The 57,049-nt window shown below is 55.7% G+C and carries 56 protein-coding genes (1 of these 56 cut by a window edge); 19 read left to right on the forward strand and 37 right to left on the reverse strand.

Annotated features, from left to right (window positions below):
• The 9 genes from KOSB73_RS28425 to fkpA all read right to left on the reverse strand — a co-directional run.
• Positions 1-720 (reverse strand): elongation factor Tu (locus tag KOSB73_RS28425; RefSeq protein WP_133116586.1); only part of this gene is annotated, 720 nt, incomplete at its 3' end.
• 70 nt (positions 721-790) lie between these two features.
• Positions 791-2,905, reverse strand: a complete 2,115-nt coding sequence (gene fusA / locus KOSB73_RS28430) for an elongation factor G (RefSeq protein ID WP_004115957.1) — start codon at positions 2,903-2,905, stop codon at positions 791-793.
• A gap of 95 nt (positions 2,906-3,000) precedes the next feature.
• Complete coding sequence (gene rpsG / locus KOSB73_RS28435; RefSeq protein WP_004106370.1) at positions 3,001-3,471, reverse strand: 30S ribosomal protein S7; 471 nt, start codon at positions 3,469-3,471, stop codon at positions 3,001-3,003.
• Between the two features lie 95 nt (positions 3,472-3,566).
• On the reverse strand, positions 3,567-3,941 hold the full coding sequence (rpsL, locus tag KOSB73_RS28440; protein ID WP_002920115.1) for a 30S ribosomal protein S12: 375 nt from the start codon (positions 3,939-3,941) through the stop codon (positions 3,567-3,569).
• A gap of 124 nt (positions 3,942-4,065) precedes the next feature.
• Positions 4,066-4,353 (reverse strand): sulfurtransferase complex subunit TusB, encoded by a 288-nt coding sequence (gene tusB / locus KOSB73_RS28445; protein WP_049087546.1) that lies wholly within the window; start codon positions 4,351-4,353, stop codon positions 4,066-4,068.
• A gap of 7 nt (positions 4,354-4,360) precedes the next feature.
• Entirely contained in the window at positions 4,361-4,720 is a 360-nt protein-coding gene (gene tusC / locus KOSB73_RS28450) for a sulfurtransferase complex subunit TusC (protein ID WP_049087547.1), read from the reverse strand.
• Positions 4,720-5,106, reverse strand: a complete 387-nt coding sequence (gene tusD / locus KOSB73_RS28455; protein ID WP_098141358.1) for a sulfurtransferase complex subunit TusD — start codon at positions 5,104-5,106, stop codon at positions 4,720-4,722. Before tusD ends, tusC begins: the two co-directional genes overlap by 1 nt.
• Positions 5,106-5,828 carry a helix-turn-helix transcriptional regulator gene (locus KOSB73_RS28460; RefSeq protein ID WP_004106380.1) on the reverse strand — a complete coding sequence of 241 codons (723 nt, stop codon included), beginning with the start codon at positions 5,826-5,828 and terminating at the stop codon, positions 5,106-5,108. The genes tusD and KOSB73_RS28460 overlap by 1 nt, the downstream gene beginning before the upstream one ends.
• A 166-nt stretch (positions 5,829-5,994) precedes the next feature.
• Positions 5,995-6,813 (reverse strand): FKBP-type peptidyl-prolyl cis-trans isomerase, encoded by an 819-nt coding sequence (gene fkpA / locus KOSB73_RS28465; protein ID WP_004125943.1) that lies wholly within the window; start codon positions 6,811-6,813, stop codon positions 5,995-5,997.
• Between the two features lie 222 nt (positions 6,814-7,035).
• Here fkpA and KOSB73_RS28470 point away from each other — a divergent pair, with 222 nt between their 5' ends.
• Positions 7,036-7,254: a protein SlyX gene (locus KOSB73_RS28470; protein ID WP_004106384.1), complete on the forward strand. Its 219-nt coding sequence runs from the start codon at positions 7,036-7,038 to the stop codon at positions 7,252-7,254.
• A 59-nt stretch (positions 7,255-7,313) separates the two neighbouring features.
• On the opposite strand, the gene slyD is transcribed toward KOSB73_RS28470, so the two are convergent.
• The 4 genes from slyD to kefG all read right to left on the reverse strand — a co-directional run bounded on the left by slyD (position 7,314) and on the right by kefG (position 10,560).
• The gene (slyD, locus tag KOSB73_RS28475) at positions 7,314-7,901 is read right to left on the reverse strand and encodes a peptidylprolyl isomerase (RefSeq protein ID WP_004125951.1); all 588 of its coding nucleotides are present in this window, start codon (positions 7,899-7,901) and stop codon (positions 7,314-7,316) included.
• Positions 7,902-7,995: 94 nt separating this feature from the next.
• A complete protein-coding gene (locus tag KOSB73_RS28480) occupies positions 7,996-8,196 on the reverse strand; it encodes a YheV family putative zinc ribbon protein (protein WP_004106389.1) in 201 nt (66 codons plus the stop codon).
• An 11-nt stretch (positions 8,197-8,207) separates the two neighbouring features.
• A complete protein-coding gene (gene kefB / locus KOSB73_RS28485; protein WP_004125954.1) occupies positions 8,208-10,013 on the reverse strand; it encodes a glutathione-regulated potassium-efflux system protein KefB in 1,806 nt (601 codons plus the stop codon).
• Positions 10,000-10,560: a glutathione-regulated potassium-efflux system ancillary protein KefG gene (gene kefG, locus KOSB73_RS28490; protein WP_004138406.1), complete on the reverse strand. Its 561-nt coding sequence runs from the start codon at positions 10,558-10,560 to the stop codon at positions 10,000-10,002. Before kefG ends, kefB begins: the two co-directional genes overlap by 14 nt.
• Positions 10,561-10,735: 175 nt before the next feature.
• Here kefG and KOSB73_RS28500 point away from each other — a divergent pair, with 175 nt between their 5' ends.
• Positions 10,736-12,640 carry an ABC transporter ATP-binding protein gene (locus KOSB73_RS28500; protein WP_049087548.1) on the forward strand — a complete coding sequence of 635 codons (1,905 nt, stop codon included), beginning with the start codon at positions 10,736-10,738 and terminating at the stop codon, positions 12,638-12,640.
• A 61-nt stretch (positions 12,641-12,701) separates the two neighbouring features.
• Here the strand turns inward: KOSB73_RS28500 and KOSB73_RS28505 are convergent, their stop codons facing one another.
• Together KOSB73_RS28505 and prs are read right to left on the reverse strand one after the other, a co-directional pair.
• Positions 12,702-14,192: a nicotinate phosphoribosyltransferase gene (locus KOSB73_RS28505; RefSeq protein WP_004138401.1), complete on the reverse strand. Its 1,491-nt coding sequence runs from the start codon at positions 14,190-14,192 to the stop codon at positions 12,702-12,704.
• 4 nt (positions 14,193-14,196) lie between these two features.
• The gene (prs, locus tag KOSB73_RS28510; protein ID WP_049087549.1) at positions 14,197-15,066 is read right to left on the reverse strand and encodes a ribose-phosphate diphosphokinase; all 870 of its coding nucleotides are present in this window, start codon (positions 15,064-15,066) and stop codon (positions 14,197-14,199) included.
• Between the two features lie 196 nt (positions 15,067-15,262).
• Between prs and KOSB73_RS28515 the strand changes: the two genes are divergently transcribed.
• The 4 genes from KOSB73_RS28515 to KOSB73_RS28530 all read left to right on the forward strand — a co-directional run bounded on the left by KOSB73_RS28515 (position 15,263) and on the right by KOSB73_RS28530 (position 18,206).
• Positions 15,263-15,982 carry an NUDIX hydrolase gene (locus KOSB73_RS28515; RefSeq protein WP_049087550.1) on the forward strand — a complete coding sequence of 240 codons (720 nt, stop codon included), beginning with the start codon at positions 15,263-15,265 and terminating at the stop codon, positions 15,980-15,982.
• A gap of 144 nt (positions 15,983-16,126) precedes the next feature.
• A complete protein-coding gene (locus tag KOSB73_RS28520) occupies positions 16,127-17,086 on the forward strand; it encodes a hydrolase (protein ID WP_236039638.1) in 960 nt (319 codons plus the stop codon).
• The gene (locus KOSB73_RS28525) at positions 17,083-17,301 is read left to right on the forward strand and encodes a YheU family protein (RefSeq protein ID WP_004138396.1); all 219 of its coding nucleotides are present in this window, start codon (positions 17,083-17,085) and stop codon (positions 17,299-17,301) included. The genes KOSB73_RS28520 and KOSB73_RS28525 overlap by 4 nt, the downstream gene beginning before the upstream one ends.
• 35 nt (positions 17,302-17,336) lie before the next feature.
• The gene (locus KOSB73_RS28530; protein ID WP_004138395.1) at positions 17,337-18,206 is read left to right on the forward strand and encodes a phosphoribulokinase; all 870 of its coding nucleotides are present in this window, start codon (positions 17,337-17,339) and stop codon (positions 18,204-18,206) included.
• A gap of 46 nt (positions 18,207-18,252) precedes the next feature.
• On the opposite strand, the gene KOSB73_RS28535 is transcribed toward KOSB73_RS28530, so the two are convergent.
• A complete protein-coding gene (locus KOSB73_RS28535) occupies positions 18,253-18,657 on the reverse strand; it encodes an OsmC family protein (protein ID WP_004106401.1) in 405 nt (134 codons plus the stop codon).
• Between the two features lie 304 nt (positions 18,658-18,961).
• Between KOSB73_RS28535 and crp the strand changes: the two genes are divergently transcribed.
• Together crp and KOSB73_RS28555 are read left to right on the forward strand one after the other, a co-directional pair.
• On the forward strand, positions 18,962-19,594 hold the full coding sequence (gene crp / locus KOSB73_RS28550; RefSeq protein WP_000242758.1) for a cAMP-activated global transcriptional regulator CRP: 633 nt from the start codon (positions 18,962-18,964) through the stop codon (positions 19,592-19,594).
• 51 nt (positions 19,595-19,645) lie between these two features.
• On the forward strand, positions 19,646-21,724 hold the full coding sequence (locus KOSB73_RS28555) for a YccS/YhfK family putative transporter (protein ID WP_024359844.1): 2,079 nt from the start codon (positions 19,646-19,648) through the stop codon (positions 21,722-21,724).
• Here the strand turns inward: KOSB73_RS28555 and argD are convergent.
• From argD to ppiA, 5 genes are all read right to left on the reverse strand, one after another.
• Complete coding sequence (argD, locus tag KOSB73_RS28560) at positions 21,714-22,934, reverse strand: bifunctional acetylornithine/succinyldiaminopimelate transaminase (protein WP_098141360.1); 1,221 nt, start codon at positions 22,932-22,934, stop codon at positions 21,714-21,716. The two genes, KOSB73_RS28555 and argD, sit on opposite strands and share 11 nt — an antisense overlap.
• Positions 22,935-23,023: 89 nt before the next feature.
• Positions 23,024-23,587: an aminodeoxychorismate synthase component 2 gene (gene pabA, locus KOSB73_RS28565; RefSeq protein WP_004138386.1), complete on the reverse strand. Its 564-nt coding sequence runs from the start codon at positions 23,585-23,587 to the stop codon at positions 23,024-23,026.
• Positions 23,588-23,618: 31 nt separating this feature from the next.
• On the reverse strand, positions 23,619-24,221 hold the full coding sequence (locus tag KOSB73_RS28570; protein ID WP_024359842.1) for a putative adenosine monophosphate-protein transferase Fic: 603 nt from the start codon (positions 24,219-24,221) through the stop codon (positions 23,619-23,621).
• Positions 24,211-24,378, reverse strand: coding sequence for a YhfG family protein (locus KOSB73_RS28575; protein WP_004138384.1), 168 nt, complete (start codon positions 24,376-24,378; stop codon positions 24,211-24,213). The genes KOSB73_RS28570 and KOSB73_RS28575 overlap by 11 nt, the downstream gene beginning before the upstream one ends.
• A 108-nt stretch (positions 24,379-24,486) precedes the next feature.
• Positions 24,487-25,056, reverse strand: a complete 570-nt coding sequence (gene ppiA, locus KOSB73_RS28580) for a peptidylprolyl isomerase A (RefSeq protein ID WP_004854889.1) — start codon at positions 25,054-25,056, stop codon at positions 24,487-24,489.
• Between the two features lie 277 nt (positions 25,057-25,333).
• On the opposite strand from ppiA, the gene tsgA reads away from it, so the two are divergent.
• A complete protein-coding gene (gene tsgA, locus KOSB73_RS28585; protein WP_049087552.1) occupies positions 25,334-26,518 on the forward strand; it encodes an MFS transporter TsgA in 1,185 nt (394 codons plus the stop codon).
• On the opposite strand, the gene KOSB73_RS28590 is transcribed toward tsgA, so the two are convergent.
• Positions 26,515-27,837, reverse strand: a complete 1,323-nt coding sequence (locus KOSB73_RS28590) for a cytosine deaminase (protein WP_024359840.1) — start codon at positions 27,835-27,837, stop codon at positions 26,515-26,517. The two genes, tsgA and KOSB73_RS28590, sit on opposite strands and share 4 nt — an antisense overlap.
• Before the next feature lie 240 nt (positions 27,838-28,077).
• On the opposite strand from KOSB73_RS28590, the gene nirB reads away from it, so the two are divergent.
• From nirB to cysG, 4 genes are all read left to right on the forward strand, one after another.
• Entirely contained in the window at positions 28,078-30,621 is a 2,544-nt protein-coding gene (gene nirB / locus KOSB73_RS28600) for an NADPH-nitrite reductase large subunit (protein ID WP_049087553.1), read from the forward strand.
• Entirely contained in the window at positions 30,618-30,944 is a 327-nt protein-coding gene (gene nirD, locus KOSB73_RS28605; RefSeq protein ID WP_004132244.1) for a nitrite reductase small subunit NirD, read from the forward strand. The genes nirB and nirD overlap by 4 nt, the downstream gene beginning before the upstream one ends.
• Positions 30,945-31,011: 67 nt before the next feature.
• A complete protein-coding gene (gene nirC, locus KOSB73_RS28610) occupies positions 31,012-31,821 on the forward strand; it encodes a nitrite transporter NirC (RefSeq protein WP_004132246.1) in 810 nt (269 codons plus the stop codon).
• 11 nt (positions 31,822-31,832) lie between these two features.
• Positions 31,833-33,206 carry a siroheme synthase CysG gene (cysG, locus tag KOSB73_RS28615; RefSeq protein WP_024359838.1) on the forward strand — a complete coding sequence of 458 codons (1,374 nt, stop codon included), beginning with the start codon at positions 31,833-31,835 and terminating at the stop codon, positions 33,204-33,206.
• A gap of 89 nt (positions 33,207-33,295) precedes the next feature.
• Here cysG and trpS read toward each other — a convergent pair whose 3' ends face one another.
• The 12 genes from trpS to KOSB73_RS28680 all read right to left on the reverse strand — a co-directional run bounded on the left by trpS (position 33,296) and on the right by KOSB73_RS28680 (position 43,288).
• Positions 33,296-34,300 (reverse strand): tryptophan--tRNA ligase, encoded by a 1,005-nt coding sequence (gene trpS, locus KOSB73_RS28620; RefSeq protein ID WP_004132248.1) that lies wholly within the window; start codon positions 34,298-34,300, stop codon positions 33,296-33,298.
• 3 nt (positions 34,301-34,303) lie between these two features.
• Positions 34,304-35,053, reverse strand: coding sequence for a phosphoglycolate phosphatase (gph, locus tag KOSB73_RS28625; RefSeq protein ID WP_004132250.1), 750 nt, complete (start codon positions 35,051-35,053; stop codon positions 34,304-34,306).
• Positions 35,046-35,723, reverse strand: coding sequence for a ribulose-phosphate 3-epimerase (gene rpe, locus KOSB73_RS28630; RefSeq protein WP_004126039.1), 678 nt, complete (start codon positions 35,721-35,723; stop codon positions 35,046-35,048). Before rpe ends, gph begins: the two co-directional genes overlap by 8 nt.
• 17 nt (positions 35,724-35,740) lie before the next feature.
• Positions 35,741-36,568: an adenine-specific DNA-methyltransferase gene (gene dam / locus KOSB73_RS28635; RefSeq protein WP_004132251.1), complete on the reverse strand. Its 828-nt coding sequence runs from the start codon at positions 36,566-36,568 to the stop codon at positions 35,741-35,743.
• A 78-nt stretch (positions 36,569-36,646) separates the two neighbouring features.
• Positions 36,647-37,966, reverse strand: coding sequence for a cell division protein DamX (gene damX / locus KOSB73_RS28640; RefSeq protein ID WP_049087554.1), 1,320 nt, complete (start codon positions 37,964-37,966; stop codon positions 36,647-36,649).
• An 84-nt stretch (positions 37,967-38,050) separates the two neighbouring features.
• A complete protein-coding gene (gene aroB / locus KOSB73_RS28645; protein WP_004132253.1) occupies positions 38,051-39,145 on the reverse strand; it encodes a 3-dehydroquinate synthase in 1,095 nt (364 codons plus the stop codon).
• Between the two features lie 54 nt (positions 39,146-39,199).
• Positions 39,200-39,721, reverse strand: a complete 522-nt coding sequence (gene aroK / locus KOSB73_RS28650; RefSeq protein WP_004106441.1) for a shikimate kinase AroK — start codon at positions 39,719-39,721, stop codon at positions 39,200-39,202.
• 268 nt (positions 39,722-39,989) lie between these two features.
• Positions 39,990-41,231, reverse strand: a complete 1,242-nt coding sequence (gene hofQ / locus KOSB73_RS28660) for a DNA uptake porin HofQ (RefSeq protein WP_049087555.1) — start codon at positions 41,229-41,231, stop codon at positions 39,990-39,992.
• Positions 41,140-41,547, reverse strand: a complete 408-nt coding sequence (locus KOSB73_RS28665) for a HofP DNA utilization family protein (RefSeq protein WP_004132254.1) — start codon at positions 41,545-41,547, stop codon at positions 41,140-41,142. The genes hofQ and KOSB73_RS28665 overlap by 92 nt, the downstream gene beginning before the upstream one ends.
• A complete protein-coding gene (locus KOSB73_RS28670) occupies positions 41,537-41,977 on the reverse strand; it encodes a HofO family protein (protein WP_004132255.1) in 441 nt (146 codons plus the stop codon). The genes KOSB73_RS28665 and KOSB73_RS28670 overlap by 11 nt, the downstream gene beginning before the upstream one ends.
• Positions 41,967-42,500, reverse strand: a complete 534-nt coding sequence (locus KOSB73_RS28675; protein ID WP_024359834.1) for a PilN domain-containing protein — start codon at positions 42,498-42,500, stop codon at positions 41,967-41,969. Before KOSB73_RS28675 ends, KOSB73_RS28670 begins: the two co-directional genes overlap by 11 nt.
• Positions 42,497-43,288 carry a type IV pilus biogenesis protein PilM gene (locus KOSB73_RS28680; RefSeq protein WP_024359833.1) on the reverse strand — a complete coding sequence of 264 codons (792 nt, stop codon included), beginning with the start codon at positions 43,286-43,288 and terminating at the stop codon, positions 42,497-42,499. Before KOSB73_RS28680 ends, KOSB73_RS28675 begins: the two co-directional genes overlap by 4 nt.
• Before the next feature lie 117 nt (positions 43,289-43,405).
• Between KOSB73_RS28680 and mrcA the strand changes: the two genes are divergently transcribed.
• The gene (gene mrcA / locus KOSB73_RS28685) at positions 43,406-45,964 is read left to right on the forward strand and encodes a peptidoglycan glycosyltransferase/peptidoglycan DD-transpeptidase MrcA (protein WP_064371551.1); all 2,559 of its coding nucleotides are present in this window, start codon (positions 43,406-43,408) and stop codon (positions 45,962-45,964) included.
• Positions 45,965-46,007: 43 nt separating this feature from the next.
• On the opposite strand, the gene nudE is transcribed toward mrcA, so the two are convergent.
• Positions 46,008-46,568, reverse strand: a complete 561-nt coding sequence (gene nudE, locus KOSB73_RS28690) for an ADP compounds hydrolase NudE (protein WP_004854946.1) — start codon at positions 46,566-46,568, stop codon at positions 46,008-46,010.
• Positions 46,569-46,899: 331 nt separating this feature from the next.
• Between nudE and KOSB73_RS28695 the strand changes: the two genes are divergently transcribed.
• The 5 genes from KOSB73_RS28695 (at position 46,900) to pckA (ending at position 53,047) form a co-directional block, all read left to right on the forward strand.
• Entirely contained in the window at positions 46,900-49,029 is a 2,130-nt protein-coding gene (locus KOSB73_RS28695) for an intracellular growth attenuator family protein (RefSeq protein WP_098141362.1), read from the forward strand.
• 62 nt (positions 49,030-49,091) lie between these two features.
• Positions 49,092-49,775: a GMP/IMP nucleotidase gene (gene yrfG / locus KOSB73_RS28700; protein WP_004126058.1), complete on the forward strand. Its 684-nt coding sequence runs from the start codon at positions 49,092-49,094 to the stop codon at positions 49,773-49,775.
• Entirely contained in the window at positions 49,772-50,173 is a 402-nt protein-coding gene (gene hslR / locus KOSB73_RS28705; protein WP_004126060.1) for a ribosome-associated heat shock protein Hsp15, read from the forward strand. The genes yrfG and hslR overlap by 4 nt, the downstream gene beginning before the upstream one ends.
• A gap of 18 nt (positions 50,174-50,191) precedes the next feature.
• The gene (hslO, locus tag KOSB73_RS28710; RefSeq protein ID WP_162685354.1) at positions 50,192-51,076 is read left to right on the forward strand and encodes an Hsp33 family molecular chaperone HslO; all 885 of its coding nucleotides are present in this window, start codon (positions 50,192-50,194) and stop codon (positions 51,074-51,076) included.
• A gap of 348 nt (positions 51,077-51,424) precedes the next feature.
• Complete coding sequence (pckA, locus tag KOSB73_RS28715; RefSeq protein ID WP_004870264.1) at positions 51,425-53,047, forward strand: phosphoenolpyruvate carboxykinase (ATP); 1,623 nt, start codon at positions 51,425-51,427, stop codon at positions 53,045-53,047.
• A 58-nt stretch (positions 53,048-53,105) separates the two neighbouring features.
• Here pckA and malQ read toward each other — a convergent pair whose 3' ends face one another.
• Positions 53,106-55,199 carry a 4-alpha-glucanotransferase gene (gene malQ, locus KOSB73_RS28720; protein ID WP_049100365.1) on the reverse strand — a complete coding sequence of 698 codons (2,094 nt, stop codon included), beginning with the start codon at positions 55,197-55,199 and terminating at the stop codon, positions 53,106-53,108.
• Positions 55,200-55,209: 10 nt separating this feature from the next.
• Positions 55,210-57,049: the 3' portion of a maltodextrin phosphorylase gene (gene malP / locus KOSB73_RS28725; RefSeq protein WP_024359828.1), read on the reverse strand. It continues 551 nt past the right edge of the window; 1,840 of the gene's 2,391 nt are visible here — the last part of the coding sequence; its start codon lies beyond the right edge, outside the window; it ends in the stop codon at positions 55,210-55,212.

Raw genomic sequence — 57,049 nt, forward strand, 5'->3', positions numbered from 1 at the left:
GCCAACTTTGATGATACCGCGCTCTACACGACCGGTAACAACGGTACCACGACCGGAGATGGAGAATACGTCTTCGATCGGCAGCAGGAACGGCTTGTCAATCGCACGCTCTGGTTCCGGGATGTAAGAATCCAGGTAGCCAGCCAGTTCGATGATTTTCGCTTCCCAGTCTGCGTCGCCTTCCAGCGCTTTCAGAGCGGAACCACGAACGATCGGGGTGTCGTCGCCCGGGAAATCGTACTGAGACAGAAGTTCACGAACTTCCATTTCAACCAGTTCCAGCAGCTCTTCGTCATCAACCATGTCGCATTTGTTCAGGAACACGATGATGTACGGAACGCCTACCTGACGACCCAGCAGGATGTGCTCACGAGTCTGCGGCATCGGGCCGTCAGTCGCAGCAACAACCAGGATCGCGCCGTCCATCTGCGCAGCACCGGTGATCATGTTTTTAACATAGTCGGCGTGGCCCGGGCAGTCTACGTGCGCGTAGTGGCGAGTCGGGGTGTCATATTCAACGTGAGAGGTGTTGATGGTGATACCACGAGCTTTTTCTTCCGGCGCGTTATCGATCTGGTCGAATGCACGAGCGGAACCACCGTAGGTTTTAGCCAGAACGGTAGTGATTGCAGCGGTCAGAGTAGTTTTACCATGGTCAACGTGGCCGATAGTACCGACGTTGACGTGCGGTTTTGTACGTTCAAATTTTTCTTTAGACACGGCTATATTCCTTACTATAGTGCTCTCCCCTTCTGGAGAGAGCACGGGACTTTGGTTTTAACCCTGCGGCTTATTTACCACGGGCTTCGATTACGGCCTGAGCAACGTTGTTCGGCGCATCATCATACTTCAGGAACTCCATGGAGTAAGAAGCACGACCTTTGGTCAGAGAACGCAGCTGAGTTGCATATCCGAACATTTCAGACAGCGGAACTTCAGCGTGGATCACAACGCCAGTCACGTTGGATTCCTGACCGCGCAGCATACCGCGACGACGGCTAAGGTCACCGATAACGTCACCAGTGTTCTCTTCCGGAGTTTCTACTTCAACCTTCATGATCGGCTCAAGCAGAACTGGTTTCGCTTTCTTAAAGCCATCTTTAAAGGCAATAGAAGCGGCCAGTTTAAACGCCAGTTCAGAGGAGTCAACGTCGTGGTAAGAACCGAAGTGCAGACGCACGCCCAGATCAACTACCGGGTAACCAGCCAGAGGACCCGCTTTCAGCTGCTCCTGGATGCCTTTATCAACGGCCGGGATGTATTCGCCAGGAATTACACCACCTTTGATGTCGTTGATGAACTCATAACCTTTCGGGTTAGAGCCCGGCTCCAGCGGGTACATGTCGATAACGACGTGACCATACTGACCGCGACCACCAGACTGTTTAGCGTGTTTACCTTCGATATCGGTAACTTTCGCGCGAATCGCTTCACGGTAAGCAACCTGAGGTTTACCGACGTTCGCTTCAACGTTGAATTCACGCTTCATACGGTCAACGATGATGTCGAGGTGCAGCTCACCCATACCGGCGATGATAGTCTGGTTAGATTCTTCGTCAGTCCATACGCGGAAAGACGGGTCTTCTTTAGCCAGACGGCCCAGAGCCAGACCCATTTTTTCCTGGTCAGCTTTGGTTTTCGGTTCAACAGCGATAGAGATTACCGGCTCAGGGAATTCCATACGCTCCAGAATGATCGGCGCATTAGGATCGCACAGAGTGTCACCCGTAGTTACGTCTTTCAGACCGATAGCAGCAGCGATATCGCCCGCGCGAACTTCTTTGATCTCTTCACGTTTGTTAGCGTGCATCTGTACGATACGACCGAAACGCTCACGTGCAGCTTTCACGGAGTTCAGGATGGTATCACCAGAGTTAACCACACCGGAGTACACGCGGAAGAAGGTCAGGTTACCCACGAACGGGTCGGTAGCGATTTTGAATGCCAGAGCAGCAAACGGCTCATCATCGCTAGCGTGACGCTCAGCCGGAGTATCTTTACCGTCGTCCAGGATACCGTTGATCGCAGGTACGTCAACCGGGGATGGCAGGTAGTCAACTACCGCATCCAGCATCGCCTGAACACCTTTGTTCTTGAACGCAGAACCACAGGTTACCAGGATGATTTCGTTGTTCAGAACGCGCTGACGCAGAGCAGTTTTAATCTCTTCTTCAGTCAGTTCTTCACCACCCAGGTATTTCTCCATCAGCTCTTCAGAAGCTTCAGCAGCGGACTCGATCAGGTTCTGGTGCCATTCTTCGGCCAGTTCCTGCATGTCTGCCGGGATATCTTCGTAAGTGAAGGTTACACCTGCATCTTCTTCGTTCCAGTTGATGGCTTTCATTTTCACCAGGTCAACAACACCGGTGAACGCTTCTTCAGCGCCAATCGCCAGCTGCAGCGGAACAGGGTTCGCGCCCAGACGGGTTTTGATCTGACCAACAACTTTCAGGAAGTTCGCACCCATACGGTCCATTTTGTTAACGAACGCAATGCGCGGAACTTTATATTTGTTTGCCTGACGCCATACGGTTTCAGACTGAGGCTGAACACCACCAACTGCGCAGTAAACCATTACTGCACCATCAAGCACACGCATGGAACGTTCTACTTCGATAGTGAAGTCAACGTGCCCCGGGGTGTCGATGATGTTTACGCGATGCGGTTCATACTGCTTAGCCATACCTGACCAGAATGCAGTAGTCGCTGCGGAGGTGATAGTAATACCACGCTCCTGCTCCTGTTCCATCCAGTCCATGGTGGCAGCGCCGTCATGAACTTCACCGATTTTGTGGTTTACACCGGTGTAGAACAGAATACGTTCGGTAGTAGTAGTTTTACCGGCGTCGATGTGCGCACTGATACCGATGTTACGGTAGCGTGCGATGGGTGTTGTACGAGCCATTTGATTCCTCGTTATTTCTTTAGGCGTTCAGTTAAGTTATCCAAAACGGGCGACTTACCTGAAGCGCCCGTCTGGTGACTATGACTCCGAAGGGATTACCAACGGTAGTGTGCGAACGCCTTGTTGGCTTCTGCCATACGGTGAACGTCTTCACGTTTCTTAACTGCAGTACCTTTGTTGTCTGCAGCATCAGAGAGTTCGTTCGCCAGACGCAGAGCCATGGATTTATCACCACGTTTACGAGCAGCTTCAACGATCCAACGCATTGCCAGAGCATTACGACGAACCGGACGGACTTCAACTGGAACCTGATAAGTAGAACCACCAACGCGGCGAGACTTAACTTCTACAGTCGGGCGCACGTTGTCGAGAGCGACTTCGAAAGCTTCCAGTTCATTTTTACCAGAGCGCTGAGCCAGGGTCTCCAGCGCGCTGTATACGATTGCTTCTGCAGTAGATTTTTTACCATCTACCATCAGGATATTTACAAATTTAGCCAGCAGTTCTGATCCGAACTTAGGATCCGGCAGGATTTTACGCTGACCAATGACGCGACGACGTGGCATGGAAATACTCCGTTGTTAATTCAGGATTGTCCAAAACTCTAAGAGTTTAGTTTGACATTAATATAAAACGTTTGGCCTTACTTAACGGAGAACCATTAAGCCTTAGGACGCTTCACGCCATACTTGGAGCGAGCTTGCTTACGGTCTTTAACGCCGGAGCAGTCAAGCGCACCACGAACGGTGTGGTAACGAACACCCGGAAGGTCTTTAACACGACCGCCACGGATCAGGATCACGGAGTGCTCCTGCAGGTTGTGACCTTCACCACCGATGTAGGAGGTGACTTCGAAACCGTTAGTCAGACGCACACGGCAAACTTTACGCAGTGCGGAGTTAGGTTTCTTAGGAGTGGTGGTATATACACGAGTACATACGCCACGTTTCTGCGGGCAGGCTTCCAGCGCCGGCACGTTGCTCTTTGCAACTTTGCGCGCGCGTGGTTTGCGTACCAGCTGGTTAATTGTTGCCATTAAATAGCTCCTGGTTTTAGCTTTTGCTTCGTAAACACGTAATAAATCGCCTCATATAATATGAGGACGCAGAATTTTAGGGCGGTGCCGAAAAGGTGTCAAGAAATATACAACAATCCCGCCATTACCAGGCCAACTGACCCGTATGTTTGACGGTCAGTCTGACGAACTCAGTATAGCTAACCCTGATGACGCTGTCCGCAATTTGACCAGCCAGCCCGCGGGCTTCGATATCTTCTTGCAGAGCGTAGATAGAAATGGGGGCAGATTGCAGGATTTCAAGGAAACGCCCTTCCGCGATGGCGGCGATAACGCCGTCCGACAGCAGGAGAAGATCGTCACCCTCTTTTATCAAACGGCGCATCGTCGCCATATCAGCGTGCCAGGGGGAAGTGCTTAGCGTATGGAGCATTCAGGCCTCAGAAACGCAGTATCACGTTAAAATCATCAAGCCGGGCGCGCAGAGCCTCTGGCTCCAGCCATTCACCGTCAACGACCCACGGCGTAGCAGAATTCAGGCCGCGCTCCCGTGCTGAAGCAGCGCAAATCCAGCACTGTTCGATATCGTATAGCGATAAGAGTTTGAAGGTAGAGATATAGTCGCGCGCCAGCACCGCGGCAGGCCGCTGCTCTGAAAGCAGCTGAAATACGCCATCGCCCACGAAGAAAACGCCGATCTCTTCCGTCAGGGCTGAGGTTGCCAGCAGGGCATCCAGCCCTTCCCTGCCCGATGCTGAACCATGGGGCGCAGACGAAAAAATAAAGGCTACGCGTTTCATCAGAACTGCACCATGCGATCGCAGGTTAACGCGGCTTCCGCCAGCGCGCCCAAGCCACTCAAGGTAAAACCCGGCTGCAAATTATGCGCAGGCAAACTCAGCTGCCTGGCCTCCTGTTCATCAGTGATTCCACGGCGTAAAGCTGCGGCTACACAGATATGCAAGGAAACAGCGTGCTTCTCATGCAGCGCCTGCCAGGCCCGAACCAGATCAAACTCGTCGCTGGCGGGAGCCGTAAGCTGATTCGCGTTGTAGACGCCTTCACGATAGAAAAAGATGCTGAGCAGCTCGTGCCCCTCCTGCAAAACGGCGCGGGCAAACTGTAATGCGCTGCTGGCCTGCTGGGTACCGTAAGCGGGGCCCGTCACCGTAATGGCAAAGCGCATTATTTATCCAGCCCCTGGAAATCTCCGCTTTTGAACTGACGAATGTAGAGATAAACCGTGTGCTTAGAGATGTTCAGCCGATCGGCTACCTGGTTAATGGCATCCTTGATATCAAAGATCCCTTTCTCATAGAGGTTCAGGACGATCTGCCGATTTTTGGCGTTGTTAGAAACGTTACGGTCAGCGTTCACCTCTTCAATTGTGAACTCAAGCGTCTGGGCAACCAGATCGTCAACCGATGAAGCAAAGTTGACCTGCGAGTTTACCTCCGTCGTTTCCGGCGGAATAAAGGTGCTCATTATTTGTGAGAACGGCACATCAAGATTCATGTTGATGCACAGCAGGCCGATAACCCGATGGTCACGGTTGCGGATGGCGATTGTGACCGATTTCATCAGCACACCGCTTTTTGCGCGGGTAAAATAGCATTTGGAAACGCTGCTATCGGCTCCAGTCATATCGTGCAGCATGCGCAGCGCAAGGTCGGTAATTGGCGAGCCGATTTGTCGGCCGGTGTGTTCACCGTTGGCGATACGAATAGCGGAACATTTTAAGTCCTGCAATGAGTGCAATACGATTTCACAGTGGGAACCGATGAGCATCGCTAACCCGTCCACTACCGCTTCATAGGATTTGAGGATATCGAAGTCGGTCTGGTCAAAAGGACGTTGATCCAGTAAATCAAGCTCACTGGTCTCGTTGGTTAAAAGCGACCTGGACATGAAAAAAAGCACTCCTTTTCAGGAGCCTGTCGTTATCGTCAGGGCAGGCTCATCATCATTATTAATCTATCTAAAGTAATACAGCGCCTGAGGTTCTTTCCAGTTTTAATTATATCTGCCCGCAATAAAAAAGCCGCCGCCCCTGGAGGCGGCGGCTTAAAACCGATTACTTCTTAGCGTCAGCGGCAGGGGCTTCAGCGGCTGCTTCAGGCTTGGCATCCGCTTTCGGGGCCGGTTTAATATCCAGCAGCTCTACATCAAATACCAGAGTAGAGTTCGCCGGGATGCCCGGTACGCCGGTTTTGCCGTAAGCCAGATCCGGTGGAATGACCAGCTGGATTTTACCGCCTTTCTTGATGTTCTTCAGGCCTTCGGTCCAGCCTGGGATCACGCCGTCCAGGCGGAAGGAAAGCGGCTCGCCGCGGGTGTAGGAGTTATCAAACTCTTTACCGTCGATAAGCGTACCTTTGTAGTTAACCACAACGGTATCGCTGTCTTTCGGCGCTTCACCGGTACCCGCTTTTTCGACTTTGTAGAGCAGGCCAGATTTAGAGGTTTTCACGCCTTTCTCTTTCGCAAAGGCGTCACGGTAAGCTTTGCCTTTCGCTTCATTCTCAGATGCGTCTTTTTCCATTTTCTGCTGAGCAGCCGTTTTTACGCGGGTTTCAAACGTCTGCAGAGTCTGTTCGATCTCCTGATCGGACAGTTTGCTCTTATCAGCAAAAGCGTCCTGAACACCGGCGATCAGCTGATCTTTATCTAATTTGATGCCCAGTTTTTCTTGTTCTTTCAGGGAGTTTTCCATGTAACGTCCCAGCGATGCACCCAGCGCATAAGCAGATTTCTGATCGTCATTTTTGAATGCCGATTTGCTGTCCGTTGCGGGTGCCGCTTTCGCTGTCGTCTCAGCAGCGAAGCTCAGCGGTGCATTCAGGGCGACGGCCATTGTGGTCGCCAGCAGCGTTACTTTAAACAGTGATTTCATCCATTTCTCCAGGGCCGGGGCATCTCACCCCAGGGTTATCGTAAAAAACAAAAAACGTACTATAGAACGTTGCAGAACAAATCAACATACAGACGTACCTGAATATCGCCTCATTTCAGACTATTTTTGTATGAATTAGTTTCCCGTCAGACGTAACGATGCTGCGCGGATGCTGAAACTTCAGTAGAATCCGCCCGCAGGATAAGACAGAAGAGGTTACTCATGCACGATAGCACTTTAGAGACTCGCCTTGCGGAGCTGGAGAGCAGACTGGCGTTTCAGGAAATCACTATTGAAGACCTCAACAAAACCGTCACCGCCCACGAGATAGAAATGGCAAGGATGCGCGAACATATGCGCCTGATGGTGGAAAAATTGAAAGCGACTCAGCCATCCCACATGGCTTCACAGGCGGAAGAAACGCCTCCTCCGCATTATTAAGACGTAAAAAAAGCGGGTCTCCCCGCTTTTTTCTATTCCGCAACGCGAGCGTAGCGGAATTAATGACAACCGCAGCCGCCGTTACCGCCGCAACCGCCTTTGCCGTGTTCGTGGCCATGGTCATGGCCGTGACCGCCGCAGCAACCGTCGTGATCGTGGTCGTGGCCATGATCGTGGCCGTGAGCACCGTGTACATGACCATGCTCCAGCTCTTCCGCCGTTGCTTCGCGAATCGCGACGACTTCAACGTTGAACTTCAGATTCTGACCAGCCAGCATGTGGTTACCGTCAACAACAACGTGTTCGTCACCCACTTCGGTGATTTCTACCGGTACCGGACCCTGATCGGTTTCCGCCAGGAAGCGCATGCCCACCTGCAGCTCATCAACGCCCATAAATACATCTTTAGGTACGCGCTGAACCAGGTTTTCGTCGTACTGACCGTACGCGTCGTTAGCGCCGACTTCGACGTCAAATTTGTCGCCTACGTCGTGGCCGTCCAGCGCGTTTTCCAGGCCGGAAATCAGGGAACCGTGACCATGCAGGTAGTCAAGCGGCGCGCTTACCGGAGACTCATCAACCAACACACCGTCTTCTGTACGTACCTGATAGGCCAGGCTGACCACCAGGTCTTTTGCTACTTTCATGATATCTCCTGAGCATGGGAAGAATAGTGGCGCAGATTGTAGCGGAATTCTGCAGCCGTGTACCCTCTAGCTTAAAAAAAGCCGATAGATAACGCTAGTCCGGATGAAAAATGCCTATCACTTGCTCTTCTTTGCGAACATGCTCGCGAACCTCTTTATCCGCCTCACGCATCTGGTGCCCGCACTTAACGCACTCAACAATATCGACATTATTCTCACGCCACATCGCCAGTGAATCCTGAGCCTGGCACGCCGGACATTTCGCACCGGCAATAAAACGTTTACGCACAGCCATATTATTTACCTTTATTCAAATTCATCCCAGCCGTCTAACTGCCTGCTCTCTTTTTGCATCTCACGCTGAAAGATCTCCTCCAGCTCGCGTCTGGCTTCCCGCACGCGGGATATCTGCAGGGTATCACTATGCACCGGCATTAACTCGCGTAGCATCCGCATATCAAGGCGCCGAAAGTGCAGCTGAGCGCGCTGCGCCTGATGGGGATGCATGCCCAGCGAGATCAGCGCTTTTCGTCCCAGCTCCAGCGCGCTGGAGAAGGTTTCGCGAGAAAATTGCGCCACTCCCGCCTGCAGCAGCTCATGGGCCTCAACGCGTCCCCGCGCTCGCGCCAGAATATGCAGATGTGGAAAGTGTTGTTGACACATCTCCACCAGCTTCATGGTATCTTCCGGCTCGTTACAGGTAATTACGATCGACTGCGCGTCTTCGGCTCCCGCTGAGCGCAGGAGCTCCAGCTGCGTCGCATCGCCAAAATAGACTTTATAGCCATATTTACGCATCAGATTGACCGCGCTGATATCGCGCTCCAGTACCGTGATACGCATTTTGTTCGCCATCAGCAGACGGCCGATCACCTGACCGAAACGACCAAAACCCACGATAATGACCTGCGGTTTGTCATCTTCAACCCACGGCGCCTCACCCTCTTCTTCGGGTTGATTCAATCGCCGCGAAAGCACTTTATCGATGAGCGTCATCAGCAGCGGCGTGGTCATCATCGACAACGTCACCGTCACCAGCAACAGGGCCATCTGATCGTTTTGAAACAGACGAAGCGAAGCGGGGAGTGAAAACAGCACAAAGGCGAATTCCCCTCCCTGGCTCAGCACGCCGGCAAACTGCACCCGTTCCGAACTGCGCAGGCCGTATACCCGCGCCAGAAGATACAGGACGAGACCTTTTACCGTCACCAGCACTGCGACGCTGACCACAACCCACAGCAAATGGGTATAAAGCACTCCAAGATTCAGCGCCATGCCAACGGAAATAAAGAACAGACCGAGGAGAAGCCCTTTAAACGGATCGATGGCGATTTCCAGCTCGTGGCGATACTCACTCTCTGCCAGCAGAACGCCGGCGATAAAGGTCCCCAGCGCCATCGACAAACCGAGCGCATCCATAAACAAAGCCGATCCGAGCACCAACAGTAGCGTCGCGGCGGTGAAGACTTCCCGCACGCCGGATCCGGCGATAAAACGAAATACCGGCCTCAGCAGATAACGCCCGCCGACCAGCATTCCGCCGAAAGCCAATACCTTCATCCCTATGGTGAGCCAGTTAAAATGGTCGTCACCAGAACCCGCAAGCAATGGAACCAGCGCCAGGGCCGGGATCACGGCCAGATCCTGAAACAGCAATACGGAGAAACCCAGCTGTCCGGATTCGCTGCGGCTCATGCCCTTCTCACGCATCAGCTGCAGCGCCATCGCGGTGGAAGACATCGCCAGCCCAATCCCGCCGACCACCGCAGCGCGCCATGAGAAGTCGCTCAGCATAAGCAAACCGCCAAGAATGAGCGCGCTGAAGGCGACCTGAGCGGCCCCGACGCCGAAAATGGAGCTTCTCAGCCGCCACAGTTTGGACGGATTCAGCTCCAGTCCGATGATAAACATCAGAAAGACGACGCCTAATTCTGAGAAGTGAAGAATTTCATCCACATCGCTGATGAACCCTAATCCCCAGGGGCCGATGGCGATACCGGCCAGCAGATACCCCAGTACGGCGCCAATACCCAGCCTCGCCGCCAGCGGTACCGCCACCACGGCGGCAAACAGAAATAACACCCCGGCCAGCAGTAAATCAGCTCCCGCCATTTGGACCTCCAGCCGTTACAGGATTAGCCAGCCAATCGCGGTAGGCGCGAGCGCGGCTTTTCAGGTCTTCGGGAGATTGCCGACGCGCCCAGTAGACGATAATCGGGCTCATCCAGTGCATACGGCACATGCCGGCAGTCAATTCAAAAGGGCGGAGAATGTCATTCATCGGATAACGATGGGCATCGCGCCGGTAGGCGCTCTCCGGCTCGCCGGTAGTAATGACGCTACGCCAGTACTTTCCCGCCAGCTGATTCCCTCCCGCCCCGCTGGCGAAGCCGCGGCTGAGCACCCTGTCCAGCCACTCTTTCATCAGCGCCGGGCAGCTCCAGGTATAGAGCGGATGCTGGAAAACAATCACCTCATGCTGGCGCAGGAGATCCTGCTCCCAGGCGATATCAATAAAAAAATCCGGATAGTGCGCGTAGAGATCGTGCACGGTCACATTCGACAACTGTAAGGCCGGTTCAAGCAAAACCCGGTTGGCCACGGAATCCTGAGATTCTGGGTGGGCATACAGCAGCAAAACTTTCGCTGTCTGAGACATCTTTCCCCTCCCGAACGTCTTCTGGCGGCCTGTGCAGCGGCTGCGTCCCGACGCAACCAGAATGACTTTGTGTATCATCTTCATTTTGGGCTACCATTGCGGCCCGGTTGAGCGATTCGCTCCACACTACATTATCATAATGACAAATTAACATAGTCAGAACATACGGCGCCTTATGATTGTTTTCTCCTCCTTACAAATTCGTCGCGGCGTACGCGTCCTGCTGGACAACGCCACCGCTACCATCAACCCAGGGCAAAAAGTCGGCCTGGTGGGTAAAAACGGCTGCGGTAAATCCACGCTGCTTTCGCTTTTGAAAAACGAGATTAGCGCCGACGGCGGCTCGATGACCTTCCCCGGCAGCTGGCAGCTGGCCTGGGTTAACCAGGAAACACCTGCGCTTGCGCAGCCGGCTATTGACTATGTTATTGATGGCGATCGCGAATTCCGCAAGCTGGAGGCGGATCTGCACGCGGCCAACGAACGCAATGACGGTCACGCCATCGCGACGGTACACGGTAAGCTGGACGCCATCGACGCCTGGACCATCCGCTCACGCGCGGCCAGCCTGCTCCACGGACTCGGTTTCAGCAACGAACAGCTTGAAAGACCGGTGAGCGACTTTTCCGGCGGCTGGCGTATGCGCCTTAACCTTGCTCAGGCGCTGATTTGCCGTTCCGATCTGCTGCTGCTTGATGAACCGACTAACCACCTCGATCTCGACGCGGTCATCTGGCTGGAGAAGTGGCTCAAAGGCTACCCGGGGACCCTGATTCTGATCTCCCACGATCGCGACTTTCTCGATCCGATCGTCGACAAAATTATCCATATCGAACAGCAAACGATGTTCGAGTACACCGGCAACTACAGCTCATTTGAAGTGCAGCGCGCGACCCGCCTTTCGCAGCAACAGTCGATGTACGAAAGCCAGCAGCTGCGCGTCGCGCATTTGCAGAGCTACATCGACCGTTTTCGCGCTAAAGCCACCAAAGCTAAACAGGCGCAAAGCCGTATCAAAATGCTCGAGCGCATGGAGCTCATCGCGCCTGCCCACGTGGATAACCCGTTCCACTTTAGCTTCCGCGCGCCGGAAAGCCTGCCCAATCCGCTGCTGAAGATGGAAAAGGTTAGCGCCGGCTATGGAGAGCGGGTGATTCTCGACTCAATCAAGCTGAATCTGGTTCCCGGTTCGCGCATTGGTCTGCTGGGGCGCAACGGCGCCGGTAAATCGACGCTGATTAAACTGCTGGCCGGTGAGCTACAGCCGCTGCACGGTGAGATTGGTCTGGCGAAAGGCATCAAGCTTGGTTACTTCGCTCAGCATCAGCTGGAATTCCTGCGCGCGGATGAATCCCCGCTGCAGCATCTTGCCCGCCTCGCGCCGCAGGAGTTAGAGCAGAAACTGCGCGACTATCTGGGCGGTTTCGGCTTCCAGAGCGATAAGGTCAACGAACAGACGCAGCGTTTCTCCGGCGGCGAGAAAGCGCGCCTGGTGCTGGCGTTAATCGTCTGGCAACGGCCAAATCTGCTGCTGCTTGATGAACCCACCAACCACCTCGATCTCGATATGCGTCAGGCGCTAACCGAAGCGTTAATCGATTTTGAAGGCGCGCTGGTGGTGGTTTCGCACGACCGCCATCTGATTCGCTCCACCACCGACGACCTTTATCTGGTGCACGATAGCAAAGTCGAACCTTTCGACGGCGATCTTGAAGACTACCAGCAGTGGCTGAGCGACACGCAAAAACAGGAAAACCAGGCCTCAGAAGAGCCGAAGGAAAACGGCAACAGCGCCCAGGCGCGTAAAGATCAGAAACGCCGGGAAGCCGAGCTGCGTACGCAAACCCAACCGCTGCGCAAAGAGATTGCCCGCCTGGAAAAAGAGATGGAGAAGTTCAACGCGCAGCTGGCGCAGGCGGAAGAGAAGCTGGGCGACAGCGAATTATACGATCAAAGCCGCAAAGCGGAACTCACCGCGTGTTTACAGCAGCAGGCTAGCGCGAAGTCCGGGCTGGAAGAGTGTGAGATGGCCTGGCTGGATGCCCAGGAACAGCTGGAGCAGATGCTCCAGGAAGGCTAACGGCATGATGCAGTACCAAAAGGCGGGAACGCCCGCCTTTTTTAATCCCACTCCCCGCCGCTTAACGCTGCGCCGCCAGCCGGGCGCGGATCTGCGACAGCGAGGCATAGCCGTACAGCTTGCCATCCAGAAAGCGCGTTTTTAACTCGCCCTGCTGCTCCTGCTCCAGCGTTTGCCCATCGTACAGCTGCAGTTCCCCCACGGCGTCGCGTTCCACGCGCAGCAGACCACGCGCCGAACGTTTGAGGCCATTATCGGTTTTCGGCTCCTTAAAGAGGGCTCTTCCCTCGCCGTTCACCTCCCCCCAGGTCGCCTTCATCGCGAAGCCGAAGGTATCGCGGGTGTTGTACTGGTAGGTAAAGGAACCCACGCCGAACACCACGTTAGCGCTGGCAAAGCCTTTCGCTTCCAGGCGACGCAGGATCTCATCCGCTCTGGCGAGAGTAATGGAATCGCCGTAAATCAGGCCGACATGCGGATCCAGTACCTTGTATCCTTTTTCGTTAATCGTACCGCCGAAGATTTCCCACAGTACTTCAACGGAGCCTTTCTCCTCGGCGCTGCGCTCGCTGCGGGTGTCGTCGTCAGCCGCCGTTCCGCACAGAATAGCCACCGGATCGCCGCTGTCCGGACGGAATACGACTCGCCCCTGGCGCCGCATAATTATCGCCTTCAGCTCGCGGGTGTATTCGGTCAGCACCTGCCAGTAATCCCAGGTATCCGAGACGATAGAGACGAAACCCTGCGGGTGGACTTCGGTAATCAGCCGGCGAAAGGTTTCAATTTCCCGCTCGCGCTCGCCCATACACATCACGCTGTGTTCCGTGGCCGGAATGCTGGCGCCGATAAGCTCATCTTCACCGCGAGTGTAATAATCCCGGGCATACAGCAGCGAAGGCAGGCTATCGGTACCTTTGAAACTGGCCAGATGTCCGCAGCCCGACTGCGCAGTGTCGTGCAGCCCGGACATCCCCCGAAACGAAAAGTCGTGACATTGGAAATCAAGGTGCGTCAGATCGCTACAGGTTTTCTCCGCCCAGCGTTCGCAAATCAGGCGATAGTGGTGGGCAATGGTCGCGTTGGTTGACGCTTTCCACAGCTCCGCCGAAAGCACCGTCTCCAGATAGTTCACCAGCCAGAAGAACTCAGGTTGCGTATTGGTGATGGTCAGCACCGGTACTTTCATCGGCACCTTGGTACCTTCATCGAGCGCTTTGATATGCAGCGGTAAATAGCCAAGCCGATGCAGAGCACGAACAGGCTCCACCCCAACCGTATCGCGCCCCAGATAGCCGTCCATCACCTGCTTATACTCGTTGACGACCTCCTCTTCCGGGCGGGCGAAAAACGCCTCGTTAAACAGATCGACCAGGAACCACTGCAGAAACCCCTGCAGGCCGAAAAATACCAGCTTGCCGTCGGCCTGCGGCGACTGGAAAAAACGATCGCTGCGCGGAGTAAAGTTTGAGTAGACCTTCGTAGTCCCCTGCGGATACTGCACGCGATGGGAAACTTTATAACCATCAATAGCCAGAATCGGATTTATTTTCATCATATTATCCCCAATGTGCGCGGTAGATAGCGTCTATATCGATAAGCTCCAGCTGCGGGTGAGCCAGGGCAGGAGAAGTCAAAGAGGTGGTGGCGTAAACGGCATCGATGCCGTTATTCAACAGATGCTCTACGCCTTTGGAAAAAATACCGTGGGTGACGTACAGACTCACGCTGCGGGCGCCCGCCTCGCGCAGCACCTGCGCCGAGCCGATAAAGGTGCCGCCAGCGTCGCACAGGTCGTCAACAATAAGCACCGCTTTCCCCGCGACATCACCGGCCAGCAGGGAAAAACTGGTTAACGCGCCGCTGGCAAGGTCACGCTCTTTACCGAGGATCGCGAACTCTCCGGCGCCGCAGGCTTTAGCCACAGGGTGAATCTTCTTGAGCGCGCCGGCATCCGGCGCCACCAGCATCAGCTCCCCGGTAGCAATAGCCTGACGCAGAACGGCGCTCTGCAGAAGACAGTGCTGCTGGGCAACCGCAACCATATTATTGACTGCCGCCGCCGCGGCATCGCTATGCGGGTCAAGCACCACGACTTTGTCAAAGCCAAGGGTATTAAGCTGCCGAGCGAAGACCTTCAGAGCAAAGCTGTCTCCCGGCACCATATGGCGATCCTGACGCGCCCACGGCAGCCACGGCAGTTCCAGATGGCTAAACGCCACGTCGGTAACATGACGCACGGCCTCCACCAGCTGCGCCAGCAGCATAAAATCGTTCATATCGCGCAGAGTAACCGCCCGGATGCGCATCAAACGGGCGGAAGGCGGTAATTGATCGGTCACCTTCAGCCACACAGCGCCATCGGGAAAGACGCCGCTGGCAAGCGTAAACGCCTCATCATCCAGTTCCAGGGTAAATTTTTCGCTCATGGTGACCTCCGCTCATTAAATTGTGTCTCTAAGACACAATCAATAATGTCCCTAAGACACATATGATGCAAGTGTTAAATGTCATTTAAGCGGAAAAATGGATTAGGCTATTGAAAAATAATAACAAAAATAGAGACTTGCTGCTCAGGAAGGGGCTGGTACACTTGTCAGCGTTCTTTTCCGCTGCGAGCGCTCTATGACCACCGATGCCGAATACCTCAGCCAATACGATGCCAGCCGCTTTCCCTCGCCGCTGGTGACCGTCGATAGCGTCCTGTTTACCCTGTATGAAGGGGCGCTATGCGTTCTGCTGGTTGAGCGCGCTCATCCGCCGCAGCAGGGGGCGTGGGGGCTACCCGGCGGCTTTATCGATCTGGCGCACGATGATTCAACCCGCGCCACGGCGCTACGTAAGCTCACGGAAAAAACCGGGATTTCACCGTCATGGCTGGAGCAGCTCGACACCTTTTCCGGGCCGGATCGCGATCCGCGCGGCTGGAGCCTGACTATCGCCTGGTTTGCGTTAATCTCATGGGTAGATTGTCAGCCGCATATCGCCAGCGTCAGCGATGCCCGCTGGGTGCCGGTGGCGCAGCTGGATAGCTATTCGCTGGCTTTCGATCATCAAAAGATCATCGACGCCGGTCTGCACCGCTTACGCCAAAAAACGATGTACTCTTTACTGCCGGTTTACTGTCTGCCGGAGACCTTTACCCATGGTCAGCTGCTGGAAGCCACGGAAATCATCCTTGGTCAGCCGATTCAACGCAAAAGCCTGATTCGCCGCTTCGAAGCCTCCGGAATGTTTGAAGAGACCGGGGAAACAGCGGCAACCGGCGCGCGCAAAGCGCGGCTATGGCGGCGTAAATCCGGCGTCGATTTTCATCTCTTTTCACGTAACCTGCTGACCGATTAGCCGCAAGGCCACATATGGGCTAACCTGCGCACTTCATGCGCGGTATAGTATGTTATAAAGATTATTTATTGCTCTGGTGCTATGGTTGATATCACTCCTACAGAAATGACGCCCCCTGAAGACGACTCGCAGCAGTTTCATCCGATGCGCGGCTTAGGCAATCGTCATTTGCAAACCATGTTGCCGCGGCTAATCCGTCGCAAACTCCGCTTTACTCCCCACTGGCAGCGTCTGGAATTGCCGGACGGCGACTTTATCGATCTGGCGTGGAGCGAAGACCCTTCGCAGGCGCGTCATAAACCACGCCTGGTGGTGTTTCATGGCCTGGAGGGCAGTCTGCACAGCCCTTACGCCCACGGACTTATCCATGCGGCCATGCAGCGCGGCTGGCTGGGCGTGGTGATGCACTTTCGCGGCTGTAGCGGCGAACCCAACCGGAATAACCGCATCTACCACTCGGGCGAAACGGAAGATGGCTCCTGGTTTCTGCGCTGGCTCCAGCGCGAGTACGGCACGGCCCCCACCGCCGCGGTGGGATATTCGCTCGGGGGCAATATGCTGGGCTGCCTGCTGGCAAAAGAGGGCGACGCAATTCCCGTTGATGCCGCGGTTATCGTCTCGGCGCCGTTTATGCTGGAGGCCTGTAGCTATCATATGGACAAAGGTTTCTCCCGCGTTTATCAGCGCTATCTGCTCAACCTGCTGAAAGCCAACGCCGCGCGTAAGCTAAAAGCCTATCCCGGCTCTCTGCCCGTCGATTTACGCCAGCTAAAAAGCATGCGCCGTATTCGCGAATTTGACGATAGCATCACGGCCAGGATCCACGGCTTTGCCGATGCGCTGGACTATTATCGCCAATGTAGCGCCATGCCGCGCTTAAGCGATATCACTAAGCCCACGCTGATTATTCACGCGAAGGACGATCCCTTTATGGATCACCACTCGATTCCCCCGCAGGAACAGCTGCCGGCGAATGTCGAATATCAGCTCACGGAGCACGGCGGGCACGTGGGTTTCGTCGGCGGCACGCTGCGTAAGCCGGAAATGTGGCTTGAAAAAAGAATTCCGGATTGGCTAACCCGTTGGTTAGGAGCGCAAATATGATCATTCCCTGGCAAGATCTCGATCCCGAAACGCTGGATAACCTGATCGAAAGTTTTGTATTACGTGAAGGCACCGATTATGGTGAACATGAACGTTCGCTGACGGATAAAGTCGCTGATGTTAAACTGCAGTTGAAAAGCGGAGAAGCCGTGCTGGTGTGGTCAGAACTGCACGAGACGGTGAACATTATGCCCCGCAAGCAGTTTCACGGCTAAGGCGGCACACACTATCGTTTACTCTGGGAGTTGTTATGTCTGCCAAACATCCGGTGATTGCCGTCACGGGCTCCAGCGGCGCGGGAACCACGACCACCAGCCTCGCCTTTCGCAAAATCTTCGCCCAGCTTAATCTGCACGCCGCCGAAGTTGAAGGCGATAGCTTTCACCGCTATACCCGTCCGGAAATGGACATGGCGATCCGTAAAGCGCGCGATCAGGGCAAACATATCAGCTACTTTGGCCCCGAGGCTAACGACTTCGGCCTGCTGGAACACACGTTCGCCGAATATGGGCAAAGCGGCAAAGGCCAGTCGCGCAAGTATTTACATACCTATGACGAGGCCGTGCCGTGGAATCAGGTTCCGGGGACCTTCACGCCCTGGCAGCCGCTGCCCGAACCGACTGACGTCCTGTTTTATGAAGGCCTGCACGGCGGCGTGGTGACGCCGCAGCATAACGTAGCAAACCATGTCGACCTGCTGGTTGGCGTGGTGCCCATCGTCAATCTTGAGTGGATCCAGAAGCTTATTCGCGACACCAGCGAACGCGGCCACTCTCGTGAGGCGGTGATGGATTCCGTGGTCCGTTCGATGGAAGACTACATCAACTTTATCACCCCGCAGTTTTCGCGCACCCACCTCAACTTCCAGCGCGTACCGACGGTGGATACGTCCAACCCGTTTGCGGCCAAAGCCATCCCTTCGCTGGATGAAAGCTTTGTCGTTATCCATTTCCGTAATCTAAAAAATATCGATTTCCCCTGGCTTCTGGCGATGCTGCAGGGCTCGTTTATCTCGCATATGAATACGCTGGTGGTACCGGGCGGGAAAATGGGGCTGGCGATGGAACTGATCATGGCGCCGCTGGTTGAGCGCCTGATGGAAGGCAGGAAAATAAGCTAACGGTCAAAACCCCGGTGACGCGTTTGCCGGCCGGGGCCCTTTCGGCTTACCCTTCGATCACTTCATAAGAGTGGGTAATGTTTACCGCTTTCTCAAGCATCAGCGCGACGGAACAATACTTTTCCGCCGACAGGTCGACCGCGCGAGACACGGCAGCGTCCTTCAGTTCTTTACCGGTCACGATAAAATGCAGATTGATATGGGTAAACAGACGCGGAGCCTCTTCGCGACGCTCAGAAGTCAGCTTAACTTCGCAGTTGGTAACGTTATGACGGCCCTTCTGCAATATGGAAACCACATCGATCGCGCTGCATCCGCCTGCCGCCATCAGAACCATTTCCATTGGGCTGGGCGCTTTATCCCCGGAATTGCCGTCCATCAGAATCTGGTGACCAGAAGCCGACTCACCGATGAAGGTTAACCCTTCAACCCACTTCACTCGCGCTTGCATAAATTTAACTCCAGGGCTGTAATTTTCCCGACAGATTACGCGTACATAACAATTCTCGCAACGGAAGGCGACCTGGGTCATGCTGAAGCGAGACACCAGGAGACATGCGGCGAAAGCTATGCTAAAACAATCTGGATGCTACAGTAATACATTGATGTACTGCATGTATGCAGAGGAGTTCACATTACAGGCTGCAGAAAACTTTCAGCCGGATTCCCAGGTATAGGGATTCAATACGATTGCATGCCCGGATGCCGTGTAGTGTCGGCACCCGGAGATAGCTTATAACAGAGGATAACCGCGCATGGTGCTTGGCAAACCGCAAACAGACCCTACCCTTGAATGGTTCTTGTCTCATTGCCACATTCATAAGTACCCATCAAAGAGCACGCTGATCCACCAGGGTGAGAAAGCAGAAACGTTGTACTACATCGTTAAAGGCTCCGTGGCTGTACTCATCAAGGATGAAGAAGGTAAAGAGATGATCCTCTCTTACCTTAATCAGGGCGATTTCATCGGTGAATTAGGCTTGTTTGAAGAAGGCCAGGAGCGTAGCGCTTGGGTACGTGCGAAAACCGCATGTGAAGTGGCCGAAATCTCCTACAAAAAATTCCGTCAGCTGATCCAGGTTAACCCGGACATCCTGATGCGTCTCTCTTCGCAGATGGCTCGTCGTCTGCAGGTCACGTCTGAGAAAGTGGGCAACCTCGCCTTCCTTGACGTTACCGGTCGTATCGCTCAGACGCTGCTGAACCTGGCTAAACAGCCGGATGCGATGACCCATCCGGACGGTATGCAAATTAAAATTACCCGTCAGGAAATCGGCCAGATCGTCGGCTGCTCCCGCGAGACCGTTGGCCGCATCCTGAAAATGCTGGAAGATCAAAACCTGATCTCCGCGCACGGTAAAACTATCGTCGTCTACGGTACCCGTTAAGTCGGTAAAACGGCGTATTGCCTGACGATACGCCGTTTTTGTTTTCTCCTCATGTGGCGCAGGCTGATTTACCACCCTGAAGTCAACTATGCACTGCGGCAAACGCTGGTGTTGTGTCTGCCGGTCGCGATTGGGCTTCTGTTTGGCCACTTACAGCAGGGGCTTCTGTTCTCTCTGGTTCCCGCCTGCTGCAACATTGCCGGGCTGGATACGCCGCATAAGCGTTTCTTTAAGCGTCTGATTATCGGCGGCAGCCTGTTTGCCGGCTGTAGCCTGATCGTCCAGCTTCTTCTGCAACGCGAAATCCCTTTGCCGCTAATCCTCACCGGTCTGGCGCTGATCCTCGGCGTCACGGCTGAAATCAGCTCCCTGCACGCGCGGCTGCTGCCTGCCTCGCTTATCGCGGCTATTTTTACCCTCAGTCTCGCGGGCAACATGCCGGTGTGGGAGCCGCTGTTAATCTACGCCCTCGGCACCTTATGGTATGGGGTGTTCAACTGGTTCTGGTTTTGGCTCTGGCGCGAGCAGCCGCTGCGCGAATCCTTAAGCCTGCTCTACCGTGAGCTCGCCAACTACTGCGAGGCCAAATACAGCCTGCTTACCCAGCATACGGACCCCGCCACATCGCTGCCGCCGCTGCTCAACCGCCAGCAAAAGGTGGTGGATCTGATTACCCAGTGCTATCAGCAGATGCATATGCTGGCGGCTAACCAGCGCAGCGATCACAAACGCCTGCTGCGCGCTTTCCAGGTTGGACTGGACCTTCAGGAGCATATTTCCGTCAGCCTTCATCAGCCAGAAGAGGTGCAGAAGCTGGTGGAACGCAGTCACGCGGAAGCGGTGATTCGCTGGAACGCGCAAACCGTTGCCGCCCGCCTGCGGGAGCTGGCGGACGATCTGCTCTACCACCGTTATCCCCGGCGCTTTCAGATGGACAAACAGATCGGCGCGCTGGAAAAAATCGCCTGGCAGCATCCGGATAATCCTGTCGGCCAGTTCTGCGCCTGGCACTTCAGCCGCATTGCCAGAGTTCTGCGCACCCAGCGCCCGCTGTACGCGCGTAACCTGATGGCGGATAAAACCCGCCGCCTGCCGCTGCTGCCCGCGTTGAAAAACTATCTGTCGCTTAAGTCGCCGGCGTTACGTAACGCCGCGCGTATCAGCGTAATGCTGAGCGCCGCCAGCCTGATGGGCAGCGCGCTGCATCTGCCTAAGCCCTACTGGATCCTGATGACCGTGCTGTTCGTGACGCAAAACGGCTACGGCGCGACGCGGGTACGTATCGTCCATCGGGCTGCCGGAACCATTGCGGGGCTGGTCATTGCCGGGCTCACGCTGCACTTTCACGTTCCTGAAGGCTATACGCTGACCGCGATGCTGTTCATTACGCTATTGAGCTACCTGATTATTCGCCAGCATTACGGCTGGGCGATGGTCGGATTTACCGTGACGGCGGTGTACACCCTGCAACTGCTCACCCTGAACGGCGAGCAGTTTATCGTCGCCAGACTGATTGATACGCTGATTGGCTGTCTGATTGCTTTCGGCGGCATGGTCTGGCTATGGCCGCAGTGGCAAAGCGGTCTGCTGCGCAAAAATGCCCACGACGCGCTGGAAGCCGATCAGGAAGCCATCAGGCTGATCCTTAGCGACGACCATCAGGCCCCGGCGCTGGCCTATCAGCGCATGCGCGTTAATCAGACGCATAACGCGCTGTTTAACTCGCTAAATCAGGCGATGCAGGAACCCGGTTTTAATTCCCACTATCTCGAAGACATGAAGCTGTGGGTGACCCACAGCCAGTTTATTGTCGAGCACATCAATGCCATGACTACCCTGGCGCGCGAGCACAATATGCTGACGCCGGATTTAGCCCAGCGTTATCTGGAGTCCTGCGAGATTGCGCTCCAGCGCTGCCAGCAGCGGCTGGATTCCGACGGGCCCGGCAGCGCGGGGGATGTGAATATTATGGAGGCGCAGGATGCGGAGGTCCCTCGCGGACCGCTCAGTACGATGGAGCAGCACTTGCAGCGCATCCTCGGGCATCTGAACACCATGCACACCATTTCATCGGTGGCATGGCGTCAGCGTCCGCATCATGGCATCTGGCTGCGCGCCACTAAGCGCTAAGCACCCGCTCAACCGCCTGGGCAAAGCGCGCCATGCCTTCAGCAATATCGCTATCATCAATCACCAGCGACGGTACGAAGCGCATCACGTCTGGTCCGGCATTGAGCACCATGACGCCCGCCTCTGCGGCTGCATACAAGAAATCGCGCGCCTTCCCGTGATACTGCGGCTTCAGCTCGGCGCCGATCAGCAGACCCATGCCGCGAATATCGCTAAACAGATCGAACCGCGCGTCAATTTGCTGAAGGTGCTGAACAAACAGCTCGCGCTTCGCGGTGACGCCGTCCAGCACTTCCGGCGTGTTAATCAGATCGAAGGCCGCCCCGCCGACCGCGCAGGCCAGCGGGTTACCGCCGTAGGTCGAACCATGGGAACCGGCGTGGAAAGCGCTGGCGATATCATGGGTGGCCAGCATCGCGCTGATAGGGAAGCCGCCGCCAAGCGCCTTGGCGCTGGTCAGAATATCCGGCGTCACGCCGTAGTGCATATAGGCAAACAGCGAGCCGGTGCGCCCCATACCGCACTGGACTTCATCAAACACCAGCAGTGCCTGGTGCTGGTCGCAGAGATCGCGCAATCCTTGCAGGAATTCCGGCGTCGCCGCCGTCACTCCACCTTCACCCTGAATCGGCTCGACCACCACCGCGCAGGTATGATCGTCCATCACCGCTTTCACCGCGTGTAAATCGTTAAACGGTACGTGAACGATATCGGCCGGTTTCGGCCCGAAACCATCAGAATATTTGGGCTGACCGCCGACGGAGACGGTAAACAGCGACCGACCGTGAAAGGCGTTATGGAAAGCGATGATTTTGGTTTTGTACGGACTATGGCGCGTCACGGTGTAATGGCGCGCCAGCTTGAATGCCGTTTCGTTGGCTTCCGTCCCGGAGTTCATAAACACCACGCGATCGGCAAAAGTCGCATCCACCAGCTTACGCCCGAGGCGCAGGGCCGGTTCGTTGGTAAAAACGTTACTGGTATGCCACAGCTTTTCACCCTGCTCATGGAGTGCCGCCACCAGCGCCGGATGGCAATGACCGAGCGCGGTCACGGCAATCCCACCGGCGAAATCAACGTACTCTTTACCCTGCTGATCCCATACTCGGCTCCCCTTGCCCTTCACCGGAATAAATTCTGCCGGTGCATAAATCGGCAAAATGACTTCATCGAATGTAGCGCGGGTGATTGCCGGTTGTTCAGTTGCCATGTGGTGCCCATCCTTTACGTTATGCAGCAATGATTATGATAATCTAATCACAAAATATGCATAAAAAATCAACCCATGGCAACTACAAATCACCGATTGAGGAAGTTTGCCAGCAGCTGATGTCCCTGCTCGCTGAGAATACTCTCCGGATGAAACTGCACGCCCTCGAGATCGAAGACGCGGTGGCGAATGCCCATGATCTCCCCCTTTTCGCTGCGGGCGGTCACCTCAAAGCATTCAGGCAGCGTTAGCGGATCAATGAGCAGGGAGTGGTAGCGGGTCACCGTAAGCGGGTTATTCAGTCCAAGGAACACCCCTTGACCGGTATGGCTGACCGGGGACGTTTTCCCGTGCATCACTTTCGCGGCTCGTACGATCGCGGCGCCGAAAACCTGGGCAATCGCCTGATGGCCCAGGCAAACGCCTAAGATCGGCGTCTTACCGGAAAAGTGGCGAATCACCGCCAGCGAAATCCCTGACTCATCGGGCGTGCAGGGGCCCGGCGAGATAACGATTTTCGCTGGCGCCAGAGCAATGATATCCGCTAACGTCAGCTCGTCATTACGTCTGACCAGAACTTCCGCGCCAAGCTCGCAGAAATACTGATACAAATTCCAGGTGAAAGAATCGTAGTTATCGATAAGCAGGATCATAGCGGCTCCGGGAACAAAGAACCGCGCTATTCTACTCAGTTTCCACGGCTTCGCTTACCACTTTGCGAAATATCGTCTGCAGCGGGGAAAGGTCGCCCATCGCTCCGCTCTGGTTGGCCTGGTTCCACGCATCGACCGCAATATCGCGCCAATCCAGCGTATAACCCGCATGGATAGCCAGCTGCTCAAAGAAAATGCGTTGCGCCATGCCGTTACCGAGACGGAAAGGATGCAGGACATTTATTTCGCAATAGTAATGAGCAAGACGTTCAATGAATTTATCCTGCGCGAGCCCCACCAGATAACCTTCCTCTTCAAGATCCTGAAGCAGCGCGTTTCCCTCTTTTTCGATATAGGCGAAATGGCAGAAGCGGGTGTCGCCCTGATAGATATCCACTTCACGCAGTTGCCCCGCCCAGTCGAAAACATCCTGATAGAGCTGGCGATGAATCGCGCACAGATGAGGCAATCCCCGCACCAACGGCCCGAGTTCAATGGTTGCCGCGCGTAATGCGGTCAGATCCCATGCCGCCTGCTCAAGGCGCTGAGCCTGGCGGATGCCCAGGCGGTTGCGCATGACCTTCAGGCCCGAGTAGAGATAAGGATCCCGCCCCTCGCCGAATTTATCGCTCATAGTGACTCCTTAACGCCTCAATACGCGCCAGAGCTTCTTCGGGGGTAAGGGTTATCAGCGGAATATCGACGCCCTCCAGCCGTCGGCTGGCCTGGAAATTAACGTTACGTCGAGCCTCCCAGAGACGGGATTTCTGTTTTTCGGTGAGTTTTTTCATTTAACACCTCCCTGACGATTCCGCGGTTGCCACAAGTATAAGCGGCAAAAAACGATTTCGCAGGGAAGCGGGGGAATGCGCGGGCATGAGTTACCCGCGCAAATAGGTTTACGGCAGCACTTTTGCGGAAAGAATCACGATAGGTTTCGACGGTACATTCTGATACGGCCCAACGTTATGGGTCGGCACCTGAGAAATCTTATCCGCTACGTCCATGCCTTTGACGACTTTACCAAACACCGCATAGCCGAAATCGCGCTGGCCATGATCGAGGAAGGCGTTATCCGCAATATTGATAAAGAACTGGCTGGTGGCGCTGTCCTGATCGGCGGTACGCGCCATGGCGATGGTGCCACGCGTGTTGCGCAGGCCGTTGTCGGCTTCGTTTTTAATCGGCGGATTAGGCTGCTTCTGCTGCATCTGTTCGTTAAAGCCGCCGCCCTGCACCATAAAACCTGGGATCACGCGGTGAAACGTGGTGTTGTTATAAAAACCGCTGTTCACGTACTTGAGGAAGTTATCAACCGAAATTGGCGCTTTCTGGCTATTCAGCTCAAGCTCAATATTGCCCGCAGACGTGGTCAGCAACACATGGGGATCGCCCTTTGCCGCCATGGCCGGGGAGAATGCTGAAATGGCGAAAACGGCAGCCACCGCCGCGAGAGTGGATTTGAGCATGGAAATTCCTTAACGGAGCAGAATAAAAACCGAGTGCTTTGATTCTAAAGAGCCTTTGCATCCTGGGCCAGCCTTTTACCTAATTTTACTTAGCTGAAACACTTGTAACGATGCGTCTATTGATCCGCCAAATAAATAAATGTGAAGTCAGTCACATTAATAATTGCAAAAAGATCTAATTTTCAGAATAAACGTTTGCTTGAATCACGCTAACGCATAAAATCTGTCCGCCCGGCGCAGAGTCAACGCGCTTTACATTTCTATTCACAGGCCAGTCATGACTAACAGCAACCGTATCAAGCTCACATGGATCAGCTTTTTCTCCTACGCCCTGACCGGCGCGTTGGTGATTGTCACCGGGATGGTGATGGGAAACATCGCAGATTATTTTCATCTGCCCGTTTCCAGTATGAGCAACACCTTTACCTTCCTTAACTCCGGTATCCTGATCTCTATCTTCCTGAACGCCTGGCTGATGGAAATTGTTCCGCTGAAAACCCAGCTGCGTTTTGGCTTTATCCTGATGGTTCTGGCCGTCGCGGGTTTAATGTTCAGCCACAGCCTGGCGCTGTTTTCCGCTTCAATGTTCGTGCTTGGCCTGGTCAGCGGGATCACCATGTCGATTGGTACCTTCCTGATCACCCATATGTATGAAGGTCGTCAGCGCGGGGCGCGTCTGCTGTTCACCGACTCCTTCTTCAGCATGGCGGGGATGATCTTCCCGATGCTGGCCGCTTATCTGCTGGCGCGCAGCATCGAGTGGTACTGGGTGTATGCCTGCATCGGCCTGGTCTACGTCGCGATTTTCGTGCTGACCTTCGGCTGTGAATTCCCGGTATTGGGTAAAAAAGCCCTGCAAGAAAGCCAGCCGGTAGCGAAAGAGAAATGGGGCATCGGCGTACTGTTTCTCTCTATCGCCGCGCTGTGCTATATCCTCGGCCAACTGGGCTTTATCTCCTGGGTGCCGGAATACGCCAAAGGCCTCGGTATGAGTCTTGGCGACGCAGGTAAACTGGTGAGTGATTTCTGGATGTCGTACATGATCGGCATGTGGTCATTCAGCTTTATTCTGCGCTTCTTCGACCTGCAGCGTATTCTGACGGTGCTGGCGGGCGTGGCGACGGTACTGATGTATCTGTTTATCAACGGTTCGCCGGAGCATATGCCGTGGTTTATCCTGACCCTCGGCTTCTTCTCCAGCGCTATCTATACGTCGATCATCACCCTGGGCTCGCTGCAGACCAAAGTGTCATCGCCGAAGCTGGTGAACTTCATTCTCACCTGCGGCACCGTAGGCACCATGCTGACCTTCGTGGTCACCGGTCCTATCGTTGCCGCCAGCGGCCCGCTGGCGGCGCTGCATACCGCTAACGTTCTCTACGCGGTGGTATTTGTGATGTGTCTGATCCTCGGCTTCGTCTCCCGCCACCGTCAGAACAACGCGGCTGCGGAATCGCACTAAGCCTCAGGCCCCTTTGTTCCGGCAAAGGGGCTATTTCGGGTAAAGAACAGCTCCTCCCCGCCCCTGTCAGTCTGTACCCAGGTCTGCGCCAGCTGCGTGGTGGCAATCACTCTCCCCTGACGAATTGACCAGCGCACCGGCACCTGACAGCGCACGGCCTCAAACCCGTTTTCAGCGGGCAGAATCACCAGATTCGCCGGGTTCCCCGTTGTAATACCGTAATCGCTGAGGCCAAACGTTCGCGCGCTGTTTTCCGTCACCAGCTTCAGTCCATCATTAATCTGCTGATAGCCCATTATCTGACAAACGTGCAGCCCCATATGCAGCACCTGCAGCATATTGCCGGTACCCAGCGGATACCACGGGTCAAATACATCGTCATGGCCAAAGCAGACGTTAATTCCCGCCGCCATTAGCTCCTTCACGCGCGTAATGCCGCGGCGCTTCGGATAGTCGTCAAAGCGTCCCTGAAGATGAATATTGACCAGAGGATTGGCCACGAAGTTAATGCCCGACAGCTTCAGTAAACGAAAAAGACGTGACGTATACGCGCCATTGTAGGAGTGCATTGCGGTGGTATGGCTGGCGGTCACTCGCGGCCCAATACCCTCTTTTAACGCCAGGGCCGCCACGGTTTCAACGAACCGCGACTGTTCATCATCGATTTCATCGCAGTGGATATCCAGAGGCCGCTGATACTTTTTCGCCAGCCGGAAAGCGATGTGCAGGGATTCCACGCCATATTCGCGCGTGAATTCAAAATGCGGAATCGCGCCGACCACATCGGCGCCCAGACGCAGCGCCTCTTCCAGCAGAGCCTCACCATTGGGATAGGATAAAATACCCTCTTGTGGGAAGGCGACAATCTGCAGCTCTACCCACGGCGCGACCTCCTTTTTGACCTCCAGCATGGCTTTGAGCGCGGTCAGCGTAGGGTCGGAAACATCAACGTGGGTACGAACAAACTGGATGCCGTTGGCGATTTGCCATTTTAGCGTCTTCCACGCGCGAGCTTTAACGTCCTCATGGCTCAATAACGCCTTCCGCTCCGCCCAACGCTCAATCCCTTCAAACAGGGTTCCGGACTGATTCCAGTTCGGCTCACCGGCGGTTTGCGTAGTATCAAGATGGATATGCGGCTCAATAAACGGAGGGATCGCCAGCCCGCCGCGCGCATTCAGCACTTCATAACTCTCATTGCGCGCCTCACCCATGGGGGTGATATCCCCGAAGCGCCCCTTGTCTATCGCTATCTGCCATAGTCCTTCGCGATCGGGCAGACGAACGTTCTCAATTAACCAAAGCGGCGCTGCTGTCATATTGCTGACTCCCGTAATTGTTGCTGAATATTTAGTCAACCCGCCGTGGGTCTCCGTTGCCAATTTTGTACATAAAAAAAGCAAAAAGGAAAAGCCAGCGTTTTCCAGCACTTATAAAAATACTGACAAATCATAAACATACCACTTAAGTAGTAGGTAAAGGTGTAATTGATTTGCATCAATAAGTGTCGCGGCTGAATCGTTAAGGTAGGCGGTAATATAAAAGAAATCGAGGCAAAAATGAGCAAAGTCAGACTCGCTATCATTGGTAATGGTATGGTCGGCCACCGCTTTATTGAGGACCTTCTTGATAAATCCGACGCCAACCTATTCGATATTACCGTGTTCTGTGAAGAACCCCGTATCGCCTACGACCGCGTGCACCTCTCCTCTTACTTCTCTCACCATACCGCCGAAGAGCTCTCTTTGGTACGGGAAGGTTTCTACGAGAAGCACGGCGTTAAGGTGCTGGTCGGCGAACGCGCCATCACCATCAACCGCCAGGAGAAGGTTATCCACTCCAGCGCGGGCCGTACCGTATTCTATGACAAGCTGATTATGGCGACCGGCTCCTATCCGTGGATCCCGCCGATTAAAGGTTCTGAAACTCAGGACTGCTTTGTTTATCGCACCATTGAAGACCTTAACGCTATTGAAGCCTGTGCCCGTCGCAGCAAACGCGGCGCGGTCGTCGGCGGCGGTCTGCTAGGGCTGGAAGCCGCGGGCGCGCTGAAAAACCTCGGCGTTGAGACCCACGTGATTGAATTCGCTCCCATGCTGATGGCTGAACAGCTGGATCAGATGGGCGGCGAACAGCTGCGCCGTAAAATCGAAAGCATGGGCGTACGCGTTCACACTAGCAAAAACACCAAAGAGATCGTTCAGGAAGGGACGCAAGCGCGTAAAACCATGCGTTTTGCCGACGGCAGCGAGCTGGAAGTCGACTTTATCGTCTTCTCTACCGGTATCCGCCCGCGCGATAAGCTGGCCACCCAGTGCGGTCTGGAAGTCGCTCCCCGCGGCGGTATTGTGATCAACGACGCCTGCCAGACCTCTGACCCGGATATCTACGCCATCGGTGAATGCGCCAGCTGGAACAACCGCGTTTTTGGCCTGGTCGCGCCAGGCTACAAAATGGCCCAGGTTACCGTTGACCATATCCTCCAGACCGAAAACGCCTTTGAAGGCGCGGATCTCAGCGCCAAGCTGAAGCTGCTGGGCGTTGATGTCGGTGGGATTGGCGACGCCCACGGCCGTACGCCGGGCGCGCGCAGCTATGTTTATCTCGACGAAAGCAAAGAGGTCTATAAACGCCTTATCGTCAGCCCTGACAACAAGACCCTGCTCGGGGCGGTGCTGGTGGGCGATACCAGCGATTACGGCAACCTGCTGCAGCTGGTGCTGAACGCCATCGAACTGCCGGAAAACCCGGACTCGCTGATCCTGCCGGCGCACGCGGGCAGCGGTAAGCCGTCCATCGGCGTGGATAAGCTGCCGGACAGCGCGCAAATTTGTTCCTGCTTCGATGTCACCAAAGGCGCACTGATTGCCGCCATTAATAAAGGCTGCCACACGGTGGCGGCGCTGAAGGCGGAAACCAAAGCCGGTACCGGCTGCGGCGGCTGCATCCCGCTAGTAACTCAGGTGCTCAACGCCGAACTGGCGAAACAGGGCATAGAAGTCAACAATAACCTGTGCGAGCACTTCGCGTACTCCCGCCAGGAACTGTTCCACCTCATCCGTGTGGAAGGCATCAAAACCTTCGAAGAGCTGCTGGCGAAACACGGTAAAGGCTACGGCTGCGAAGTGTGTAAACCGACCGTTGGTTCCCTGCTGGCTTCCTGCTGGAACGAATATATCCTCAAGCCGCAGCACACCCCGCTGCAGGATACTAACGACAACTTCCTGGCGAATATCCAGAAAGACGGCACCTACTCCGTTATCCCGCGCTCTGCGGGCGGCGAAATCACCCCGGAAGGCCTGGTGGCGGTGGGCCGCATCGCCCGTGAATTTAATCTGTACACCAAGATAACCGGCTCTCAGCGTATTGGCCTGTTCGGCGCGCAAAAAGACGACCTGCCGGAAATCTGGCGTCAGCTGATCGAAGCCGGATTCGAAACCGGTCATGCCTACGCCAAAGCGCTGCGGATGGCGAAAACCTGCGTCGGCAGCACCTGGTGCCGCTACGGGGTAGGCGACAGCGTCGGCTTCGGCGTCGAGCTGGAAAACCGCTACAAAGGCATTCGTACGCCGCACAAAATGAAGTTTGGCGTCTCCGGCTGTACCCGCGAATGTGCGGAAGCCCAGGGTAAAGACGTCGGCATCATCGCCACGGAGAAAGGCTGGAACCTTTACGTCTGCGGCAACGGCGGCATGAAGCCGCGCCACGCGGATCTGCTGGCGGCGGATCTTGACCGCGAAACGCTGATGCAATACCTCGACCGCTTCATGATGTTCTACATCCGCACCGCCGACAAACTGACCCGTACCGCGCCGTGGCTGGATAACCTGGAAGGTGGCATCGATTACCTGAAGTCGGTCATCATTGATGACAAGCTGGGCCTGAACGCGCATCTGGAAGAAGAGATGGCCCGCCTGCGTGAAGCGGTAGTCTGCGAGTGGACGGAAACCGTCAACACCCCAGCGGCCCAGGTTCGCTTTAAACACTTCATCAACAGCGATAAGCGCGACCCGAACGTCCAGGTGGTCCCTGAGCGTGAACAGCATCGCCCGGCCGCGCCCTACGAACGTATCCCGGTAACTCTGGTGGAGGAAAACGCATGAGCCAGTGGAAAAACATCTGTAAAATCGATGACATCCTGCCGGAAACCGGCGTCTGCGCGCTGTTAGGCGATAAACAAGTGGCGATTTTCCGCCCGTATCACGGCGACCAGGTGTTTGCGATTAGCAATATCGACCCGTTCTTTGAATCCAGCGTCCTGTCTCGCGGCCTGATCGCCGAGCATCAGGGCGAGCTGTGGGTTGCCAGTCCGCTGAAAAAGCAGCGCTTCCGCCTGCGCGACGGCCTGTGTATGGAAGATGAAAGCCATTCGGTGGCGCACTATGAGGCCAGAGTGAAAGACGGCGTCGTGCAGCTACGCGGTTAATCAATTTATGGGAGGCGCAATGCCTCCTTTTTTTTGCATTTTTTATCTTTATCTCTCAAGGAAACCTATGTTTACGGACACTATCAACAAGTGCGCGGCTAACGCTGCGCGCATCGCACGCCTCTCGGCAAACAATCCGCTGAGCTTCTGGGTCAGTTCGATGATGGCGGGCGCCTATGTTGGCCTTGGCATCATCCTTATTTTCACCCTCGGCAATCTACTCGACCCTTCCGTTCGCCCGCTGGTGATGGGAGCAACCTTTGGCATTGCGTTAACCCTGGTGATTATCGCCGGTTCTGAACTATTTACCGGCCATACGATGTTCCTGACCCTGGGCGTAAAAGCGGGCACCATCAGCCAGGGCCAAATGTGGGCGATTTTGCCGCAAACCTGGGTAGGTAACCTTTTAGGTTCTGTTTTCGTGGCGCTGCTGTATAGCTGGGGCGGCGGCGGCCTGCTGCCGGTCGATACCAGCCTCGTCCATACCGTCGCGTTGGCAAAAACCAGCCAGTCGGCGATGGCGCTCTTTTTCAAAGGCGCGCTGTGTAACTGGCTGGTGTGTCTGGCAATCTGGATGGCAATCCGCACCGAGGGCGCGGCAAAATTTATCGCTATCTGGTGGTGTCTGCTGGCGTTTATCGCCTCCGGTTACGAACACTCGGTCGCCAACATGACGCTGTTTGCCCTCTCCTGGTTCGGCCATCACAGCGATGCCTATACCCTTGCGGGTATCGGTCACAATCTGTTATGGGTAACACTCGGCAATACTTTGTCCGGTGTCGTATTTATGGGGTTGGGTTATTGGTATGCTACGCCGCAATCGGAGCGCCCTGCTCCGGAAAAAATCAAACAATCAGAGGCTGCTGCCAATAATTAAGAGGTAATGTCGTGGACCATTTGCCTATATTTTGCCAACTACGCGATCGCGACTGCCTGTTAGTCGGCGGTGGCGATGTGGCTGAGCGTAAAGCTCGCCTGTTACTGGATGCGGGAGCCAGATTAACGGTCAATGCCCTGGATTTCGTACCGCAGTTCCAGGTCTGGGCCGATTCGAACATGCTGACTTTGGTACAAGGTGAGTTTAATCCTGTGCTGCTGGATAACTGCTGGCTGGCGATTGCTGCCACCGACAACGAAGCGGTTAATCAGCAAGTCAGCAAATCCGCGGAAGAAAGGCGAATATTTTGCAACGTGGTCGACGCTCCTCAGCAAGCCAGCTTTATTATGCCGTCGATTATCGACCGCTCGCCGCTGATGGTTGCCGTCTCTTCTGGCGGCACCTCGCCGGTGCTGGCGCGCCTGCTGCGTGAAAAGCTGGAGTCGGTTCTGCCGCTACATTTAGGTCAATTAGCCCACTACGCAGGTCAGCTGCGCTCCCGGGTGAAGAAACAGTTTGCCACTGTTGGCGAACGCCGCCGCTTTTGGGAGAAACTGTTTGTTAACGACAGGCTGGCGCAGTCGCTGGCCAATGAGGACCGCCAGGCCGTCGCGGACGCGACGGAGCAGCTGCTGACCGAGCCGCTGGATCATCGCGGCGAAGTAGTGCTGGTAGGCGCCGGCCCCGGCGATGCCGGACTGCTGACCCTCAAAGGCCTGCAGCAAATACAGCAGGCCGATGTCGTGGTTTATGACCGCCTGGTCTCCGACGACATTATGAATCTGGTGCGCCGCGATGCCGATCGGGTCTTCGTGGGTAAACGCTCGGGCTACCACTGCGTACCGCAGGAGGAGATCAACCAGATTCTGCTGCGCGAAGCCCAGGGCGGAAAACGCGTTGTACGCCTGAAGGGCGGCGATCCGTTTATCTTTGGCCGCGGCGGCGAAGAGCTGGAAACCTTGTGCCATGCCGGTATTCCATTCTCCGTCGTACCGGGGATTACCGCGGCCTCCGGCTGTTCGGCCTACTCGGGCATCCCGCTGACCCATCGGGATTTCGCCCAGGGCGTGCGTCTGGTCACCGGCCACCTCAAGACCGGCGGCGAGCTGGACTGGGAAAACCTGGCGGTAGAAAAGCAAACCCTGGTGTTCTATATGGGCCTGAACCAGGCCCCGGCGATCCGGGAAAAACTGATTGCCCACGGCATGGCGGCGGATATGCCCGCCGCCATCGTTGAAAACGGAACGGCAATCACTCAGAAGGTTGTCACCGGAACCTTAGAGCAGCTGGATATTCTGGCGAAGCAAATGGCCAGCCCGGCGTTGATCATTGTCGGCCGCGTGGTTGGCCTGCGCGACAAGCTGAACTGGTTCTCAAACCATTAATGGCGAAGATTGAGCTCAAAACGGCTCACATATAAAAAAGCCGGATGCATTGCACCCGGCTTTTTATTGCGCTGCGGCCAGCAGATTACTCAGGGCTTAGCGACGAAACCAATCGCTTCATAGACCGCTTTCAGGGTAACAGAAGCGCGAGCGCTGGCTTTCTCCGCGCCCTCTTTCATGACCTGATTCAGGAAGGCTTCATCACCGCGGAATCGGTGATAGCGCTCCTGCAGTTCGGTCAGCATGCCGGAAACGGCTTCCGCCACTTCGCCCTTCAGGTGACCGTACATTTTGCCTTCAAAATGCTGCTCCAGCTCTGGAATACTCTGACCGGTAACGGCAGAGAGGATGTCCAGCAGGTTGGAGACACCCGCTTTATTCTGAATGTCGTAGCGAACAACCGGCGGCTCGTCGGAGTCAGTGACCGCGCGTTTGATTTTCTTCACCACCGATTTCGGGTCTTCCAGCAGGCCGATAACGTTGTTGCGGTTATCATCTGACTTGGACATCTTTTTGGTCGGCTCCAGCAGCGACATCACGCGCGCGCCGGATTTTGGAATAAACGGCTCAGGGACTTTAAACACATCGCCATAGATCGCGTTAAAACGCTGGGCGATATCGCGGCTCAGCTCCAGATGTTGTTTCTGATCTTCGCCGACCGGGACCTGGTTAGTCTGATACAGCAGGATGTCGGCAGCCATCAGCACCGGATAGTCAAACAGACCGGCGTTAATGTTTTCCGCATAGCGCGATGACTTGTCTTTAAACTGGGTCATACGGCTCAGTTCGCCGAAATAGGTGTAGCAGTTCAGCGCCCAGCCGAGCTGCGCGTGCTCCGGCACGTGGGACTGAACGAAGATGGTGCTTTTTTGCGGGTCGATACCACACGCCAGATACAGCGCCAGCGTGTCCAGCGTGGCCTTACGCAGCTGCTGCGGGTCCTGACGGACGGTAATCGCGTGCTGGTCAACGATGCAGTAAATGCAGTGGTAATCGTCCTGCATGTTTACCCACTGACGCAGCGCACCCATGTAGTTGCCAATGGTCAATTCACCTGAGGGCTGTGCGCCACTAAAAACGATGGGCTTAGTCATTTTTTATTCCTGAGTTTCACTGTACGGTAGCCCGAAAGCGGGCAAGAGTTCATTAAATTGGTCAAAGATATAATCCGGCTCGCTCTGCGAAATCGGCTCGCCGTAGTTGTAGCCGTAGGTCAGACCGATTGAGCGGCAGCCCGCGGCCTTCGCGGCCTGAATATCATTGCGCGAGTCGCCAACGAACAGCAGCTCCGCGGGCGCCAGCCCCAGTTTCTCCGCAACCATAAGCAGCGGTTCCGGATGCGGTTTTTTGTTTTTTACATCATCGCCGCCGATAACAACGGTAAAATATTTGGCGATATCCAGCGACGCCAGAATCGGCGCGACAAACGGCGTCGGTTTATTGGTCACCAGCGCCAGCGGCAGGCCTTTTGCGTGCAGCGCGCCCAGCGTATCGGCAACGGCTGGAAATAAAAAGCTCCCCTCTTCCGCCACTTCACCATAGTAGCGATCGAACAGCTTGCGCAAAATGGTCTGCTGTTCAGCCTGCGGAATATCGTCATGATCGACGGAAGGTTTGCCCTGAGAGGCTCTTAACGCCGCGCGCTCCTGACGAGCCCAGGTCAGGGCTCGCTGGATCAAGACGTCCGCGCCGTTGCCAATCCAGGTCACGACTCGCTCTTCTCCCGCCATCGGGAGCTCCAGCGCATACAGGGCGTTATCAACGGCTGCGGTCAAGCCCGGCGCGCTATCGACCAGCGTCCCGTCGAGATCGAACGCCACGCCGCGAATGTTTTGTAACTTATCCATGGCTAACCTTTGCTAATTCGCTACGCATTTGATCGACCACTTTTTTATAGTCAGGCTGATCGAAAATGGCCGATCCGGCAACAAACATATCCGCACCGGCTGCGGCAATCTCAGCGATATTGCTGACTTTTACGCCGCCATCGACTTCCAGACGGATGTCGTAGCCGGATTCGTCAATGCGACGACGAACTTCACGCAGTTTTTCCAGAGTGTGTGGAATAAAAGACTGACCGCCAAAGCCCGGATTGACGGACATCAGCAGGATGACATCCAGCTTATCCATCACGTAGTCGAGGTAGCTCAGGGAGGTGGCCGGGTTAAACACCAGACCGGCTTTACAGCCGTGCTCTTTGATAAGCTGCAGCGTGCGGTCAACGTGTTCGGAAGCTTCCGGATGGAAAGTAATGATGCTGGCGCCCGCGGCGGCAAAATCAGGGACGATGCGGTCAACCGGCTTGACCATCAAATGCACGTCAATCGGCGCGGTGATACCGTAATTTCGCAGTGATTTCAGCACCATCGGACCAATGGTCAGATTCGGCACGTAGTGGTTGTCCATCACGTCAAAGTGCACAACATCGGCACCCGCAGCCAACGCATTGGCGGTATCCTCGCCCAGACGGGCAAAATCAGCCGACAGAATCGAAGGGGCAATCAAATACTGCTTCATCCGCATCTCCTTGAAATTTATTTGGTCTTGGGCGGACGGTACAGAGCCAGAAGCTCGTCCACCTTCTTACGTGTACCACCGTTGCTGCTGATGCTGCGTCGAACCTTCACAATATGCGTCTCAGCGGCGTTTTTGTACCACTCCTGAGTGAGCGGCGTGCGATGGTTTGAAATAAGCACAGGAATACGCTTTTTCATCAGCGATTCCGCTTTTTTAGCCAGCAGCTCCTGCTGCTCCTGGCTAAAGCTATTCGTATGATAAGCCGTAAAATTCGCCGTAGACGACAGCGGCGCATAGGGCGGATCGCAGTAAACAACGGAGCGGTTATCTGCCCGCTTCATGCACTCTTCATAAGATTCACAATGAAACTCTGCATGCTGCGCCTTCTCCGCAAAATGATACAGCTCAGCTTCGGGAAAATAGGGCTTTTTATAGCGACCAAACGGCACGTTAAACTCACCGCGCAGATTGTAGCGACACAGGCCATTGTAGCCATGACGGTTCAAATACAGGAACAACACCGCGCGACGCAGCGGCTCCTGGCTCTGGTTGAACTCATCCCGGAACCGATAATACTGCTCTGCGACGTTGTTCTCTGGTGTAAACATCTCACGCGCCGCCGCAACATAGTCATCGGTACGCAGCTTGACGATGTTATACAGACTGATCAAATCACTATTGATATCAGCGAGGATATAACGAGAAAAGTCGGTATTAAGAAATACCGACCCGGCGCCCACAAAAGGCTCAATCAAGCAGTCGCCCTGCGGCAAATGCTTTTTAATATCGTCAAGCAGGGGGTATTTACCCCCTGCCCATTTCAGAAAAGCGCGATTCTTTTTCATGCTGCCTAACTAATTACACATTCTCCGGCTGCGGAGAAAGCTCCGACAGCATCCTGCGCTTCAGACTACTCTGCGGCATTATTTCAGGTCAGACTGAACCTGATGCAGCGGTTTTGCCCACGGGTTTTTCGCCTGTACATCTGCTGGCAGCGTAGCAACAGCACGTTTCGCTTCATCTTTCGAAGCGTAAATGCCGCTCACCAGAACATACCAGGGCTGACCGTTACGCGTAGTCTCATAGACAACATATTTTTCCAGCTTCTCTTTCTTCGCCCAACTGTTGAGGTTGTTGTAGTTAGAAGAGCTGCTGAGCTGCAGCGTGTAGTGACCGGACGGCGCAGACTTCATCGAGCTGACGTCGCCGGCACTTTTACCCGCAGCAGCCGTTGCTGCCGGAGCGGCAGTTGCAGTCGCAGTCGCAGTCGGAGCAGTAGATGCAGTTGCGGCCGTTGCCGCAGGAGCGGTAGTCGCAGCCGGTTTAGCCTGTGCAGTAGCGGTAGAATTAGTGGTCGGCTGAGCTTTTGCCGGAGCCGTAGTCGCGACGCTTTCTGTACGCTTAGGCTGGACCGGAGCCGGTTTCGGCTGGGTCGGCGCTTTCGCCGTGGCCTGCGGTTTCGGTTCGATAACCGTATGCTTACGCTCAGCCGGGCGCGGTGTCGCCGCCGTCTGACGCTCTGTCGTCGCCTGACGCGGGGCAGTGGCGCCATTGCGCACTGGCGCAACGGTAGCAGGCTCAGTTGGCAGAGTAGAGTTCGCTACCGCGCTATCAATCTGACCCTGCTGCTGGGTCAGCGCATTGTTCAGATCGCCCTGAACCTCAACGCGCTGCTGCCCTTGCGGTTCAGCCGTAGCCTGACCTTGAGTCGGGTTAGAGGCGATAGGCGGCAGAGAAACATCCTGCGGCTGCGAGCTGCTAGCCGCTGATGAATCCTGAGCAGCAGGCTGAGTATTATTATTGTCCTGCTCGCCGGAGAGGTTGATGCTCTTCTCACCGGAAGCCGTTTGCTCGTTGGATGAGGATGGTGATTTCAGCGCGGAACCCACGCCAACAATCAGCAGCAGCAGAACGAGGATCCCCACCCCCATCATGATGTACTGACGAGAGGCGGGTTTCGCAGGCGCCTTCTTACGCTTGCGAGGACGACGCTCAACCTGACGCTCTTCGTCATCGCCTTCGTCAGACTCTACCTCTTCTTCGTACTCTTCATACTGTTCTTCGTCGCGCTCACGGCGTGCTTTGCTGCCGCGCGTCGGGCGACCATCGTCAGCATCATCAAGATCGACATCATCAAAATTGATTTGCGGATCGGCATCACGCTCTGAAGACTGACGAGAACGACCAGTACGACGATCGCTGCGATCGGCTTTCATATCGTCTTCTGGTTTTAATTCATCCATTTAACACCCCACTAAAAGGCTTATGCTCACGACTATTGCACATCACCCGAAATGATAACGCCGCGCGAACGCGGCCAGACCTTCTTATTGTTGCGCCTGCTGAGTATCAGCAATCGCGCCAAGAACAACATCGTGCGGTACTCCGCCGCGTATCTCGCTCTTCCCTATCGCGAGGGGTAGCACCAGCCGCATCTCGCCTGCCAGCACCTTTTTATCACGCATCATGTGGGGCAAATACGCCTCTGCCGCCATCTCCTGCGGCCCGCATACCGGCAAACCAGCACGCTGCAACAGATGAATAATTCGCTGCGTATCCTGCGGATCAAAGCGCCCCAAACGCTCGGACGCATGCGCCGCCATCACCATACCGGCCGCGACCGCTTCACCATGCAACCAGTTACCGTAGCCCATTTCAGCTTCGATAGCATGACCAAAAGTATGGCCAAGATTGAGTAAAGCACGTAACCCGGTTTCGCGCTCGTCGGCGGCGACAACTTCGGCTTTCAGCTCACAACAGCGACGGATACAGTACGCCATTGCGGTTTCATCCAGCGCCATCAATGCATCAATGTTATTTTCCAGCCAGTCGAAGAATTCGCCGTCAAGAATAACGCCGTACTTGATCACTTCAGCCAGGCCGGAAGAGAGCTCACGCTTCGGCAGCGTTTTGAGACAGTTGAGATCGACAACAACAGAAACCGGCTGCCAGAAGGCGCCAATCATGTTTTTGCCGAGAGGATGGTTGACGGCCGTTTTGCCGCCGACCGAAGAATCCACCTGCGACAGCAGAGTGGTCGGAACCTGAATAAAGCGCACGCCACGCTGGTAGCTGGCCGCTGCAAATCCCGTTAAATCACCAATTACCCCACCGCCGAGCGCCACTAATGTGGTGTCGCGGCCGTGTGGTTTTTGCAATAGCGCGGTAAAAACGGTATCCATCACCGCCAGGCTTTTAAACTGCTCGCCGTCGGGAAGGATCACGCTATCGACTTTTACTCCCGCTTGCTCAAGTGCGGAGCGTACGGTATCCAGATAAAGCGGCGCCAGCGTCTCATTGGTGACCAGCATAACCTGGTCGCCTGATTTCAGTGGCAGGAAGGAAGCTGGATCGTTAAACAAACCAGCCGCGATGGTAATCGGGTAACTACGTTCCCCGAGGGTTACAGTAAGCCTCTCCATAACGCGACGTCCACCTCAGTTGCTTTTACTCTGACGCACTTTATTAAGCCAGAATCAGTTGCTTTCCAGCATATGAATAATCTGGTTTGCTACCACTTTCGCGCTTTGATCGTCAGTACGGATAGTGACGTCAGCAATCTCTTCGTACAGCGGATTACGCTCATCCGCCAACGCTTCCAGTACTTCGCGAGGCGGCGCATCAACTTGTAGCAAAGGACGCTTTTTATCGCGCTGCGTACGGGCAAGCTGCTTTTCGATAGTTGTTTCCAGGTAGACCACCACGCCGCGGGCGGAGAGACGGTTACGCGTTTCACGGGATTTTACAGAGCCACCGCCGGTTGCCAGCACGATTCCCTGTTTTTCCGTCAACTCATTGATAATTTTTTCTTCACGGTCGCGGAAGCCGTCTTCGCCTTCTACATCAAAGACCCAACCCACATCTGCGCCAGTGCGTTTCTCAATTTCTTGATCGGAATCGTAAAATTCCATGTTGAGCTGTTGGGCTAACTGGCGCCCAATAGTGCTTTTGCCGGCACCCATAGGCCCAACCAGAAAGATATTGCGTTTCTCTGCCATTTTTTCGGTACTACTAAGACTATTCGTTAATGGTAAACCCGCTTCGCAGACACCCAGCGCAGCAGGACATGAACTGAAACCTCATATGCAATAGAGCGAGAGTCAGACTAAAAATTATCTCAATACTCCGGCTGGTTTGGCAACAGAATAAATCACCGGACAAGAAAGGGAGGATTGATGTCGTACCCGACTCTCAAATCGGTACCCCTTGTATGCTAAATCCGTCCTCACGTCAAACACCTGAAACGTGTTTAGCAAGAAAAACCGCTTAATGCACTGCCAGAATACGTGGAGTAATGAAGACAACCAGTTCACGTCGTTCGTTATCCTTACCGTCACGGCGAAACAGCTGGCCAAGCCAGGGGATATCGCCAAGTAGAGGAATACCATCGCGAGACGTTTTATTTTTTTGCGCAAAGATACCGCCTAACGCCAGGGTCTCTCCGCTTTTCACCTCCACCTGCGTTTCTATTTCTTGTTTATCGATAGCCAGCACTTCGCCATTTTCCTGTTTGAGCACCTGGCCCGGCGTATTTTCACTGATCCTCAGTTTTAACCGCACGCGATCGTGATGTAGCACCGTCGGCGTCACCTCCATCCCCAGCACCGCCTCTTTAAACTCAACGGAGGTCGCGCCGCTTTCGCCGCTGGAGACCTGATAGGGTATCTCGCTGCCCTGCTTAATGCTGGCGGGCTGCATATGTGAAGCCAGCAGACGGGGGCTGGCGATAATGTCCACCTTCTGTTTCTGCTCAAGTGCGGAAAGCTCCAGCTCCAGGAGCCGCCCGCCGATGCGGCCGATGTTAAACCCGGCCCTCGTACTGGCATCCCCTACCGCCAGGTTGCTGCTCAGGGTCGTCAGTTTACCGGATCCTGGTGGGCTGCTGGCGTCCGCCAGGCTCCACTTCACGCCCAGTTCACGCAGGCTGGTTTCGCTCATTGAGACAATATGCGCCGCCAGCTCAACCTGGCCGACAGGCACATCCATCTCCTGAACCCATGCTATTAACGCCGGGAGGTGTTGGGCGTCATCGCGAATCAACAGGCGGTTGGTTCGTTTATCGACCGTCAGATGCCCGCGAGCGCTCAGCAGTTTTTCGCCCGCTTTGGCCAGATCCTCTACATCAGCATAACGCAGGCTCATGCTATGCCCCTGTAGAGGGAGATTCTGTAGACGCTTTGCTCTCTCCGCCTCAAGCTGTGCCTGCTGCGCCTTTTGCCAGACCAGAGTATGCACGTACAGTACCGAGCCTTGTTGGGTCAGAGTCAGACCGGCGCTATCGATAACCGATCGCAGCGCCTGCTGCCACGGCACTTCCTTCAGTTGGAGAGATACCGTTCCGCTGACGTCCGGCGCCACCACGAGATTTTTTTGCTTTAGCTCCGCCAACGACTGGAGTACCTGGGCCACCGGCGCATCATCGACGACCAGCGACACGGGAAGATCCTTTTTTACCGCGTCGACCATCATCGGCAGGAGTAGAAACAGCAGGCTTATCCATCGCATCATTCTTTATTCCCTTTCGCAGCCAGACCCACTGCGCGGGTTCACACCCGGCGCTGGTTGATATAGCCATTTTTTCAGATGTCAGAAGCGTCACCCGCCAGCCTGTAGGCAGCGTCTCCGCATCCCTCACGCGGCGCCATTTCCCGGCGCTATCCTGCAGGATGCCAATCAACTCTCGCGGATCGCCTATCGCCCCACCGTAGCGCCATTGATTAAGCTGCGCAGTCCGGCAACTATCGACCGGAGGCTGAAAGGGATCGCGTTCCGCAGCCAGCAGCGGCAGAGGAAACAGCAGTAAACACCAGCCTTTACGGCGCATCTTCCGCCTCCAGTTGCAGGATCAGCCGTAGAGCCTGATTTTCCGGCTGCATTGAGAAAGCCGTGGCGCGCATCCCGCAGCGGGCCAGCCAGGAAAAAAGCGCCGGTACCGCTTGCCAGTCAACCGCCAGCTGCATCTCGCCACCGCGCCCTATCGGCCGCCAGTCCATAAGTGCAGCGCCCGTCACCGGGAGGTCAATGGGAGAGAAAACCTGGGTTTGTTGCTCATCAATACCAACGTTTTGTAGCGCAGCCCGCAGCGGCAACAATTTGCGCCACTGTGCTTGTATGCGCGGCGTGCCGCCCGCGTTAATGTCTGGTTGGGGGGGCTGCAGTAGCCATCCCCAGACTCCGGCAATGAGAACCAGGACGACAGGTATTGTTAACAGGCTTTTGCGCCCCGTCAGCCAGCGTTCAATCTCAACCCGCATTGTCGTCCTCTCCGGCCATGGAAAAGTGAAATAACCAGCGCCCTTCACCGTCGCGGTGCGTTTCTCCCGCCTTTGGCGGACGCAAGCCGGCAACACTCCCCAGCGCTTTTTCAAGCTCAGCCAGCCCCTTTAGATGCAACGTGAGTCCGCTCAGTACCAGGGTATTCTGGCGGTATTCCAGTTGGGTTAACCAGGCGTGTTCCGGCATAAGCGCCGCTATCGCCTGCAACCTCGACTGCCACGCGGCGGTTTTCTCCCGCCGCAGAGCGCGCAGGCGTCGTTGTTCCTGCTGCTGTAACCGTTGGCGCATGGCGCGCTCACGCTGCTGAAAGGCGGTATACAGCTGCTCTTCAGCGCTAATCTTCGCGGTTTCAAGCGAGTGGCTGACCCGCTGGTTGAGCCGTGAAGTGAGGAGCGCCGCCAGCAGAATAAGCAGCAAACCAAGAATCAGCAGCCCCGCCATCTGCAGACGTTGCCGTCGACGCGTTTCGCGCCAGGGAAGGAAGTTGACTATATGGCTCATGACTGACGCGCTCCCAGCGCCAGGCCGAGGGCAACGGTAAAGCTATCGCCACGTGCCGGGAGCGGGGGCTGCAGGCGATGGATAGCGCTCCAGGCGTCAAAATTCCGCCCGTCGGGCGATGCGGAGGCGCAGAGGCGAAACGTACCGCCATTCACCCGGGATACCAGGTCTGGAAAAGAGGGAGCGTCGCTGCACGGACAGCATCCCCAGCTATCGGCGGTGGCCCAAAGCCAGCTCGCTTCGTCACGCCAGGCCAGCCCCTGAACGTCATCAGGTTGCCAGGGGAGAAAGGCGCTAAGCGCGCTGGCATCCGGCACAATCCCCACCACCCTCAGCTTGAGTCGACTTGCCAGGCGGCACAGAAGGTTAACGTCCAACCGCTGCGCGGCGGTAACCCGCCAGCCATCAACCGCTCCGGTTTGCGCATAATCAACGCATAGCGAAGATGCGGGCATTTCCAGCTGCTGCGCCATCGCGCTGGCAATCCAGGTCGCCTGTTCGCTTTCTCTTAATGAAATCTGCGGGCGCGGGAGCTGCTTTTGCAGGGTTCGCGCCGCCGGGAAGGCGATACAGACCTGATGCTGCAAAGGCAGCTCCCGCCGCCAGCTTTGCAGCTGGCGGGCCAGCGATTCAACGTCCACCACCATTCCCTGCCGCACGCTACCGGGCATGAGCGGGATACTCCACCAGCGGCGTAGCGCCCAGCGTGAGCGCTCATGTAATAACGCGACAATAGCAATATGGTCCTGCTGGATATGCATTCCTATGCGCCAGTTTCTAAACGCCATGCTTACGATCTCCTTATCCGCCGATATGCTTCGCTATATCAATGCTCCAGGCTTGCCTTTATACTACTGCGCGTTTGTTTATAAACTGCCCAATGAAAACTAAATGAGAAATCTCCGGTGAAGTTCGTAAAGTATCTTTTTATCCTTGCAGTATGTTGCGTACTGCTGGGAGCAGGCTCGATTTTTGGTCTCTATAAATATATAGAGCCCCAGCTCCCCGACGTCGCAACCCTGAAGGATGTGCGCCTGCAGATCCCGATGCAGGTCTATAGCGCGGATGGTGAGCTGATTGCGCAATATGGCGAGAAACGCCGTATTCCCGTCACGCTACAGCAAATGCCGCCAGAGCTGATAAAAGCGTTTATCGCCACCGAAGACAGCCGTTTTTATGAGCATCATGGCGTTGACCCGGTCGGGATTTTCCGCGCCGCCAGCGTCGCGATGTTCTCCGGTCACGCCTCTCAGGGAGCCAGTACGATTACTCAACAGCTGGCGCGCAACTTCTTCCTGAGCCCTGAAAAGACGTTGATGCGTAAGGTAAAAGAAGCCTTCCTCGCGATCCGCATCGAGCAGTTGCTCAATAAAGATGAAATCCTTGAGCTGTACCTGAACAAAATCTATCTTGGCTACCGCGCCTACGGCGTCGGCGCGGCCGCGCAGGTCTATTTCGGTAAATCCGTCGACCAGTTGACGCTGAGCGAGATGGCGGTCATTGCGGGCCTGCCTAAAGCGCCTTCGACGTTTAACCCGCTCTACTCCATGGATCGTGCAACCGCCCGCCGCAACGTTGTTCTCTCACGGATGCTGAGCGAAGGCTACATCACGCAGTCGCAGTACGATCAGGCGCGTAGCCAGACGATTGACGCCAGCTACCATACGCCGGAAATCGCCTTCTCCTCCCCGTATCTCAGCGAAATGGTGCGTCAGGAAATGGTCAGCCGCTACGGCGAGCAGGCTTATGAAGACGGTTATCGCGTCTACACCACCATTACCCGTAAAAATCAGCAGTCGGCCCAGGAGGCCGTGCGTAAAAACGTGCTGGATTACGACATGCGCCACGGCTATCGCGGCCCGGACAAGGTGCTGTGGAAGGTGGGTGAAACGCCGTGGGATAACCAGAAAATCCTCGATACGCTGAAAAAAACCCCGAATACCGGACCGCTCTCGCCGGCGGTCATCACGTCGGCAAATCCGCAGGAAGCCGTCGCGCTAATGAGCAATGGAACCTCGGTGTCGCTGAATATGGAAGGCGTCCGCTGGGCGCGTCGGTTTATTTCTGATACCCAGCAGGGCGCCACGCCGCGTAAAGTAAACGATGTGGTGCAGACCGGGCAACAGGTCTGGGTACGTCAGGTGGGTAGCAGTTGGTGGTTGTCGCAGGTGCCGGATGTCAACTCAGCGCTGGTCTCGATCAACCCGCAAAACGGGGCGATCATTGCGCTAGTTGGCGGCTTCGATTTCAACCAGAGCAAGTTCAACCGTGCGACACAGGCGCTGCGCCAGGTCGGTTCTAACATTAAGCCGTTCCTCTACACTGCAGCAATGGATAAAGGCTTAACGCTGGCGAGCATGCTCAACGATGTGCCAATTTCACGTTGGGATGCCGGCTCCGGCTCCGACTGGCGCCCCAAAAACTCACCGCCGCAGTATGCGGGCCCTATCCGCCTGCGTCAGGGGCTGGGTCAATCAAAGAACGTGGTGATGGTTCGCGCGATGCGGGCCATGGGCGTGGACTACGCGGCTGAGTATCTCCAGCGCTTTGGCTTCCCGGCACAGAACATCGTTCGGACCGAATCGCTGGCGCTGGGTTCAGCCTCTTTCACCCCGCTTCAGGTTGCTCGCGGTTATTCGGTGATGGCTAACGGCGGTTTCCTGGTGAGCCCTTATTTCATCAGCAAAATCGAGAACGATCAGGGCGGTGTCATTTTTGAAGAGCGGCCAAAAGTTGCCTGCCCACAGTGCGATATTCCGGTGATTTACGGCGATACGCCGAAGTCTGATGTACTGGATAATAAAGATGTTGAGGACGTCGCGACCTCACAGGACCCGCAAAACCCCGGCGTTCCTCCACAGCCGCAGCTTGCGCAGGCGAACCAGTCTCTGGTGGCGCAAAGTGGCGCTCCGGAGTACGCGCCGCACGTGATCAACACGCCGCTGGCGTTCCTGATTAAAAGCGCCCTGAACACCAACATCTTCGGCGAACCGGGCTGGATGGGTACCGGCTGGCGGGCGGGCCGCGACCTGCAGCGTCACGATATCGGCGGCAAAACCGGGACCACCAACAGTTCAAAAGATGCGTGGTTCTCAGGCTATGGTCCTGGCGTCGTAACGTCGGTATGGATTGGCTTTGATGACCACCGCCGCGATCTGGGCCGCACCACCGCCTCCGGAGCAATCAAAGATCAGATATCCGGCTATGAAGGCGGCGCTAAAAGCGCCCAGCCGGCCTGGGATGACTTTATGAAAAGGGTGCTGGAAGGCGTACCGGAAGAGCCGCTAACGCCGCCGCCGGGTATTATTACGGTGAACATCGATCGCAGCACCGGCCAGCTGGCCAGCGGCGGTAACAGCCGCGCCGAGTACTTTATTGACGGCACCCAGCCGACCCAACAGGCGGTTCATGAAGTCGGCACCACCATTACCGATGGCGGGGGCGAGACCCACGAACTGTTCTGACAAAAAAAGCGCCTGCGGGCGCTTTTTTTATCTGAGAGAGGCGCTACAGCCGCCCTTGCGCCTGCAGCCATTCGCGCAGCAGAAAAAGCGCGCTAACGTTACGCGCTTCGTTGAAATCTTCTTCATCAAGCAGCGTCATCAGCTGCGACAGCGGCCAGCGCACCTGCGGCAGCGGCTCGGGCTCATCGCCGGGCAACGACTCCGGATAAAGGTCTTCCGCCACCAGGATATTCATCTTGCTGGAGAAGTAGGACGGGGCCATGCTCAGCTTTTTCAAAAACGTCAGCTTTTGCGCGCCAAACCCAACCTCTTCTTTCAGCTCACGGTTGGCGGCTTCCAGTACGCTTTCGCCCGGATCGATCAGGCCTTTTGAAAAACCCAGCTCATAGGACTCCGTACCAACTGCATATTCGCGAATCAGGATTATATGGTCATCGACAATCGGCACAATCATCACGGCTTCACGGGTAGAAGGCCGCATCCGTTCATACACCCGGCGCACGCCGTTGCTGAACTCAAGGTCCACGCTTTCAACATTAAAAAGGCGCGAGCGCGCGACTGTTTCAACATTGAGAATGGTGGGTTTTTGTAATGATTTGCTCATTGTCATCGGTCTATGCTGTGATTACAGCGGTCATTGTGCGATACGCAGCACGGTTTCGGCAATCCTAATCGCCACTAATTTACATAATTGCAACTTTTTCGTCTTGACCACTGGTATCACAAAGACTAAAAAGTCAATAGGTTGAACGGTATTTGAGAATATACTGATTCCTGGATTTTAACGCTTTTGATAAGGTTGTATGCTGCTGCATTGCATAATAGATTTTCTCCCGTTGACGTAATAAGTGCCGATTTCGACGGCTGTTTTACCTCCATTGATGCATGGCAACCGACGATACCAGTAAGAAAAGAATAACTATGATGGGATGGGCATGGGCACCTTTCTGATATTTTTGTTAGCTCTGCTAATCTGCGCATTGCTTATCGGCTGGTGGTATCGCACGCATACAAGACGTCGTCGCCTGCCGCTGCTGCACGCCTTTAGCGATGCCGCGACGCGCAAGCTTTCCGATGAAGAGCGCAGCGCCGTTGAAAAATACCTCGAAAGCCTCAGCCGCAACCAGCAGTTGCCGGCGTCTGGCGCCAGCACCGCGCCGGTCAACCTGACGCTGAACGAACAGAGCGGCACCGTTTATAGCGTCACCCGCGCCATTACGCGCTACGGCATCACCACCGATGACCTCAATAAATGGCGCTACTTCCTTGATTCAGTTGAAATTCATCTACCTCCCTTCTGGGAGCAACATATCAATGATGAAAACAGCGTCGAGTTAATCTCCACCGATAGCCTTCCGCTGGTGATTGCTCTCAATGGGCAAACGCTCAGCGACTATCCGCAGGAATCTCGGGGGTTTGCGCTTGAAAAAGCCGCGGTGCCTCAGGCATCCATCCGCGGGGAAGAGAGCGAGCAAATTGAGCTGCTGAACATCCGCCAGGAAACACCGGAAGAGCATGCGCTCAGCCGCCCTGAGAGTCTGCGCGAAGCCATTCTGGTGGTTGCCGCTTTCCTGCTGTTTTATTGCAGCCTGATAACCCCGAACGTTTTTTCGCCCTGGCTGCTGGGCGGCGGGTTACTCCTGCTGCTGGCAGGCGTATGGGGGATCTACGCTCCCCCGCGCCAAACATCGCTGCGGGAAATTCACTGCCTGCGCGGCATGCCGAAACGCTGGGGATTGTTTGGCGAAAATAACCAGGAACATATCAATAATATTTCCCTCGGCATTATCGACCTTATCTACCCGCGCCACTGGCAACCATGGATTGCGCAGGACCTCGGCCAGCAAACGGATATCGATATCTACCTCAGCCGCCACGTTGTCCGCCAGGGGCGCTTCCTGTCGCTGCATGATGAGGTCAAAAACTTCCCGCTTCAGTACTGGCTCCGCAGCGCGATTATCGCCCTCGGCGCGCTGCTGATCGTCGTGATGCTGTGGGCCAGCGTACCGCTGAATATGCCTTTTAAATTCACCCTTTCATGGCTCAAGGGCGCGCAAACTATCGAAGCCACGACGGTTGCCCAGTTGGAGAAGTCAAAGATTCGCATCGGCGACACGCTGCGCCTGAAAGGCACAGGAATGTGCAACATCCACTCGCCGGGCGCCTGGACGGCAAAAGAAAACTCGCCGTTTATGCCGTTCGATTGTTCGCAAATCGTCTGGAATGATGCCCCTCCCCTGCCGCTGCCGGAATCAGATATCGTCAGTAAGGCCACCGCCCTGATGCAGACCGTCCAGCGCCAGCTCCATCCCGAATCCGATGACGATTCGCGCGTCAGCCCGGCGCTGCGTTCCGCCATTCAGAAGTCAGGCATGGTGCTGCTGGATGACTTTGGCGATATCGTCACAAAAACCAACGACCTGTGCTCAGCGAAAGACGATTGCGTTCGTTTGAAGAATGCGCTGGTTAACCTCGGCAACACCCGCAACTGGGAAGCCCTGACCAAACGCGCCAGCGCCGGCAAACTGGACGGCGTCAACGTCCTGTTACGCCCGGTAAGCGCGGAGTCGCTGGAGAACCTGGTCACCACCTCCACCGCGCCGTTCATCAGCCGTGAAACCTCGCGCGCGGCGCAGGCGCTGAATAGCCCGGCGCCCGGCGGTTTCCTGATTGCCAGCGATGAAGGCAGCGACCTGGTGAACCAGCCGTGGCCAGGCACCGGCTTATACGACTTCCCTGCCCACCAGCAATGGAGCGAACTGCAGCGTCTGGCGGGTATGCTAATGCACACGCCGTTCCAGGCAGAAGGCATCGTCACCAATCTTTACACCGACGCCAACGGCACGCAGCATATCAACCTGCATCGTATTCCTGACCGCTCCGGTCTGTGGCGTTACCTCGGCACAACGCTGCTGCTGCTGGCCATGCTGGGCTGTTCGGCGTATCACGGTATCCAGGCTTTTCGTCGCTATCAGCGCCATCGCCAGCGACAGGAAGAGATCCAGAAATACTATGAAAGCTGCCTGAATCCGGTTCTGCTTTCCTCACCCGACCCGCAAGAATAATTCTCTGCGCGACGGGGTGTGATAACCTGTCGCGCAATTTTCCCCCTCGCTGGAGACTGACCATGCATTTTGATATCGCCTGGCAAGAGGTTGATACCGTTCTGCTGGATATGGACGGCACGCTACTCGACCTCGCCTTCGACAACTACTTCTGGCAAAAACTGGTTCCGGAAACCTGGGGCGCCGCGCGGGGGCTCAACCTGCAGGAAGCCAGAGACGCGATGCGCCAGGAGTATCATGCGGTACAACATACGCTAAACTGGTACTGCCTGGACTACTGGAGCGAGCGACTGGGTTTGGATATTTGTGCGATGACCAGCGAGCAGGGGCCAAGGGCCGCGCTGCGTGAAGATACCGTGCCGTTCCTTGAGGCGCTTAAAACCAGCGGTAAACGGCGGATTTTGCTGACCAACGCCCATCCGCATAATCTGGCGGTGAAGCTAAAGCATACCGGGTTGGACGCGCACCTTGATTTATTGCTTTCCACCCACACATTTGGTTATCCGAAAGAGGATCAGCGGCTGTGGCACGCGGTAGCTGAAGAAACCGGCTTCGACGCGCGCAATACGCTGTTCGTCGATGATAACGAGGCAATTCTGGACGCGGCGGCGGAGTACGGCATCCGCTATTGCCTCGGTATCACCAATCCCGACTCCGGGCTGGCGGAAAAAAGCTACGCTCGCCATCCAGGGTTGAACGATTACCGGCACCTGATCCCCTCGCTGACCCTACAGGAGAGGCCATGAAAGAAAAACCCGTCGAAGCCGTCAGGCTGGACAAATGGTTGTGGGCAGCCCGCATTTATAAAACCCGTGCGCTGGCGCGCGAGATGATTGAAGGCGGCAAGGTGCACTATAACGGACAGCGCAGTAAGCCGGGAAAGGTAGTCGAGCTGAATGCGACCCTGATGCTCCGCCAGGGCAATGACGAACGCACCATCGTGGTAAAAGGCATTACCGAACAGCGCAGACCCGCCAGTGAAGCCGTCGCGCTTTATGAAGAGACGGCTGAGAGCATCGAGAAACGCGAGAAAGTGGCGCTGGCGCGCAAAATGAACGCCTTAACCATGCCGCATCCCGACAGGCGACCGGATAAGAAAGAGCGGCGCGACCTGATGAGATTTAAACACGGCGATAGTGAATAACTGTGGCCCGCAAGAGAGATGATTATGACTCAACACGATCAATTACACCGCTATCTGTTTGAAAACTATGCCGTACGCGGTGAGCTGGTAACAGTTTCAGAAACTTTAGAACAGATTCTGACCAACCATAGCTACCCGCAGCCGGTGAAAACCGTGCTGGCGGAACTGCTGGTCGCCACCAGCCTGCTGACCGCCACGCTGAAGTTCGCGGGCGATATTACCGTTCAGCTGCAGGGCGATGGCCCGCTGTCGCTGGCGGTGATCAACGGCAACAACCAGCAGCAGATGCGCGGTGTCGCCCGCACCCAGGGTGAGATCCCGGAAGGGGCGGACCTGAAAACCATGGTCGGCAACGGATATCTGGTCATTACCATCTCTCCGGAAGAGGGCGAGCGCTATCAGGGGGTGGTCGGTCTTGAAGGCGATACGCTGGCGGCCTGCCTCGAAGATTACTTCCAGCGCTCCGAACAGCTGCCAACCCGACTGATTATCCGTAGCGGTGAACACGAAGGTAAACCGATGGCCGGCGGCATGCTGCTGCAGGTTCTGCCGGCGCAGGACGCGCAGGCGGCTGATTTCGAACATCTGAGCACGCTGACCGAAACCATCAAAGCTGAAGAGCTGTTTACCCTGCCCGCAAACGATGTGCTCTGGCGCCTGTATCACGAAGAAGAAGTTACCGTATACGAGCCGCAGGGCGTTGAGTTTAAATGCACCTGCTCCCGCGAGCGCTGCGCCGGCGCGCTGAAAACGCTGCCGGATGAGGAGATCGATAGCATCCTGGCCGACGAAGGAGAAATCGATATGCACTGCGACTATTGCGGTAATCATTACATCTTTAATGCGATGGATATCGCCGAAATTCGTAACAACGCCTCCCCGGCCGACCCGCAAATCCACTAATCCTCACTTTGTCAGGCGCGGTTTTCCTCCTCGCGCCTGGCGTCAACAATTTTTCTTCGCGTGGTGAATCGATTCCCCATGAAAGAGTTACGTAATTTTCTTTCAGGTAAGCGATTACATTCACATTTCAACAGTTTTTTTAATTACTTTTTAACCATTAAGAAACATCTACCCCCACTGTAGCCCTAATTCCTGAGATAATCCCCTGCGCCTCGTGACAGGAGTCACAACGTTTTTCGTAAGTCCGCCGTTTGTCGAGATACGTAAATCTATGAGCCTGGTCGCGGTCTATACCCCGTAATAAACCCTACAATTTAAAGCAGTACATATTGGCTAAGGAGCAGTGACATGCGCGTTAATAATGGTTTAACCCCGCAGGATCTCAAGGCTTATGGTATCAATGACGTCCAGGATATCGTCCATAACCCCAGCTACGATACTTTGTATCAGGAAGAGCTCGCCCCCAATCTTCAAGGTTATGAACGTGGCGTATTAACAAATCTTGGTGCAATCGCCGTAGATACCGGTATTTTTACCGGCCGTTCTCCAAAAGATAAGTATATCGTTCGTGACGACACCACCCGCGATACCGTGTGGTGGGCCGATAAAGGCAAAGGTAAGAACGACAACAAGCCGCTTTCTGAGGAAACGTGGCAGCACCTGAAGGGGCTGGTGACCCGCCAGCTCTCCGGCAAGCGCCTGTTTATCGTTGACGCCTTCTGCGGCGCCAACGCCGACACCCGCCTGAGCGTCCGCTTTATTACCGAAGTCGCCTGGCAGGCGCATTTCGTGAAGAACATGTTTATTCGCCCAAGCGATGAAGAGCTGGCGAACTTCAAGCCGGATTTCATCGTGATGAACGGCGCTAAGTGCACCAACCCGCAGTGGAAAGAACAGGGTCTGAACTCCGAAAACTTCGTCGCGTTCAATCTGACCGAGCGCATCCAGCTTATCGGCGGAACCTGGTACGGCGGCGAAATGAAAAAAGGGATGTTCTCGATCATGAACTACCTGCTGCCGCTGAAGGGCATCGCTTCCATGCACTGCTCCGCCAACGTCGGGGAAAAAGAGGATGTCGCTATCTTCTTCGGCCTTTCCGGTACCGGCAAGACCACCCTCTCTACCGATCCGAAACGCCGCCTGATTGGCGATGATGAACACGGCTGGGATGACGACGGGGTATTCAACTTCGAAGGCGGCTGCTACGCTAAGACCATTAAGCTTTCCGAAGCCGCGGAGCCGGATATTTATCATGCGATTCGCCGCGATGCGCTGCTGGAGAACGTGGTCGTGCTGGCCGATGGCACCATCGATTTTAACGACGGTTCAAAGACCGAAAACACCCGCGTCTCTTATCCGATCAATCATATCGAGAACATCGTTAAGCCCATCTCCAAAGCCGGTCATGCCACCAAGGTTATCTTCCTGACCGCCGACGCGTTTGGCGTTCTGCCGCCGGTTTCTCGTCTGACCGCCGACCAGACCCAGTACCACTTCCTGTCTGGCTTCACCGCCAAGCTGGCCGGTACCGAGCGCGGCGTCACGGAGCCGACGCCAACCTTCTCCGCCTGCTTTGGCGCCGCCTTCCTGTCGCTGCACCCGACGCAGTACGCAGAAGTGCTGGTGAAACGTATGCAGGCTTCCGGCGCCCAGGCCTATCTGGTCAACACCGGCTGGAACGGCACCGGCAAACGTATCTCGATCAAAGATACCCGCGCCATAATCGATGCGATTCTTGATGGTTCGCTGGACAATGCCGAAACCTTCACTCTGCCGATGTTTGAGCTGCAGATCCCGACCGAGCTGCCGGGGGTGGATACCCATATCCTCGACCCGCGCAACACCTACGGCTCGCCAGAGCAGTGGCAGGAGAAAGCGGAGCAGCTGGCGAAGCTGTTTATTGAGAACTTCGAGAAGTACACCGATACGCCAGCGGGCGCTGCGCTGGTGGCCGCAGGGCCGAAACGCTAATCAGGTCCGCAGATATGAAAAAGCCGGGAATCGCTTCCCGGCTTTTTTTAGGCTTACATCAGGCAGGCTTCTTCTTACTTGCCGCCTTACGCCGCTTATTCAGATCCTTAATCAGCTTATTCACCTGCTCATCGGCAAACATCGCCTCAAGCGTGGTGGAAAGCTTACGACGCCAGTTTGGATACTCGGTGCTGGTCCCGGGAATATTGACCGGCTCGGCCATCACCAGCCAATCCTCCGGCTGCAGGCCCAGCAGCGCGCTGTTGCTGTCGGCGATATAGCGCTGCATCCCACGATTCAGGGTCGGCGTCATCGCCATCAGCGACGCTTTATGCCCGGTACGCTTCGGCAGACAGCCGTAGCGGTGCAGAGCATCCAGCAACCCCTGCTTCGCCAGCTCGCGATCCTGATACAGTCCGCGCAGTACCACCTCATCCGGATACAGGCCGAGCGATTTACCCAGCGTCAGGTCGCCGCTTTCCCAGTAGCCGCGCAGCGTTGGCAGGTCATGCGTCGTAGCCACAGCCATTGATTGCTCCGGATACGCCTTCGGCGCACGGAAAGTCTTTTCGTGGTCATTTTCGAAATAGAGCACTTTGTAGGAGTAAACGCCGCTTTTACGCAGCTTGCCGACGATTTCAACCGGTACGGTTCCCAGATCCTCGCCGATCACCATACAGCGATGACGCTTACTCTCCAGCGCCAGAATCGACAACAGATCGTCTACCGGATACTGCACATAGGCGCCATGATCGGCCGTCTCGCCGTAAGGGATCCACCACAGACGCAGTACCGACATCACGTGATCGATGCGGAGCGCCCCGCAGTTTTGCATATTCGCGCGCAGCAGCTCGACGAAGGGCTCATAGGCGCGCGCCACCATGATATGCGGATCCATCGGCGGCAGGCCCCAGTTTTGCCCCAGCGGGCCGAGGATATCCGGCGGCGCGCCGACGGAAGCCTTCAGGCAGTACAGTTCGCGATCGCACCAGGTCTCAGCCCCGCCTTCCGCAACGCCCACCGCCAGGTCACGATACAGGCCGATCGGCATGGAATCGTTCTGGCTGGTATGCCAGCACGCGGCGAACTGGGTGTAAGCGAGCCATTGCAGCCACAGGTAAAAATTCACCTCGTCGGCATGTTCGGCGCAGAACGCTTTAACCTCCGGGCTATCGGTATCCTGATAAGCCTTCGGCCACGCGGGCCAGCCCCAGCGCATCGGATCCTGCTTAACCTGCCAGGCGTGCAGCGCGTCAAACGCCGCCTGCCAGTACAGGCTGTCGCCCTCGCGCGTGACAAACTGGCGGAACTCCGCCATCGCCTCATCGTTGCGCGCGGAAAAACCTTTCCAGGCCATGCGCAGCGCGGTGAGCTTGAGGGTGGTCACGGCGGTATAGTCAACATCATCGGTCTGACGCGCCGCCTGTAAAGTCTGCTGCGTAGCCGGTGAATGCCACCATTTCTGCGCCTCTTTGCTGTGACGGAAATCCTCTACCGCATTGACGTCAATATAGATAACGTTGAGCCAGCGGCGCGAAGAGGGGCTGTACGGACTGGCGCTCTCCGGGTTAGCCGGATAGAGGGCGTGAATCGGGTTAAGTCCGATAAACGAGCCGCCCCGGCGGGCGATTTCCGGTAGCATCGCGCGTAAATCGCCGAAGTCGCCAATCCCCCAGTTCTTCTCCGAGCGCAGCGTATACAGCTGCACGCAGGTTCCCCACAGCTTCTGGCCATCCTTCAGCGCCTGCGGTTCGTAGCAGCGCGCGGGCGCGACGATCGCCCGGCAGTGCCAGCGATCGCCGTCCTGAGTCAGCGTCAGCGTATGGTACCCTTCCGGTAATCTTGCCGGCAGCGGCAGCGTTTCACCGCCGCGCGCCTGGCCCTGATACTGTTTCCCTTCTTCGGTGGTGAGGATCCAGTGGAACTCCCCCTGGCCCGCTACCGGCAGAGACATCTTTTTGCCGTGGGTGAATACCTGCACCGCTGGCAGCGGGTTAACCGCCACCTTCGGGGTGACAGTGGTACGATGCATCGCATCAAGCAGCCGCTGCTTAGTGGCCGCAGCAATGGACTGCGGCTTACCGTGCGCGTTGATATAGCTTGGGCTTATTCCCGCCGCCAGGGCTGCGTTATCAAGGCGTTTAGTCTCCATAGGCCTGTCCTTAGCGTTTTGCCTGCCAGATACGTTGCTGATAATCGCGAATCGAGCGGTCGGAGCTGAACATGCCGCAGCGCGCGGTGTTCAGAATCGTCGCGCGCGTCCAGGCTTCCTGGTCGCGATACAGCTCATCAACCTGCTTCTGCGCCGCCACGTAGGCTTCAAAATCCGCCAGCACCAGGTACGGGTCGCCGCCTTTCAGCAGACTATGCAGCATCTGGTCGAAAGCATGCTTATCGCCATCGCTGTATTTACCGCTCTCCAGCTCTTTCAGCACAGCGTCCAGCAGCTTGTCTTTCTTACGCCATTTCAGCGGATCGTAGCCTTTGGCCTTCAGCGCTTTCACTTCTTCCACGGTATGACCGAAGATAAAGATGTTTTCTTCGCCTACCTGCTCAGCGATTTCCACGTTCGCCCCGTCAAGGGTTCCCACGGTCAGCGCGCCGTTCAGCGCCAGCTTCATGTTGCCGGTACCGGAGGCCTCTTTACCCGCCGTTGAGATCTGCTCTGAGACATCCGCCGCCGGGATCAGCATTTCCGCCGCCGAGACGCAGTAGTCCGGCAGGAACACCACTTTCAGCTTATCGCCGACCAGCGGATCGTTGTTGATCGCGGCGGCAACCTTGTTGATCGCCCAGATAATATTCTTCGCCAGGTAGTAGCCCGGCGCCGCTTTCGCACCGAACAGGAACACGCGCGGTACGCGGTCCGCCTGCGGGTTCTCACGAATTTCTTTGTACTGCGCAAGAATGTTCAGCAGGTTCAGGTGCTGACGTTTGTACTCGTGCAGACGCTTGATCTGGATATCGAAAATCGCCTGCGGGTTGATCTCGATACCGGTACGCCGCTTCACAAACTCCGCCAGACGAACCTTGTTGGCCAGCTTAATGTCGCGATACGTCTGACGGAACTTCGCGTCATCGGCATATTTTTCGAGGTTGATCAGCTGGTCGAGATCGTTGGCCCACTCTTTCTTCAGCGTTTTATCCAGCAGCGCGGCCAGAGCCGGGTTGCACTGTTTGATCCAGCGGCGCGGGGTAATGCCGTTGGTGACGTTATGGAATTTATTCGGCCACAGCTGGTGATATTCCGGGAACAGATCTTTCACCACCAGGTCGGAGTGCAGCGCGGCCACGCCGTTAACCGCAAAGCCGCTGACCACGCACATGTTCGCCATGCGAACCTGTTTATCGTGCACCACCGCCAGTTTCGCCCATACCTGCTTATCGCCGGGCCAGGTTTTATCGACCAGCGTTTTAAAGCGATCGTTAATCTCTTTGATGATCTGCATGTGGCGCGGCAGCAGCGCTTTTACCAGCTTCTCATCCCAGCACTCGAGCGCTTCCGGCATCAGGGTGTGGTTGGTATACGCGAAGGTTTTGCTGGTAATCGCCCAGGCCTCGTCCCAGCTCAGCTGATGCTCATCAATCAGTACGCGCAGCAGTTCCGGAATCGCAATCGTCGGGTGAGTATCGTTAAGCTGGATAACTTCATAATCCGCCAGCTCCGCCAGCTTACGGCCCGCCAGGTGATGGCGACGCAGAATATCGGCGACCGAACAGGCGCACTGGAAGTACTGCTGCATCAGACGCAGTTTTTTACCCGCCTGATGGTTATCGTTCGGATAGAGAACTTTCGTCAGTTTTTCGGCGTCAATGCCCTGCTGTTCAGCACGCAGGAAATCACCGTCGTTGAATTTGGTCAGGTTAAACGGATGCGCGTGTTTAGCCTGCCACAGGCGCAGCGGCTGAGCCACGTTGTTGCGGTAGCCCAGCACCGGCAGATCCCAGGCTTCCCCGGTAATGACGAATGCCGGAACCCACTCACCGCCTTTGGTCACTTTA

It is taken from the genome of Klebsiella grimontii (assembly GCF_900200035.1).
GTDB classification, from domain to species: Bacteria; Pseudomonadota; Gammaproteobacteria; order Enterobacterales; family Enterobacteriaceae; genus Klebsiella; species Klebsiella grimontii.

Coding starts and splice junctions, on each gene's coding strand:
- KOSB73_RS28555 (WP_024359844.1), top strand. CDS start 19,646: ATGTGGCGCAGGCTGATTTACCACCCTGAAGTCAACTATGCACTGCGG.
- KOSB73_RS28505 (WP_004138401.1), bottom strand. CDS start 14,192: ATGAAAATAAATCCGATTCTGGCTATTGATGGTTATAAAGTTTCCCAT.
- crp (WP_000242758.1), top strand. CDS start 18,962: ATGGTGCTTGGCAAACCGCAAACAGACCCTACCCTTGAATGGTTCTTG.
- tsgA (WP_049087552.1), top strand. CDS start 25,334: ATGACTAACAGCAACCGTATCAAGCTCACATGGATCAGCTTTTTCTCC.
- dam (WP_004132251.1), bottom strand. CDS start 36,568: ATGAAAAAGAATCGCGCTTTTCTGAAATGGGCAGGGGGTAAATACCCC.
- KOSB73_RS28535 (WP_004106401.1), bottom strand. CDS start 18,657: ATGCAAGCGCGAGTGAAGTGGGTTGAAGGGTTAACCTTCATCGGTGAG.
- nudE (WP_004854946.1), bottom strand. CDS start 46,568: ATGAGCAAATCATTACAAAAACCCACCATTCTCAATGTTGAAACAGTC.
- malQ (WP_049100365.1), bottom strand. CDS start 55,199: ATGGAGACTAAACGCCTTGATAACGCAGCCCTGGCGGCGGGAATAAGC.
- nirD (WP_004132244.1), top strand. CDS start 30,618: ATGAGCCAGTGGAAAAACATCTGTAAAATCGATGACATCCTGCCGGAA.
- trpS (WP_004132248.1), bottom strand. CDS start 34,300: ATGACTAAGCCCATCGTTTTTAGTGGCGCACAGCCCTCAGGTGAATTG.
- KOSB73_RS28525 (WP_004138396.1), top strand. CDS start 17,083: ATGATCATTCCCTGGCAAGATCTCGATCCCGAAACGCTGGATAACCTG.
- aroB (WP_004132253.1), bottom strand. CDS start 39,145: ATGGAGAGGCTTACTGTAACCCTCGGGGAACGTAGTTACCCGATTACC.
- nirB (WP_049087553.1), top strand. CDS start 28,078: ATGAGCAAAGTCAGACTCGCTATCATTGGTAATGGTATGGTCGGCCAC.
- damX (WP_049087554.1), bottom strand. CDS start 37,966: ATGGATGAATTAAAACCAGAAGACGATATGAAAGCCGATCGCAGCGAT.
- rpsL (WP_002920115.1), bottom strand. CDS start 3,941: ATGGCAACAATTAACCAGCTGGTACGCAAACCACGCGCGCGCAAAGTT.
- argD (WP_098141360.1), bottom strand. CDS start 22,934: ATGGCAACTGAACAACCGGCAATCACCCGCGCTACATTCGATGAAGTC.
- KOSB73_RS28665 (WP_004132254.1), bottom strand. CDS start 41,547: ATGCGCCGTAAAGGCTGGTGTTTACTGCTGTTTCCTCTGCCGCTGCTG.
- rpe (WP_004126039.1), bottom strand. CDS start 35,723: ATGAAGCAGTATTTGATTGCCCCTTCGATTCTGTCGGCTGATTTTGCC.
- KOSB73_RS28460 (WP_004106380.1), bottom strand. CDS start 5,828: ATGTCCAGGTCGCTTTTAACCAACGAGACCAGTGAGCTTGATTTACTG.
- KOSB73_RS28480 (WP_004106389.1), bottom strand. CDS start 8,196: ATGGCTGTGCGTAAACGTTTTATTGCCGGTGCGAAATGTCCGGCGTGC.
- KOSB73_RS28520 (WP_236039638.1), top strand. CDS start 16,127: ATGCGCGGCTTAGGCAATCGTCATTTGCAAACCATGTTGCCGCGGCTA.
- hslR (WP_004126060.1), top strand. CDS start 49,772: ATGAAAGAAAAACCCGTCGAAGCCGTCAGGCTGGACAAATGGTTGTGG.
- gph (WP_004132250.1), bottom strand. CDS start 35,053: ATGGATAAGTTACAAAACATTCGCGGCGTGGCGTTCGATCTCGACGGG.
- slyD (WP_004125951.1), bottom strand. CDS start 7,901: ATGAAAGTAGCAAAAGACCTGGTGGTCAGCCTGGCCTATCAGGTACGT.
- tusC (WP_049087547.1), bottom strand. CDS start 4,720: ATGAAACGCGTAGCCTTTATTTTTTCGTCTGCGCCCCATGGTTCAGCA.
- yrfG (WP_004126058.1), top strand. CDS start 49,092: ATGCATTTTGATATCGCCTGGCAAGAGGTTGATACCGTTCTGCTGGAT.
- hofQ (WP_049087555.1), bottom strand. CDS start 41,231: ATGATGCGATGGATAAGCCTGCTGTTTCTACTCCTGCCGATGATGGTC.
- KOSB73_RS28530 (WP_004138395.1), top strand. CDS start 17,337: ATGTCTGCCAAACATCCGGTGATTGCCGTCACGGGCTCCAGCGGCGCG.
- fkpA (WP_004125943.1), bottom strand. CDS start 6,813: ATGAAATCACTGTTTAAAGTAACGCTGCTGGCGACCACAATGGCCGTC.
- KOSB73_RS28470 (WP_004106384.1), top strand. CDS start 7,036: ATGCACGATAGCACTTTAGAGACTCGCCTTGCGGAGCTGGAGAGCAGA.
- KOSB73_RS28500 (WP_049087548.1), top strand. CDS start 10,736: ATGATTGTTTTCTCCTCCTTACAAATTCGTCGCGGCGTACGCGTCCTG.
- kefB (WP_004125954.1), bottom strand. CDS start 10,013: ATGGCGGGAGCTGATTTACTGCTGGCCGGGGTGTTATTTCTGTTTGCC.
- KOSB73_RS28515 (WP_049087550.1), top strand. CDS start 15,263: ATGACCACCGATGCCGAATACCTCAGCCAATACGATGCCAGCCGCTTT.
- KOSB73_RS28570 (WP_024359842.1), bottom strand. CDS start 24,221: ATGAGCGATAAATTCGGCGAGGGGCGGGATCCTTATCTCTACTCGGGC.
- ppiA (WP_004854889.1), bottom strand. CDS start 25,056: ATGCTCAAATCCACTCTCGCGGCGGTGGCTGCCGTTTTCGCCATTTCA.
- nirC (WP_004132246.1), top strand. CDS start 31,012: ATGTTTACGGACACTATCAACAAGTGCGCGGCTAACGCTGCGCGCATC.
- tusD (WP_098141358.1), bottom strand. CDS start 5,106: ATGCGCTTTGCCATTACGGTGACGGGCCCCGCTTACGGTACCCAGCAG.
- kefG (WP_004138406.1), bottom strand. CDS start 10,560: ATGTCTCAGACAGCGAAAGTTTTGCTGCTGTATGCCCACCCAGAATCT.
- rpsG (WP_004106370.1), bottom strand. CDS start 3,471: ATGCCACGTCGTCGCGTCATTGGTCAGCGTAAAATCCTGCCGGATCCT.
- KOSB73_RS28575 (WP_004138384.1), bottom strand. CDS start 24,378: ATGAAAAAACTCACCGAAAAACAGAAATCCCGTCTCTGGGAGGCTCGA.
- fusA (WP_004115957.1), bottom strand. CDS start 2,905: ATGGCTCGTACAACACCCATCGCACGCTACCGTAACATCGGTATCAGT.
- hslO (WP_162685354.1), top strand. CDS start 50,192: ATGATTATGACTCAACACGATCAATTACACCGCTATCTGTTTGAAAAC.
- KOSB73_RS28590 (WP_024359840.1), bottom strand. CDS start 27,837: ATGACAGCAGCGCCGCTTTGGTTAATTGAGAACGTTCGTCTGCCCGAT.
- pabA (WP_004138386.1), bottom strand. CDS start 23,587: ATGATCCTGCTTATCGATAACTACGATTCTTTCACCTGGAATTTGTAT.
- KOSB73_RS28670 (WP_004132255.1), bottom strand. CDS start 41,977: ATGCGGGTTGAGATTGAACGCTGGCTGACGGGGCGCAAAAGCCTGTTA.
- aroK (WP_004106441.1), bottom strand. CDS start 39,721: ATGGCAGAGAAACGCAATATCTTTCTGGTTGGGCCTATGGGTGCCGGC.
- KOSB73_RS28675 (WP_024359834.1), bottom strand. CDS start 42,500: ATGAGCCATATAGTCAACTTCCTTCCCTGGCGCGAAACGCGTCGACGG.
- prs (WP_049087549.1), bottom strand. CDS start 15,066: ATGAGCGAAAAATTTACCCTGGAACTGGATGATGAGGCGTTTACGCTT.
- KOSB73_RS28695 (WP_098141362.1), top strand. CDS start 46,900: ATGGGCACCTTTCTGATATTTTTGTTAGCTCTGCTAATCTGCGCATTG.
- KOSB73_RS28680 (WP_024359833.1), bottom strand. CDS start 43,288: ATGGCGTTTAGAAACTGGCGCATAGGAATGCATATCCAGCAGGACCAT.
- pckA (WP_004870264.1), top strand. CDS start 51,425: ATGCGCGTTAATAATGGTTTAACCCCGCAGGATCTCAAGGCTTATGGT.
- tusB (WP_049087546.1), bottom strand. CDS start 4,353: ATGCTCCATACGCTAAGCACTTCCCCCTGGCACGCTGATATGGCGACG.